This is a genomic window from Burkholderia sp. MSMB1078WGS (assembly GCF_001528895.1).
Classification (GTDB): Bacteria; Pseudomonadota; Gammaproteobacteria; order Burkholderiales; family Burkholderiaceae; genus Burkholderia.
In genome coordinates, this window is the sequence record NZ_LPDI01000079.1 from 55,336 (window position 1) to 101,961 (window position 46,626).

Here is a 46,626-nt window from a genome sequence, read left to right on the forward strand (position 1 = left end):
AAGAATTGTCGGTCGTCGCGCTGTTCGTCGCCGGCTCCTATCCGTTCATGAAGCGTTTCTTCGCGATTCCGCAGGCGTATCTCGGCATCGCGTTCGGCTTCGGCATCCCGATGGCGTTCGCGGCCGTGCAGGACACGGTGCCGGTGCTGGCGTGGGTGATGCTGGTCGCGAACATCTTCTGGTCGGTCGCGTACGACACCGAGTATGCGATGGTCGATCGCGACGACGACATCAAGATCGGCATCCGCACGTCCGCGCTGACGTTCGGCCGCTTCGACGTCGCGGCCGTGATGGCGTGCTACGCGGTGACGCTCGGCATCTACGTGTGGATCGGCGTGACGCTCGGCTTCGGCATCGCGTACTGGGCCGGCTGGGCGGCGGCGGTCGGCTGCGCGCTGTATCACTACACGCTGATCAAGGGTCGCGAACGGATGCCCTGCTTCGCGGCGTTCCGCCACAACAACTGGCTCGGCGGCGTGCTGTTCGCGGGCATCGCCGCGCATTACCTGCTGGCCGCTCGCTGAACGACACCCCGACATATCGCGCCTTTGCGGGCGGCGCCAACGAAAAAAGCGACCCGACGGTCGCTTTTTTTACGTCCGGCGCCGGCGCAAACCGGCGCCGCTGTCGCGCTTACGCGCGGCCGAGCTCGTCGCCCATTTCCTTCGCACGCGCTTCGGCCGCGAGCGCGCCGCGCACGATCGCGTCCTTCACGCCCTGTGCGTCGAATGCCGCGAGCGCGGCGGCCGTCGTGCCGCCCTTCGACGTCACGCGTTCGCGCAGCACGCTCGCCGGCTCGCCCGATTGCGCGGCCAGTTGCGCGGCGCCCGCGAACGTCGCGACCGCGAGCGCGCGACCCTGTTCGTCGTTCATGCCGAGACGGCGCGCGGCTTCCTGCAGCGCTTCGATGAAATAGAACACGTACGCGGGGCCGCTGCCCGAAATCGCCGTGACCGCGTCGAGCTGCGATTCGTCGTCGAACCACACGATCTCGCCGACCGCGCCGAGCACGCTCGATGCGAGTTCGCGGCCCGCCGCGTCGACGCCCGGCAGCGCGGCGAGGCCCGTCACGCCCATGCCGACCAGCGCCGGCGTGTTCGGCATCGTGCGCACGACGCGCGCGTAGCCGCCGAGCCAGCGGGCGAGATCCGTGCCGCGGATGCCGGCCGCGATGCTGATCACGAGCTGCGACTTCAGGTGCGGCGCGAGCGCCTGCGCGACGTCCTTCAGCACCTGCGGCTTCACCGCGAGCACGATCGCGCCGTAATCGGCGAGCGTTGCGTCGACGGCCGCGCCGGTGCGCACGCCGAATTGTTGCGCGGCGCGCGCGCGGACGTCTTCGTTGATGTCGATGGCATACAGGCCGTCCGCGGCGACGCCGCGCTTGATCAGGCCGCCGATCAGGGCCGCGGCCATGTTGCCGCCGCCGATGAATGCGATTTTCATGATGTCGGGAATGAGCGAGTGAGTGAACGGAAAGGCGGAAAAGAGCGCGGCGTTCAGCGCGCGTAATCGCGCGCGCCGAAGATCGCGGTGCCGACGCGCACGATCGTCGCGCCTTCGAGCACGGCCGCGTCGAGATCGGCGGACATGCCCATCGACAGCGTGTCGAGCGGCAGGCCGTCGGCGCGCAATGCGTCGAACAACGCGCGCAGCGCGCGATGCGGCGCGCGCTGCGCGTCGGTGTCGCCGGCCGGTTCGGGAATCGCCATCAGGCCGCGCAGCCGCAGCGACGGCAGCGCGGCGACCGCACGCGCGACCTCGGCCACGTCGGCCGGCGCGACGCCGCTCTTCGACGCCTCGCCGCTGATGTTCACCTGCACGCACACGTTGAGCGGCGGCAGGTGCGCGGGGCGCTGTTCCGACAGGCGCTGCGCGATCTTCAGCCGGTCGACCGAATGGACCCAGTCGAAGCGCTCGGCGACGGGGCGCGTCTTGTTCGATTGCAGCGGCCCGATGAAATGCCATTCGAGGCTCGCGCGCAAGTCGGCGAGCGCGTCGATCTTGTCGAGCGACTCCTGCACGTAGTTCTCGCCGAAGGCGTGCTGCCCGGCCGCATGCGCGGCGCGCACGTCGTCGGCCGGAAACGTCTTCGACACGGCGAGCAGCGATACGGTGGCGGGATCGCGGCCGGCCGCGCGGGCGGCGTCGGCGATGCGGCGGTGAACGGAGTCGAGACGGGCGGCGAGATCGGACATGACGGGCACGGAAGCAGGCACGCAGGCAGCGCGGAAACGGGCATGAAGCCGATGCGCCGCGATCCGCGGCGCATCGATCCGCTCATTATACGGACGCCGCGCGCCCGCCCGTTACGCGTGAACAGGCACTAGCCGTACAGCAAATGCTCGACGAGCTGGATCCAGTGGGCGACCGGCACCTGCGTGCCGCTTTGCAGGTGTGCGATGCAGCCGATGTTGCCGGATACGATCATCTGCGGTTCGAGCGCCTGCAGCTTCAGCAGCTTCTGCTTGCGCAACCGGTACGACAGCGACGGCTGCGTCAGCGAGTAGGTACCGGCCGAGCCGCAGCACAGATGGCTGTCGGCCGGCAGCCGCACGTCGATGCCGAGCGTCTCGAGCAGGCGCTCGACCTTGCCGCGCGACTGCTGCCCGTGCTGCAGCGTGCACGGCGGGTGGTATGCGACCGTATGGATCGCACGGCGCCGGGCGATCGTCGCGAGTTCGGCCTCGAACGCGAGCAGCACGTCGGAGATGTCGCGCGTCAGCGACACGATGCGCTGCGCTTTCTCCGCGTAGGCCGGATCGTCGCGCAGCAGGTGCGCGTATTCGAGCACCGTCGCGCCGCAGCCCGACGCATTCATCACGATCGCCTCGGCGCCCTGTTCGACGTGGGGCCACCACGCGTCGATGTTGCGGCGCGCGTCGTCGAGCGCTTCGTCGTGATAGTTCAGGTGCAGGCGGATCGCGCCGCAGCAGCCCGCGTCGGGCGAGACGACCGTCTCGATGCCGAGCGCGTCGAGCACGCGCGCGGTCGCGATGTTGATGTTCGGCAGCATCGACGGCTGCACGCAGCCGCCGAGCATCAGCATCTTGCGCGTATGCGTGCGGTGCGGCCATTCGAGCAGCCGCGTGCGCGGCGGCACCTTGTCGCGCAGCCGCTTCGGCAGCAGCGGCCGCACGTGCTGGCCGAGCCGCATTGCCGGCGAGAACAGCGCGGCGTTCGGCACGACGCTCGCGAGCACGCGGCGCATGAGCCGCTGCTGCGCGGGGCGTTCCACCTGCGCCTCCACGTGCTTGCGCCCGATCTCGACGAGCCGGCCGTACTGCACGCCGGACGGGCAGGTCGTCTCGCAGCTGCGGCAGGTGAGGCAGCGGTCGAGATGCTGTTGCGTGCTGCGCGTGACGGGCACGCCTTCGACCATCTGCTTGATCAGGTAGATGCGTCCGCGCGGGCCGTCGAGTTCGTCGCCGAGCAGTTGATAGGTCGGGCAGGTCGCGGTGCAGAACCCGCAGTGCACGCACTTGCGCAGGATCGCGTCGGCCTCGTCGCCGTCGGGCGTATTGCGGATGAAATCGGCGAGGTTCGTTTGCATCGATCCCTCAGAGGTCTGGGTAGAGCCGGCCGCGATTGAAGATGCGCGCGGGATCGAACGCGCTCTTCAGCCCGCGGTGGATCTTCATCATCGGCGCGGGCAGCGGCGTGAACACGCCCGCGCTGCGGTCGTAGGTGTCGCCCGCGCGGAACAGCGTCGCATGGCCGCCGGCCTGCTTCGCGCTCATGCGCACGGTTTGCGCGTCGGCGTCGGTGATCCACCAGCGCTGCGCGCCGCCCCATTCCATCAACTGGGTGCCGGGCAGGTGCATCGGTTCGGTGATCGACGGCAGCGACAGGCGCCACAGCGCGTAGCCGGGCGGGATGCCGTTGAAGAACGGATCGGTATGCTCGCGCAGGCCGGACCAGAAGCGCTCGGCCTCGACCGCGTCGACGACTTCGCCGCCGAGCAGCGTTTTCGCGGATTTCACGGCAGCTTCCGCGCCCGACAGGCGCAGCACGAGCGTGCCGTTGCGCCACGCGCTCGCGCTGACCGGCAGCGGATGGCCGCCCCATTCGTTGAGCTTGCGCACCGCGTCGGTCGCGGTCATCTCGAATTTGAGCGTGACTTCGGCGACAGGTATCGGCAGCACCTTGATCGACAGGTCGAGCATCAGCCCGAGCGTGCCGAGCGCGCCGGCCATCAGCCGCGACACGTCGTAGCCGGCGACGTTCTTCACGACCTGGCCGCCGAAGCGCAGCCTTTCGCCGCGACCGTTCATCAGCGTGGTGCCGAGCACGAAATCGCGCGGTGCGCCGCAGGTGGCGCGGCGCGGGCCCGCGAGGCCGGCGGCGACGCAGCCGCCGACGGTGGCCGAACGGCCGAAGTGCGGCGGCTCGAACGGCAGCATCTGGCCGCGCTCGGCGAGGACGGTTTCAAGTTGCGCGAGCGGCGTGCCCGCGCGGACCGTGACGACGAGTTCGGCCGGGTCGTACGACACGACGCCCTGAAACGCGCGCGTGTCGAGTATTTCGCCCTCGAGCGCCTGGCCGTACCAGTCCTTGGTGCCGCCGCCGCGAATCCGCAGCGGCCGGCCGTCGGCACTGGCGGCGCGGATGCGCTCGGCCCATCCGGCGACGATGTCGTCCTCTTCCATGTTCCGTTGCTTTCTCGTCTCGTTGTCCGGTCGATTGTACCGGGGTGGCGCGATTCCACATCGCGACTATCCCTAAGCCCCGTCCCGCATCCGGCATGCGGGGGCCGGCACGCGAACGCGCCGCGCGGGCACGGCAGACCCGCGCACCGCGGCCGCTGGTGCAAGCCGCGACCCGCGCGCGCCGCTCAGAAGCGCGGCAGGTCGGGGTGCGGCAGCAGCCCGCCGCGCACGTGCTGGCGCCCGTATTCGGCGCAGCGCGCGCGGGTCGGGATGCCCTTGTCCGGGTTCAGCAGCCCGGCCGGATCGAATGCGCGCTTGACCGCGAAGAACGCGTCGCGCTCCTGCGGCGAGAACTGCACGCACATCGAATTGAGCTTTTCGATACCGACGCCGTGCTCGCCCGTCACGCTGCCGCCGAATTCCACGCAGCATTCGAGGATCTCCGCGCCGAACTGCTCGGCGCGGTGCAACTCGTCCGGATCGTTCGCGTTGTACAGGATCAACGGATGCATGTTGCCGTCGCCCGCATGGAACACGTTGATGCAGCGTAGCCCGTAGCGCGTTTCGAGCTGCTCGATGCGCGCGAGCAGCGGGCCGATCGCGCGGCGCGGCACGGTGCCGTCCATGCAGTAGTAATCGGCGGAAATGCGGCCGGCGGCCGGGAACGCGTTCTTGCGGCCGGACCAGAAGCGCAGTCGCTCGCTTTCGTTGCGCGACACCTGGATGCGCGTCGCGCCGTGTTCGCGCAGCACGGCCGTCATCCGAACGATCTCCTCGGCGACTTCTTCGGGCGTGCCGTCCGATTCGCACAAGAGGATCGCCTTCGCGTCGAGGTCGTAGCCCGCGTGCGTGAACGCCTCGACGGCTTGCGTCGCCGGCTTGTCCATCATCTCGAGCCCGGCCGGGATGATGCCCGACGCGATGATCGCCGCGACGGCCTCGCCGCCCTTGACGACGTCGTCGAAACTCGCCATCACGAGCTGCGCGGTCTGCGGCTTCGGGATCAGTCGCACCGTGACCTCGGTGACGATCGCGAACATCCCTTCGCTGCCGATCATCACGGCGAGCAGGTCGAGGCCCGGCATGTCGAGCGCGAGCGAGCCGAATTCGACGATCTCGCCGTCGATCGTCACCGCGCGCACGCGCATCACGTTGTGCACGGTCAGCCCGTATTTCAGGCAGTGGACGCCGCCGGAATTTTCCGCGACGTTGCCGCCGATCGTGCAGGCGATCTGCGACGACGGATCGGGCGCGTAATACAGGCCGTACGGCGCGGCCGCTTCCGAGATCGCGAGGTTGCGCACGCCGGGCTGCACGGTCGCCGTGCGCGCGTACGGGTCGACTTCGACGATGCGCGTGAAGCGCGCGAGCGACAGCACGACGCCGAGCGCGATCGGCAGCGCGCCGCCCGACAGGCTGGTGCCGGCGCCGCGCGGCACGATCGGCACTTCCATGCGGCGGCAGATCTGCACGATCCGCTGCACCTGCGACTCCGTCTCGGGCAACGCGACCGCGAGCGGCAGCCGGCGGTACGCGGACAGGCCGTCGCATTCGTACGGCGCCGTGTCCTCGTCGCGGTACAGCAGGCAGTGCGTCGGCAGCACGGCCATCAGCGCCTGCACGACTTCGCGCTGGCGCTGCGCGCGTGTGGCGCTCGACAGTTCGACGGGAGCGTTCATGAGGTCTCCTGCGTGGGGCGCGGTGCCGCGCCGCCGTGTCAGCACGTGAAAATCTTGCCCGGATTCATCAGGTTGCGCGGATCGAGCGCGAGCTTGATCGCGCGCATCGTGTCGATTGCGTTGTCGCCGTGCTCCTTCGGCAGGAAGCGCATCTTGTGCAGCCCGACGCCGTGCTCGCCCGTGCAGGTGCCGCCCAGGCGCAGCGCGCGCTCGACGATCCGGTCGTTGATGCGTTCGGCTTCGGCGAGTTCCTCGGGCTTGTCGGGATCGATCAGGATCGCGACGTGGAAATTGCCGTCGCCGACGTGGCCGACGATCGGGCAGGGCAGCGACGACGCGCGCAGGTCGACCTCGGTTTCCTCGACGCACGCGGCGAGCTGCGAGATCGGCACGCACACGTCGGTCGTCACCGCGCGGCAACCGGGCTTCAACTGCAGCATCGCGAAGTACGCGTTGTGGCGCGCGGACCAGAGCCGCGTGCGATCCTCGGGGCGCGTCGCCCATTCGAAGCCCTGGCCGGAATTCTGGCCGGCGAGCGCCTGCACGAGTTCGGCCTGTTCCTTCACGCCGGCGTCGGTGCCGTGGAATTCGAAGAACAGCGTCGGCGCCTCGGTCAGCGTCAGGTTCGAGTGACGGTTGATCGAGCGTACCGCGAGCGCGTCGACGAATTCGACGCGCGCGATCGGCACGCCGATCTGGATCGTCTCGATCACCGTGCGGACCGCGTCGCCCATCGTCGGGAACGTGCAGATCGCGGCCGACACGGCCTCGGGCAGCGGATGCAGGCGCAGCGTGATCTCGGTGATCACGCCGAGCGTGCCTTCGGACCCGACGAACAGCCGCGTGAGGTCGTAGCCGGCCGACGACTTGCGCGCGCGCGAGCCGGTTTTGACCACGCGGCCGTCCGCGAGCACCGCGCTCAGGCCGAGCACGTTCTCGCGCATCGTGCCGTAGCGCACGGCGTTGGTGCCCGACGCGCGGGTCGCGGTCATCCCGCCGATGCTGGCGTCGGCGCCCGGATCGATCGGGAAGAACAGGCCGGTGTCGCGCAGCGCTTCGTTGAGCGCCTTGCGCGTGATGCCCGGCTCGACCGTCACGGTCAGGTCTTCGGCGTTGATCGACAGCACGCGGTTCATTTCCGACAGGTCGAGCGACACGCCGCCGCGCACCGCGAGCAGGTGGCCTTCGAGCGACGAGCCGGCGCCGTACGGGATCAGCGGCACGCCGTAGAGCGAGCACAGCGACACGACTTCGCGCACGTCGTCGGTGCTGCGCGCGAACACGACGGCGTCGGGCAGTTGCGGATCGAACGGGGATTCGTCGCGGCCGTGATGGGCGCGAACCGCGTCGGCGGTCGACACGCGCTCGCCGAAAGCGGCGCGCAGCGCATCGAGCATGGCGGGGGGCAGCGGGCGGCACGTGGCGGCCGGCGGGGCAGGGTGATTCACGAATGTCTCCTGACTGCTTGTCATACTGTCGCCTCATTCTACGCTGTAACGTCCGCTGCGCCTCCCGCCGCGGGCTGCGATAATCGCGTTCCAGCCAACCGGGCCGCGTGGCGGCCGCGCACGAGAGGACATTCGCATGGGCAACCGCTTGAGCAAGATCGCGACGCGCACGGGCGACGACGGCACCACCGGGCTGGGCGACGGGCGGCGCATCGGCAAGGACGACGCGCGGATCGCCGCGATCGGCGACGTCGACGAATTGAACTCGAATCTCGGCGTGCTGCTGGCCGAGGCATTGCCGGACGACGTGCGCACGGCGCTCGTCACGATCCAGCACGACCTGTTCGATCTCGGCGGCGAGCTGTGCATTCCCGGCCACACGGTGCTCGACGATACGCATCTCGCGCGCCTCGACCAGTGGCTCGCCGACTACAACGCGACGCTGCCGCCGCTGAAGGAATTCATCCTGCCGGCCGGCTCGCGCGCCGCATCGCTCGCGCACGTCTGCCGAACCGTGTGCCGCCGCGCGGAGCGCTCGATCGTCGCGCTCGGGCGCGGCGACGCGCTCAACGATGCCCCGCGGCGGTACGTGAACCGGCTGTCCGACCTGCTGTTCGTGCTGGCGCGCGTGCTGAACCGCGCCGGCGGCGGCGCCGACGTGCTGTGGGAGCGCGGACGCGTCCGCTAGCACGCCGCCACGTTTTTGCGCACTGCGACAATTTGTCCGGCAGGCGTCCGTTTTTAAACATGTATTGTATGAGCATGTTTAACGGAGAACGAACATGACCCACATCACCGCTGACCAGATGGCCCGTGTGAAGGCCACCGCCCCCGTCCTCGCCGAGCACGGCGCGACGATCACGAAGCATTTCTATCAGCGCATGTTCGCGCGTCATCCGGAACTGAAGAACCTGTTCAACCAGACGCACCAGAAGACCGGCAGCCAGCCCGAAACGCTCGCGAAGGCCGTCTACGCGTACGCGGCCAACATCGACAACCTCGGCGCGCTCGGCGGCGCGGTGTCGCGCATCTCGCACAAGCACGCGAGCCTGAACATCCGCCCCGAGCACTACCCGATCGTCGGCGAGAACCTGCTCGCGTCGATCGTCGAAGTGCTCGGCGACGCGGTCGATGCCGACACGCTCGAAGCGTGGCGGGTCGCGTACGGCCAGCTCGCGCAGATCATGATCGGCGCCGAGGCCGATCTGTACGCGAACGCCGCGTGGAGCGGCTTCCGCCCGTTCAAGGTCGTGCGCAAGGTGCGTGAAAGCGACGAGATCACGTCGTTCTACCTGACGCCCGCCGACGGCGGCGCGGCGCCGACGTTCGAGCCGGGCCAGTACGTCACCGTGAAGCGCTTCGTCGGCGATCTCGGCGTCGACCAGCCGCGCCAGTACAGCCTGTCCGATGCGCCGCACGGCAAGTGGCTGCGCATCTCGGTGAAGCGCGAGGCCGGCAAGGCCGAAGCGATCCCTGCCGGCAAGGTGTCGACGCTGATGCACGACGGCGTGGAAGAGGGTGCGATCGTCGAAGTGACCGCACCGATGGGCGACTTCTCGCTGAAGCGCGACGCGGATACGCCGGTCGTGCTGATTTCGGGCGGGGTCGGCATCACGCCGATGATGTCGATGGCGTCGACGCTGGTCGCCGAAGGCAGCAAGCGCGACGTGCGGTTCATTCACGCATGCCGTTCGGGCGCGGTGCACGCGTTCCGCGACTGGCTGAACGATACCGTCGGCGAGCACGCGAACGTCGAGCGCACCGTGCTGTACGAGCTGGTCGGCCCGAACGATCGCGTCGGCATCGACCACGACCTCGAAGGGCGCCTCACGCCGGAACGCGTGCAGCAGTACGCGCTGGTGCCGGACGCCGACTACTACATCTGCGGCCCGGTCGCGTTCATGAAGGCGCAGCGCGATGCGCTCGTCGCGCTCGGCGTCGCGCCGGAACGCGTAAATACCGAGATCTTCGGGTCGGGTGCGCTCGAGTGAAGATTCGACGGCCGGTTTCGGCCAACGCAACGACGCAATGACAAAGCCCGGCGCGAGCCGGGCTTTTCTTTTTGGCGCTAGACCGGGGCCGCGTGCGTCAAGCGCCGGCCGGAGATCCGCCGGCTATCAGTTGCCGCTGCCGCGCGCGACCCGGCGCGCTTTCACGGCTTCCGCCAGGCCTTCGAGCACCTTCACGCTGTCGTCCCACGCGATGCACGCGTCGGTGATGCTCTGGCCGTAGGTCAGCGCGCAGCCTTCCTTCAGGTCCTGGCGACCCTCGACGAGGTGCGACTCGATCATCACGCCGACGATCCGCTCGTCGCCGGCCGCGATCTGGCGGCCGATGTCGGCACACACGGGGATCTGGTTCTCGTGCTTCTTCGAGCTGTTCGCGTGGCTCGCGTCGATCATCAGGCGCGCGGCGAGGCCGGCCTTGCCGATGTCCGCGCAGGCGGCGTTCACGCTGTCCGCATCGTAGTTCGGCGTCTTGCCGCCGCGCAGGATCACGTGGCAATCCTCGTTGCCGGCCGTCGACACGATCGCCGAATGGCCGCCCTTCGTCACCGACAGGAAATGGTGCGGCTGCGACGCGGCCTTGATCGCGTCGACCGCGATCTTCACGTTGCCGTCGGTGCCGTTCTTGAAGCCGACCGGGCACGACAGCCCCGATGCGAGCTCGCGGTGCACCTGCGACTCGGTCGTGCGCGCGCCGATCGCGCCCCACGAGATCAGGTCGGCGATGTACTGCGGGCTGATCATGTCGAGGTATTCGGTTGCGGCCGGCAGCCCCATTTCGTTGATCTGCAGCAGCAGCTCGCGCGCGGTGCGCAGCCCTTCGTTGATCTTGAAGCTGTTGTCGAGGTGCGGATCGTTGATGAGCCCCTTCCAGCCGACCGTCGTGCGCGGTTTTTCGAAGTACACGCGCATCACGATTTCCAGTTCGCCCTTGAAGCGCTCGCGCTCCTTTACGAGCCGGCCCGCGTATTCGATGGCCGCCTTCGTGTCGTGGATCGAGCACGGCCCGATCACGACGATCAGCCGGTCGTCCATCCCGTGCAGGATGCGGTGCATCGACTGGCGCGAGTGGTAGATCAGCTCGGACGCGGCTTCGGAGCACGCGAATTCGCGGATCAGGTGGGCGGGCGGCGTCAGTTCCTTGAGTTCGCGAATGCGGACGTCGTCGGTGTTGTGCGGGGGCATGCTGTTTCTCCTGGTTTTCCGGGGCGCCGTTCGGTCAGTGCGCGTGCGGCGGATTCATCGATGCGGGCAATTCGGTGCTGCCGGTCGGGGCCGCGGGACCGCTGCGGCGGCGACCGGCTGGCGAAGGGCGAAAAAAAACCGCCGGGTTCGCCGGCGGTTTTTTTCGGGAATTTCGGTTGCGCTTTACGCGCCATCAACCCTCTCGATCCGCCAGCGGTCTGAGATACCAAAAAAAGTAAAAGTAAAACTTGGCGGACATGACGGAAATTCGGCTCGTCAAAAAAGTTGATTCGGAATTTATACCCCGTCCCCGAGCGGCTGGCAACCGGGGACCGTCGAAAATGCGGATAATCCGCGCGTTTTCGTCAAAATACGCGGATCATGTGCGCCGCGATGCGGTTATGCCGTACCGCCGACCGTCATCTTGTCGATCCGCAGGGTCGGCTGGCCAACGCCGACCGGCACGCTCTGGCCTTCCTTGCCGCATACGCCGACGCCCGTGTCGAGCGACATGTCGTTGCCGATCATGCTCACGTACTTCAGCGATTCCGGGCCGCTGCCGATCAGCGTCGCGCCCTTCACCGGGTAGGTGATCTTGCCGTTCTCGATCATGTACGCCTCGGACGCCGAGAACACGAACTTGCCGTTCGTGATGTCGACTTGGCCGCCGCCGAAATTCACCGCGTACAGGCCGTTCTTCACCGACGCGATGATTTCCTGCGGATCCTTGTCGCCGTTCAGCATGTAGGTGTTCGTCATGCGCGGCATCGGCAGCGCCGCGTACGACTCGCGCCGTGCGTTGCCCGTGACGGGCATTTTCATCAGCCGCGCGTTCAGCGTGTCCTGGATGTAGCCCTTCAGGATGCCATCCTCGATCAGCGTCGTGCACTGCGTCGGGTTGCCTTCGTCGTCGATGTTCAGCGAGCCGCGGCGGTTCGGCAGCGTGCCGTCGTCGACGACGGTCACGCCCTTCGCGGCGACCTGCTCGCCGATCCGGCCCGCGAATGCGGACGAGCCCTTGCGGTTGAAGTCGCCTTCGAGACCGTGGCCGATCGCCTCGTGCAGCAGCACGCCCGGCCAGCCCGGCCCGAGCACGACCGTCATCGCGCCGGCCGGCGCAGGGCGCGCATCGAGGTTGACGAGCGCCGCGTGCACGGCGTCGTCGACATAGCGCGACAGGACCTCGTCGGTGAAGTAGCCGTAGTCGAAGCGGCCGCCGCCGCCGCCCGAGCCGATCTCGCGGCGGCCGTTCTGTTCGGCGATCACGGTGACCGACACGCGCACGAGCGGCCGGATGTCGGCCGCGAGCGCGCCGTCGCTGCGCGCGACCAGCACGACGTCGTATTCGCCGGCGAGGCCGGCCATCACCTGCGTGACCCGCGGGTCGCGCCCGCGCGCCATCTGCTCGATGCGTTCGAGCAGCTTGACCTTGGCCGTCGCGTCGAGCGACGCGAGCGGGTCGGACGGCAGGTACAGGTCGCGGCCCGAGATGCCCGTCAGCGACGTGGCGGCCTTGATCTTCTGGCGGCCGCCGCCGGCCGCCGCGATCGCCTTGGTCGCGGCGGCGGCTTGCGCGATCGCTTCGGGCGACAGATCGTCCGAATACGCGAACGCGGTGCGGTCGCCCGCGACCGCGCGCACGCCGACGCCCTGGTCGATGCTGAAGCTGCCCGACTTGACGATGCCTTCCTCGAGGCTCCACGCTTCGCTGCGGGTCGCCTGGAAGTACAGGTCCGCGTAGTCGACGCGATGCGTGAAGATGTCGGCGATCGTGCGCGTGAGCAGGCTTTCGTCGAGGCCGTACGGCGTGAGCAGGATGTCCTTCGCCAGCGCGAGGTTGCGGATGCCGGGTTCGATGATGTTCATGCGGATATCGGGGGTTCTCAAAAAGTTGTCGGGTGCTGCCGGGCAGACGGGTGGGCCGCACGGCGTGTCAAGCGGTGCGGCGGATTCAGGTCAGCACGCGGTGTCGCCATGCGGGCAGGCTCTGGCGTACGTCGGCGATGCGCTGCGGATCGATCGTGCCGAGCACGACGCTGGCGCCCTCGTCGCGTACCGCGACGATCTCGCCCCACGGGTCGATCAGCATGCTGTGGCCCCACGTGCGCCGGCCGTTCTCGTGCTTGCCGCCCTGCGCGGCCGCGAGCACGTAGCACTGGTTCTCGACGGCCCGCGCGCGCAGCAGCGTTTCCCAGTGCGCGCGGCCCGTCGTATACGTAAACGCCGACGGCACGACCATCAGCGCGCAGTCGCCCATGCGGCGGTACAGCTCCGGAAAGCGGAGATCGTAACAGACCGACAGCCCGACCTGCCCGACCGGCGCGTCGAACGCGACGACCGTGTCGCCCGCGCGGATCGTGCGCGCCTCGTCGAACGATTCGTCGCCTTTCTCGAAGTTGAACAGGTGGATCTTGTCGTAGCGCGCGGCTTCGTTGCCGGACGGATCGAACACGAGCGTCGTGTTCAGCACGCGATCGGGCTCCGGCGCCTTCAGCGGCAGCGTGCCGCCGATCACCCAGATGCCGTGGCGGCGCGCGGCGTCGGCGAGGAACTGCTGGATCGGGCCGTCCCGGTACGGTTCGGCGAGCGCGAGCTTGTCGGTGTCGCGGTGGCCCATGAAGCAGAAATACTCGGGCAGCAGCACGAGCTGCGCGCCTTCGCCGGCGGCTTCCGCGATCAGGCGGCGCGCTTCGGCCAGATTGCGTGTGACGTCCGGCGTGCTCACCATCTGCAGCGCGGCGACCCGGAAGGGTGTGGCGGAACGGGCGTGGTCGGTCATCGCGGAATCGGTTGCGTCATAAATGGGGTGCGGCCCGGCGCCCTGCGCGGTTCGATGCGCGCTCAATGGCTCGCTGCATCGGCCGGACCGTGATTCATCTTACCCTGATCGCTGCGCACCCGCTCGATGTGCGGGTGCGCCCACGAGCCGGTGATCGCGTAGTCGAGCGCGAACGCGCGCGACAGCGTCTCGGACAGCGCATAGTTCGCGGCCAGCACGCCGACGCCGAGCAGCGGGTTGATGATGGCAGCGCCGATCGCGGCTGCGCCCGCGCTGATTTTCGGCGCGACGTGCGCATGCAGATCCTGCGTCTCGGCGCCGAGATCGACCGCGCCGCGCACGGTGACGTTCGCGGGGCCCGTCATCATCGAGAAGTCGTCGGTGCGCGCGATCCCGTTCGAAATCCGGCCGGTACCGGTGATCTTGTCGAACGGCAGCCCCTTGCCGACCACGTCGCGGAAGTTCAGCGTCAGGAAGCGCGCGAGGCTTTGCAGGCTCAGCACGCCGAGCAGTTTCGCCGCGCCCGGATCGACCTTCAGGATCTGTCCGTGTTCGAGGTCGACCGCGACCTGGCCGCCGAGCGACGGGAAGTCGAGCGCGGTCGGGCCGCCGCGCCAGCCGACCTTGCCCGTGACCGAGCCGTGACCGTCCGCGAGCGTGCGCGGCAGGCCGACGCGATCGAGCAGTGCACCCGCGTTGTCGATGTCGAGCTTGAAGTCGAACACGGTGCGGCGCGGCGCGTCGTGTTCGTCGGCGCCGCGGGCGAGCGCGCGGCGCGACGTGCGCCAGTTGCCGGTCGCCGTGAGCTTCGCGGCCGGGTTCGACAGTTCCAGCTTGTCGAGCTGCCACACGGGTGTGCCGTCTTCGTCGATGTTGCGCGCGTTGACGACGAGCCGGCCGATGTCGTGATCGCGCGCGACGACCTGGTCGACGATCAGGTCGATCGACGGCATCGGGCGGTCGGCCGGCGTCGGCAGGTTCATCGCGCGGCCGACGAGGTCGTGCTGCGAACTCTGCGGCACGACGAGCTTCGCGAGCCGCGCGTTGAGCACGCCCGCGCCGTTGTGACCGCCGCCCGGCGCCCACGACAGGTAGCCCGAGACCTGGTTCGACGCGATGTTCGCCTGCCAGAGGTCGTCGACGTGCGACGCGCCGACGATCACGTTCTCCCAGTTGCGCTTGAGCAGTTTCAGCGTGCCGAAATGGAACGCGAAGCGCTTCGGCGCGAAGCTCGCGAAATCGACGCGCGGCGCGGCCTGTGGCGCCGGCGCGCGCGGCGTGTCGGGCTGCAGCGTGTGGGCGAGGGCGAGCCACGCGTCGGCGTCCAGTTCGCCGACGTCGACGGCCGCGCTCACGCCGTCCTGCGGCATGTCGGGCATCCGGTGGATGCCCATCGCGCCGCGCACCGCGCGCAGCGGCTGGCCGCGCGTCGCGTCGAGCAGGTAGGTCGCGCTCACCGGCCCGAGCGTCAGGTCGGCGTGTTCGAGGCGTTTGCCGTCCGCCTGCGGCGCCGGCTGCAGCGTGAAGCGGAACGGCATCGGCGTGCCGGCCGGCTTCGCGAACGGCGCCGGGAAGTTCAGCGCCACGCCGGTCAGGTCGGATTGCGCGCTGACGTCGGGCAGGCGGCCCGGCGCGCCGCGCACGGCGACCTTGTACGGCGCGTCGCCGACCACGTGCTCGAGCAGCGCGGCGGCCGCGCCGTGCAGGTTCAGGCCGCGCGCGGCGTCGAGCGCGAGCCGGCCATCGACGTTCACCGCGTACGGGCCGTGCGACTGGAAGTTGCCGTTCGCGCGCACCGGGCCGCCGAGGAAGCGCCCCGACAGCGCGTGCAGCGACGCGCCGGCCTCGGTGAAGCCGACGGTGCCGCGCAGGGCCGACAGCGGCGGCACGCCGCTCGTCGACAGCGTGTTGCCGCCGAACGCGAGCGCGCCTTCGACGTGCGTGTGCGGATGGGGGACGTGCTGCGGAATCGTGATCTTGAGCGCGAGCGACGCAGGGCCCTGCGCATCGATCCGCTGGCCGATGTGGTTGCTCATCGTGCCGAGCGAGCTGTTGTCCGCGTAGTCGATCAGGTCGGCGAGCGGGCCCTGGGCGTGGCCGTCGATGATCAGCGGCGAGTGCGACGGATTGCCGAGATCGTCGATGCGGCCGGCGACCTTCGTCAGCGCGACGCGCTTGTAGTGCGCGCGCGCGATGTCGAAGCGCAGCTTGTTCTGCGCGAGCTCGAACACGCCGTCGATGCCGTCGAGCGCGGGCCAGACGCTCGGCGTGCCGTTCGCGAGCTTGCGCGGCGGGTACGGCGTCGGCTCGAAGCGGCCGCCGGTGAACGGCGCGACGATGTGGAACACGCCGGCGTCCGGCTCGTGTTCGAACGGGAATTTCTCGAGCGGGCCGCGTGCGACGATCGATGCGCCCTTGGTCACCTTGCCGTCCTGCAGTGCGTGGCCGAGATAGTCGCGCAGGTGTTCGGACATCCCGGTCGGCAGGTAGCGCGGAATGCGCGCGACCGACGCGCGCGCGAAATCGGCGCGCAGGTCGAGCGAGCCGCGGCCGTGGCCGGGGTTCGTGTACGAGCCCGACACCGCGATTTCGGCATCGGGGTTCGACACGAGCAGGTCGGGCAGCGACACGTCGACGCGCGCGTGCTTGTCGCCGGGCGCGGGCGTGATCGTCCATTTGGCGTTGCCGCGCAGCCGGTCGAACGTCAGGCGCGGCTCGTCGAATTCGCCGGGCACGGTGACGGCCGCGTTGACCGTGTCGATATGCGCGGCGCCGCCCGTCTCGTTCGCGTCGACGCGGCCCCACAGGTTCTCGACGCCCGGCCAGCCGGCGCGCGGGTGGCCGCGCGGCGAAAGCCCGGGCGGCGGCTCCTGCGCGGCGAAACTGATGCCTTGCAGATCACCGAGGAAGCGATAGCGGACGATCGGCGCGGCGCCCATGCGCCGCTCCTCGTCGGCGAGATCGGCGTGCGCGGGTTTCGCGCGCTCGACTTCGATGTGATAGTTCGACACCATCCCGCGCGGGTCGATCTTGATCAGCTCGTTGCGCAGGCGCGCCGGCAGCGGCAGCCCGCGGATGAATTCGCTGAGGATGCCGAGATCGACGCGGTCGCCGACCACGCTGAGCAGTTGCCCCTGGTTCGCGGTCGGCACGCGGTAGCGCGCGGTCAGCGTCGACAGCGCGAGCGAGCGGGCGAGCGGCGTGCCGTCCGGCAGCGGTGGCTGGCCGAGCTCCGCATTGAAGCGCGTCAGGTGCAGCGTGTAGTCGTGGCCCGCGTCGAGCACCATGTCCCAGCCGAAGCCGACCGTCGGCACGTCGAGCCGCGGCTGCGTCGGGCGCACGCGCAGCGCGACGTCGGCGCCTTGCAGGTCGCCGCCCGCCGAGCGCAGGTGGCCGTCGCCGAAGGTCGCCCAGATCGCATTGTCGATCCGGCCCGCGTGGATCGTGAGCGGCACGTCGAGATAGCGCGTGAGCGTCTGCAGGTCGACGGGGCCGGTCGACAGGTAGGCGTCGCCGGTCCAGTTCGCCGGCTTGCCGATCGGCGCGAGCGGCTTGTGCCTGAAGCGCGCGCGGAAATCGAGCGGGCCGAGCAGCAGCGTGCCGTTCGCGGGCGCCTGCAGCGCGGCCTTGTGCACGCGGCCGTCGTTGAGCACCGCGAGCCGGATGCCCGACAGCACGAGCTCCGGTGCGTCGTGCAGCGCGTCGCGCCAGCGCAGCGTGCCGCCGCGCAGCACGATCGCCTCCTGCTTCAGCAACCAGGTGCCGAACGTGTCGTTGCCGCCGTGGGTGGTGGCCACGCCGACGCCCGCGACGCTCAGCGAGCCGTCGGCCGCGCGCGCGACGACGAGGTCGGGCTGATCGACGATCAGGCTCGACAGCGCGGGCGACAGCCGCAGCAGCGACATCCACGACAGCGCGGCCGTCGCGTGCGGCACCGACAGCGCGATCTGGCCGTCACGGCCGCGAATCGTCAGGTTCGTGAGTTCGACGCCCGGCTGCATGCCGGACCAGTTCGGGGAAAGCTTGCCGATCGAAAGCTGCGCGTGGAGCTTGTCGGACACGGCGCGCTCGATGCGCGGGCGGAATTCGTCGATGCGCGGCAGCAGCACGTAGCGCAGCCCGAGGAGGGCGCCGGACGCGACGAAGTAGGTGCCGATCCCGACTGCCAGCGTCACCCTGAACACGCGACGCAGGACCGGATGATCGTGCTTCGGAGGTCCCGCTTCGGGCGCAGCTACGGCGGATTCCTGACGGTCGGACATGCGGCGGACGGGCGGCGATATGGTAGTTTTGCAGACTGACGTTGAAATGTATCACACGGGTTCGTGCCGGCGGCCGTTGGGGCAGCGCGGCACGGGCTTTCCGGCGCGCGGTGTCGCGACGGGCGCACGAGCGTCCGGCGAGGCCGCGCCGAGTCCATGAGGCCGGGGGCAGCGGGGGTGCGCACGCGCCGGCCCGCTGCCCCCGGCCTTTCCGCCAGGCCCGCTTCTCGATGACCGACGCTTCCGCCCTGATCAGCACGTCCTACTCCCGATACCTGGCCCGCGCGGCTGCCGCTCGACCCGCGCTGGCCGAGCAGGTCGCCGCGTGGGCGGCCGCGCCGCTCGGCCGCGCGCAGCTCGACGCGCGCTTGACCGAGCTGCTCGCGACGCCGGCCGGCGCGGCCGCGCCGGGCGACGAGCAACTGAAGCGCGCGCTGCGGCAACTGCGCGCCGAGGCGTTCGGTGCGGTCGCGGAGCGCGACCTGCGCGGGCTGGCGGACGTCGCCGAGGTGACGGGCGCGATGACCGATCTTGCCGAAGTGGCCGTGCAGCGCTCCCTGGCGCTGCTGTCGGCCGAACTCGAGGCGCTGTACGGCGAGCCGCGCGGCGCCGACGGCCAGCGCGTCGTGCTCGGCGTGGTCGGGATGGGCAAGCTCGGCGGCCGCGAACTGAACGTGTCGTCGGACATCGACCTGATCTTCGTCTACGAGGACGACGGCGAGACCACCGGCGGCGCACGTTCGCCGCTGTCCACGCAGGAATACTTCACGCGGCTCGGCCGGCGCCTGATCGGCGTGCTGTCCGAGGTCACGGCCGACGGCTACGTGTTTCGCGTCGACATGCGGCTGCGCCCGAACGGCGATTCGGGGCCGCTCGTGTGCAGCCTCGGCATGCTCGAGGAATATTTCTACGTGCAGGGGCGCGAGTGGGAGCGCTATGCGTGGATCAAGGGACGACTCGTGTCGGAGGGCGACAGCGATGCGGCGCGGCGGCTGGCGTCGCAGCTCGAGTCGATCGTCAAGCCGTTCGTCTACCGCCGCTATCTCGATTTCGGCGTGATCGGCGCGATCCGTTCGCTGCACCAGCAGATCCGGCACGAAGCCGCGCGGCGCGCGTCGATGCGGCCCGACAAGGCCGACGACATCAAGCTCGGGCGCGGCGGGATCCGCGAGATCGAGTTCAGCGCGCAGGTGTTCCAGTTGATCCGCGGCGGCCAGGATGCGGGATTCCGCGTGCGGCCGACGCTCGCGGTGCTGCGGCATGCGCAGGCGCGCGGGCTGATCGGCGACGACGTGTGTGCCCGCCTGACCGACGCCTACAACTTCCTGCGCACGCTCGAGCACCGGCTGCAGTACCGCAACGACGCGCAGACGCACGCGATGCCGGTCGAGCCCGACGAGCGCGCGGCGCTGGCCGCGTCGCTCGGTTTTGCCGACTACGCGGCGTTGATGACGGTGCTGGACGGCCATCGCACGTTCGTCGAAGCGCAGTTCGACCAGATCTTCGCCGACAAGGCGAGCGGCGCGCCGTGCGCGGCCGGCGACGACACGGCCGCCGCGTGGATCTGGAGCGGCGCGCTGGCCGACGACGGCGAGGACGACGCGCTGGTCGCGCGCCTCGACGGCCTGGGCTTCGCCGATCCGGCCGCCGTGCTCGCGCGGCTGCGCGCGATCTGGCAATCGTCGCGCTACACCGGGCTGCCGGAAAAGAGCCGGCAGCGCTTCGACAGCGTCGCGCAGCGCGCGCTCGACGCCGCGCCGAAGATCGACGCCGCGCGCCGCGACGACACGATCGTGCGCCTGTTCGACCTGCTGGAGACGGTCAGCCGGCGCGGCGTCTATCTCGCGCTGCTGACCGAATATCCGGCCGCGCTCGACCGCGTGCTGTCGGTGCTCGGCGCGACGCGCTGGGGCGGCGGCTACCTGATCCGCCACCCGCAGCTGCTCGACGAGCTGCTCGACGACGAGGCGATCGCGAGCCCGTTCGACTGGCCCGCGTTCAAGGATGCGCTGCGTGCGCGGCTCGCGGCGGCCGACGGCCCCGAGCAGCAGATGGACCTGCTGCGCCACGCGCAGCACGCGGAAGTGTTCCGGATCCTGCTGATCGATCTGGCCGGGCAACTGTCGGTCGAGCACGTGAGCGACCGGCTGTCCGAGCTGGCCGACGCGGTGCTCGACGTGACGATCGAAGTCGTCTGGTCGCAGCTCGCGAAGCGCCACCGCGACGTGCCGAAGTTCGCGGTGATCGCGTACGGCAAGCTGGGCGGCAAGGAGCTCGGCTATGCGTCGGATCTCGACCTGATCTTCCTGTACGACGATCCGGACGAGCGTTCGGCGGACGTCTACACGACCTTCACGCGGCGCCTGATCACATGGCTCACGACCGCGACCGGCGCGGGCGCGCTGTTCGACATCGACCTGCGGCTGCGGCCGAACGGCGAGGCAGGCCTGCTCGTCACCGATCTCGATGCGTTCCGCCGCTATCAGTTGCGCGAGGGCGATGCGGCGAACACTGCGTGGGTGTGGGAGCACCAGGCGCTGACGCGTGCCCGCTACAGCGCGGGCGACGCGCAAATCGGCGCGGATTTCGAGGCGATCCGCCAGCAGGTGCTGACGACGCCGCGCGACGGCGGCGTGCTCGCGAAGGAGATCGTCGACATGCGCGGCAAGGTGTTCGCCGGCCACCCGAACCAGACCGAGCTGTTCGACCTGAAGCACGATCGCGGCGGGATGGTCGACATCGAATTCATCGTCCAGTACTGGGTGCTGCTGCATGCGTCGAGCGACGCCGAGCTGATCCGCAATACCGGCAACATCGCGCTGCTGCGCGAAGTCGCGCGCTTCGGGTTGATGAGCGAGGACGAGGCCGAGCGCGTCGGCGCGGCGTATCGCAAATACCGGAAGCTGCAGCACAAGCTGCGGCTCGACGGGATGGAGAAGGCGCGCGTCGATCCAGCGGTGGTGGCGGACGAGCGCGCGGCCGTGACGGCGCTGTGGACGCGTGTGTTCGGTGCGGTTGAAACGGGCGTTTGAACGAAGGCAGGGCGGGCGCGGCATCGATCCGCATACCGCCCTGAATCGGATGGGCGAGCCCGTTCGGCTCGAGCGGGACAGGCGGCAGTATCAGGCCGCCAGCATTTCCTTCGCGTGCTTGCGCGTGGTGGCCGTGATTTCGAGCCCGCCGAGCATCCGCGCGACTTCCTCGATCCGGCTCGCGCGGTCGAGCGCAACCACGGTCGATACCGTGCCGCCGCGTTCGTCGGCGCCCTTCGCCACCTGGAAATGATGGTCGCCGCGCGCGGCGACCTGCGGCAGGTGCGTCACGCACAACACCTGGCGGTCGCGCCCGAGCTGGTGCAGCAGGCGGCCGACCACTTCGGCGACGCCGCCGCCGATTCCCGTATCGACTTCGTCGAAGATCAGCGTCGGCGTCGGGCTCGCCGCGCTGGCGATCACCGCGAGCGCGAGGCTGATCCGCGCGAGTTCGCCGCCCGACGCGACCTTCGCGAGCGGCCGCAGCGGCACGCCCGGGTGACCGGCCACGCGGAATTCGACCTGCTCGAGCCCGTGCGGGCCGCCGTCCGCGAGCGGCACGAGCGCGACTTCGAAGCTTCCGCCCGCCATCGACAATTCCTGCATGCCGGCCGTGACGGCCGTGCCGAGCGCCTTGGCAGCCTGCGCGCGCGCCTTCGACAGGCGTTTGGCGTCGGCAAGATAGGCTTCCCTCGCCTTGGCCTGCGCCGCCTCTAGCGCGCCGAGATCGGCGGCCGCGTCGAGCGCGGCGAGTTGCGCGCGGCGCGCCGCATGCTCTTCGTGCAGCGTGTCGGGCGGCAGCCGGAACTTGCGGGCGGTCGAGTGCAGCGCGTCGAGACGCGTTTCGACCTGCGCGAGCCGCTCGGGGTCGAGATCGACGCGCTGTGCATAGTGCGACAGCGAATAGACGGCTTCCTGCAACTGGATCTCGGCCGGCTCCAGCGACGCGAGCGCATCGCCGAGCGCGGTGTCGTAGTCGGCCAGGCCGCGCAGCTTCGACACGATCGCGCCGAGCTGCGCGAGCATCGCGTCGTCGGACTCGGACAGTGCGTTGAGCGCGCCGCGTACGCCTTCGATCAGGTTCGCCGAATGCGACAGGCGCTTGTGTTCGTTGCTGACTTCGTCCCACTCGCCGGCTTGCGGCGCGAGCTTGTCGAGTTCGGCGAGCTGCCACGCGAGCTTTTCGCGTTCGAGCTGCAATTCGCGCTCGTGCGCCTTCGCGGCATCGATCGCCTGCGTTGCGTCGCGCCACACGCGCCACGCGCGCGCGACGTTCGCGGCATCGGCGACGAGCCCTGCGTGCGTGTCGAACAGCTCGCGCTGCGCGTCGGGCCGCATCAGCAGCTGGTGCGCGTGCTGGCCGTGGATGTCGACGAGCATCTCGCCGAGTTCGCGCAGTTGCGCGAGCGTCGCGCTGGTGCCGTTGATGAATGCGCGCGAGCGGCCGTTCGCGTCGATCACGCGGCGCAGCATCACGGTGTCCTCGGCGTCGAACGCGTGCTCGTCGAGCCAGCGCGCGACGCGGTCGTGCGGCGTGAATTCGGCGGTGATGTCGGCGCGGCCGCAGCCGGTGCGCACGACGCTCGCGTCGGCGCGTTCGCCGAGCGCGAGGGCGAGGGCGTCGATCAGGATCGATTTGCCGGCGCCGGTTTCGCCGGAAAAGACGGAAAAGCCGCTGTCGAATTCGAGATCGAGCGCGGCGACGATGACGAAGTCGCGGATCGAGAGGTGGCGGAGCATGGTGTCGGGCGGAGCGGCGTCAGGACGCCTTGTCGTCTTCGTTCGATGCGTGTTCGTTCCAGTGCAGCTTCTTGCGCAGCGTCGTGTAGTAGCTGTAGCCGATCGGGTGCAGGAACGGCACCGTGTGCTTCGAGCGGCGCACCTCGATCGTATCGTTCAGTTCGAGCGACGTGAACGACTGCATGTCGAAGTTCACGTTGACGTCGCGGCCGCCGACGATCTGGATCGCGATCTTCGAATCGTCGGGCAGCACGATCGGCCGGTTCGACAGCGCGTGCGGCGCGATCGGCACGAGCACGATGCCCGCCAGCTGCGGATGGAGGATCGGGCCTGCCGACGACAGCGCATAGGCGGTCGAGCCGGTGGGCGTCGCGACGATCAGGCCGTCCGAGCGCTGGTTGTACATGTAGCGGCCGTCGACCGACGCGCGCAGCTCGACCATCCCGGAGAAGCCGCTGCGGTTCACGACGACGTCGTTGAACGCGAGCGCGTGGTAGATCGGTTCGCCGTCGCGCACGATCCGCGCCTCGAGCAGCGAGCGCTCCTCGCGCTCGAACTTGCCGGCCAGCATCACGGGCACGAGTGCCTGCATGTCGGATGCCGCGATGTCGGTGATGAAGCCGAGCCGCCCGTGGTTGATCCCGATCAGCGGTGTCCGGTAGGGCGCAAGCTGGCGGCCGATGCCGAGCATCGTGCCGTCGCCGCCGAGCACGATCGCCACGTCCGCTCGCGCCCCGATTTCGGCCGGGGTGAGCGCCGGGTAGCCGGCGATGCCGATTTCGCGCGCGGTCTCGCCTTCGAACACGACCTCGAAGCCGAGCGTGGCGATGCTGTCGGCCAGCGTGGCGAGCGGCTCGGCGATGCCGGGCGTGTTGCTCCGGCCGACGAGCGCGACAGTATTGAACTGATTACCGGTTTTCATGCCGGCATTACACCATAGCTCGTTGACGAAAAGAACCGGCTGTGCGCCGACGGGGCCGGATCGGGCCGGCCCGCGCAACGGTGGACGACGCCACTCGCCGCGCTCGCGCGGTTGCGCTAAAATTTTCCACCATGCTAGATCCTCGCGCACGAACCCTCCTGAAAACCCTGATCGAACGGTATATCGCCGACGGTCAGCCAGTCGGATCGCGCACGTTGTCCCGTTACTCCGGGCTCGAGCTGAGCCCGGCGACGATCCGCAACGTGATGTCCGACCTGGAGGAGCTCGGCCTCGTGTCGAGCCCGCACACGTCGGCCGGCCGGGTGCCGACGCCGCGCGGCTACCGGCTGTTCGTCGATACGATGCTGACGGTCGAGGCGCCGATCGACGCCGAGGCCGTCGCGCGCCAGGTGCAGAACACGCTGCAGGCCGGCGAGCCGCAGCAGCGGGTGGTCGCCGCCGCCGCGAGCGTGCTGTCGAACCTGTCGCAGTTCGCGGGCGTCGTGCTGACGCCGCGCCGCAGCCACGTGTTCAAGCAGATCGAGTTCATGCGCCTGTCCGACAAGCGCATCCTGCTGATCATCGTCACGCCCGAGGGCGACGTGCAGAACCGCATGCTCGCGACGCCGCGCGACTATTCGCCGTCGCAGCTGACCGAGGCGTCCAACTACATCAATGCGCATTTCGCCGGCCTGTCGTTCGACGAGGTGCGCCGCCGCCTGCGCGACGAGATCGACCAGTTGCGCGGCGACATGACGACGCTGATGCACGCGGCCGTGACGGCCAGCACCGAGGTGCCCGACACCGAGGACACCGTGCTGATTTCCGGCGAGCGCAACCTGCTCGAAGTGGCGGACCTGTCGTCCGACATGGCGCGGCTGCGCAAGCTGTTCGACGTATTCGACCAAAAGACGGGCCTCCTGCAACTGCTCGACGTGTCGAGCCACGCCCAGGGCGTGCAGATCTTCATCGGCGGCGAATCGACGCTCGTGCCGATCGAGGAAATGAGCGTCGTCACCGCGCCGTACGAGGTGAACGGGCAGATCGTCGGCACGCTCGGCGTGATCGGCCCGACCCGGATGGCGTACAACCGCGTGATACCGATCGTCGACATCACCGCGCGCCTGCTGTCTCTCACGCTGAGCCAGCAATAACCGGCGACCGCCAGCCCGATCCCGCCCCGCTATCGTGCCGCGGCGCCGCTTGCGGCGACAGTCGGCCGAACGGCACGGGGCGGCCCGTTATAATTGAAGGCCATCCGGTCCCGTGCCTCGAGCACGTCCTTGCCCATGCGTTTCGATCTTGAGCCGCCTTCGAATATCGCGGCCGCCCATCGCATCGGTGTGCTGCTGATCAATCTCGGCACGCCCGACGCGCCCACGCCGCGCGCAGTGCGGCGCTACCTGGCCGAATTCCTGTCGGATCCACGGGTCGTCGAAATCCCGCAGGCCGTCTGGCAGGTGCTGCTGCGCACGCTGATCCTGCCGCTGCGCGGCCGTGCATCCGCGAAGAAATACGCGGCCGTCTGGATGCCCGAGGGCTCGCCGCTGCGCGTGTACACCGAGCGTCAGACCGACAGCGTGCGGCACCTGCTCGTGTCGAACGGCTATCACGTGACGGTCGACTACGCGATGCGCTACGGCAGCCCGAACATTGCGCACGCGCTCGCGCAGTTCAAGCGCGCGGGCGTCGAGCGCGTGCTGTTGATGCCGATGTATCCGCAATACTCGGCGTCGACCACGGCCACCGCGTTCGATGCCGCGTTCGACGCACTCGCGCGCATGCGCAATCAGCCGGAAGTGCGCACGGTGCGGCACTACGCCGACCATCCGGCCTATATTCATGCGCTGGCCGAACAGGTGCGCCAGTACTGGGCGCAGCACGGCCGGCCCGATTTCGCGGCCGGCGACAAGCTGGTGCTGAGTTTCCACGGCGTGCCGAAGCGCACGCTCGACCTCGGCGACCCGTATCACGATCAGTGTCAGCAGACCGGCGCATTGCTGATGGCCGCGCTCGGGCTGTCGGGTACCGAATGCCGCGTCACGTTCCAGTCGCGCTTCGGCAAGGCCGAATGGCTGCAGCCGTACACCGCGCCGACGTTGCGCGAATTCGGCGAGGCGGGCGTGCGGCGGGCGGACGTGTTCTGTCCCGGCTTCACGGCCGATTGCCTGGAGACGATCGAGGAAATCGGCATGGAAGTGCGCGACGAGTTCCTCGCCGGCGGCGGCAAGACCTTCCACCGCATTCCGTGTCTGAACGGCGCGTCCGCGTGGATCGGCGCGCTCGGCGAGATCGTCGCGGAGAATCTGCAGGGCTGGCCCGTCAAGGCCGCGCAGCCCGAAACGGTCGGTTGAGACGAGATGAAACGATTTCCACGCGCTTTTCGTTCGCCGTTGTTGTCCGAGGGGGCAGTCAGCCTCCTTGGGGCGGCCCGGCGGAGGCTGAGATGAAACGACCCCCACGCTCACTTCGTTCGCTGCCCCGAGGGGGCGGTCAGCCTCCTTGGGACTGCCCGGCGGAGGCTGAGATGAAACGACCCCCACGCTCACTTCGTTCGCTGCCCCCCGAGGGGGTGGTCAGCCTCCTTGGGACTGCCCGGCGGAGGCTGACATGAACTACAAGATTTCCACGGAACCGGGCGCGAAGCTGCGCATCGACAAATGGCTGTGGGCGGCCCGGTTCTTCAAGACGCGCTCGCTCGCGACCGATGCGGTCGACAAGGGACACGTGAAGATCGGCGGTGCAGCGGTCAAGCCGGCGAAGGACGTGCGGGTGGGCGACGAGGTCGAGATTGCGATCGACGGCATCGTCTGGCACATTGCCGTGCTGGGCGTGTGCGACGTGCGCGGCCCCGCGAGCGTCGCGCAGACGCTCTATGAGGAAACGGAAGCGGGGCGGGCCGCGCGGCTCGCCGAACTGGAGCGGCGCCGCACGTATCGCGAGCCGGCGGCCGGGCTGCACGGCCGGCCGACGAAGCGCGACCGGCGCATCATCGACAGATTTTCTGGTGGGAGCTGAACATCTGGTCGAACGTCGCCCGCGCGCTTCCGTATTCGGTCGTGCGGTCGGTGACGGCTCCCGACAGACAGATGGTGGTGGTGCCGGCAATGAGTACCAGCGCGACCACCGATATCGCAAAGGTCAGTTTCACGGTACTCCCCTCGAGAACAAGGGTGAAAACGGCGCCAGGTGGATGTCGGGCGGCGGTCAGCTAGGGTAAACACGCTTTTCCGACGCTTGAGTGGAGTGTAGTGCAGCGGGCCTGTGCGGAGCTAGTACTTGCCGGGTAAGCGTTGTTACAGGCCGTTTCGCCCGATCCGGCGAACTATGCGACGCCTGCACCAGGAAACGCGCGGTTGTTTCACGGCATTGGCGAATGCCGGCGAATGACCCTCTTGAAATCGCAGTTTTCGCCCTTATTTGCACCATCAATGTGCGGTGCCGCCGGGTATACGTCCGACGGTTGCCGATTTGGCTTCAACCTCTAATCGACTTTCAGCGACATGGAAAACACGCAAGAGAACCCGGCTACCCAATCGGCCGAAGACATCGGTAGCGAAAAGCAGGCGGCGCAAGGCGCCGCGCCCGCCGCCGAAGCCGCCGACGCGGCGCTCGCGGAGGCTCAAGCCAAGGTCGCCGAGCTCCAGGAAAGCTTCCTGCGGGCGAAGGCCGAGACCGAGAACGTGCGCCGCCGCGCGCAGGACGACGTGTCGAAGGCGCACAAGTTCGCGATCGAGAGCTTCGCGGAACACCTGCTGCCCGTGCTGGACAGCCTGGAAGCGGCCGTCAGCGATACCTCCGGCGATATCGCGAAGGTGCGCGAAGGCGTCGAGCTGACGCTGCGCCAGTTGACGAGCGCACTCGAGAAAGGCCGTGTCGTCGCGATCAACCCGGTCGGCGAGAAGTTCGATCCGCACCAGCACCAGGCCATTTCGATGGTGCCGGCCGAGCAGGAGCCGAACACCGTCGTCACGGTGCTGCAAAAGGGCTACATGATCGCCGATCGCGTGCTGCGTCCGGCGCTCGTCACCGTCGCCCAGCCGAAGTAAGGCGGCCGACATGGTGCCCGCCGGCGTCGATCCGGCCGCGTTCGACGCGTTCGACATGCAGGCGCTCGACGCCGACACGTTCGACGCGGCCATCGACGGCGCGGGCGATGCGCTGGCCGTGGTGTTCTTCTGGGGCGTCGACTGCTTCAACTGTGAGATCGCGAAGAAGGCGATGCTCGCGCAGCCCGGCGCCATCCGCGCGCTGGGCCTGAAGTGGTTCCATTGCAACGTGTACGAGCACCATCAGCTGGGGCGCCGCTTCGGGCTGCACGGCGTGCCGACGTGGTTCTTCTTCCATCGAGGCAAGCGGCTGGGCCGCGCGACCGGCTGGCATGGCCTCGCGCAGTTCCAGGCAGCCGTCGCGGCGGCACGCGCGAAGATGGCCGCGGCGGGTGCGCCGTCCGGCGAAAGCACCGGTGGCCGGCACGATCCGCTAGCCGGCGGCGATTGAAAAAATTTAATATCCGCATCGCTCGTCGGGTCTTGAAAACGGATCGGACGGACGCATTTCGGGAACAGAGTTGAATTCTGGCGTGCGAAACCGCCCAAAAACGCGGTGTTTCGTGCAGCAAACAAGCATTTCTGGAGATTAGGAAAAAATGGGAAAGATCATCGGTATTGACCTCGGCACCACGAACTCGTGCGTCGCCATCATGGAAGGCAACCAGGTCAAGGTCATCGAGAACTCGGAAGGCGCGCGCACCACGCCGTCGATCATCGCCTACATGGACGACAACGAAGTCCTCGTCGGCGCGCCGGCCAAGCGCCAGTCGGTGACCAACCCGAAGAACACGCTGTTCGCGGTGAAGCGCCTGATCGGCCGCCGCTTCGAAGAGAAGGAAGTCCAGAAGGACATCGGCCTGATGCCGTACTCGATCATCAAGGCCGACAACGGCGATGCATGGGTCGAAGCGCACGGCGAAAAGCTCGCGCCGCCGCAGGTGTCGGCCGAAGTGCTGCGCAAGATGAAGAAGACGGCGGAAGACTACCTCGGCGAGCCGGTCACGGAAGCCGTGATCACGGTGCCGGCGTACTTCAACGACAGCCAGCGCCAGGCGACCAAGGACGCCGGCCGTATCGCGGGCCTCGAAGTCAAGCGGATCATCAACGAGCCGACGGCAGCCGCGCTCGCGTTCGGCCTCGACAAGGCCGAGAAGGGCGACCGCAAGATCGCCGTGTACGACCTCGGCGGCGGCACGTTCGACGTGTCGATCATCGAGATCGCGGACGTCGACGGTGAAATGCAGTTCGAAGTGCTGTCGACCAACGGCGACACGTTCCTCGGCGGCGAAGACTTCGACCAGCGCATCATCGATTACATCATCGGCGAATTCAAGAAGGAGCAGGGCGTCGACCTGTCGAAGGACGTGCTCGCGCTGCAGCGCCTGAAGGAAGCCGCCGAAAAGGCGAAGATCGAGCTGTCGTCGAGCCAGCAGACCGAAATCAACCTGCCGTACATCACGGCGGACGCGTCGGGCCCGAAGCACTTGAACCTGAAGATCACCCGCGCGAAGCTGGAAGCGCTGGTGGAAGACCTCGTCGAGCGCACGATCGAACCGTGCCGCATCGCGATCAAGGACGCAGGCGTCAAGGTGTCGGACATCGACGACGTGATCCTGGTCGGCGGGCAGACGCGCATGCCGAAGGTCATGGAGAAGGTGAAGGAATTCTTCGGCAAGGATCCGCGCCGCGACGTGAACCCGGACGAAGCCGTCGCGGTTGGCGCGGCGATCCAGGGCCAGGTCCTGTCGGGCGACCGCAAGGACGTGCTGCTGCTCGACGTGACCCCGCTGTCGCTCGGTATCGAGACGCTCGGCGGCGTGATGACGAAGATGATCAGCAAGAACACGACGATCCCGACGAAGCACGCTCAGGTGTACTCGACGGCCGACGACAACCAGAGCGCCGTGACGATCAAGGTGTTCCAGGGCGAACGCGAAATGGCGGCGGGCAACAAGCTGCTCGGCGAGTTCAACCTCGAAGGCATCCCGCCGGCACCGCGCGGCGTGCCGCAGATCGAAGTGACCTTCGACATCGACGCGAACGGCATCCTGCACGTCGGCGCGAAGGACAAGGCGACCGGCAAGGAAAACAAGATCACGATCAAGGCGAACTCGGGCCTGTCCGAGGCTGAAATCGACCAGATGATCAAGGACGCGGAAGCGAACGCAGCGGAAGATCACAAGCTGCGCGAGCTGGCCGATTCGCGCAACCAGGGCGACGCGCTGGTCCACAGCACGAAGAAGGCGCTGACCGAGTACGGCGACAAGCTGGACGCGGGCGAGAAGGAAGCGATCGAAGCGGCGCTGAAGTCGCTCGAGGACGTGCTGAAGGACACGTCGGCCGACAAGGCTGCGATCGATGCGAAGGTCGAGGAGCTCGGCAAGGTGTCGCAGAAGCTCGGCGAGAAGATGTACGCCGACATGCAGGCCCAGCAGGCGGGTGCGGCCGGCGCGGCCGGTGCGGCGGAAGGCGCGGCCCATGCGGGTGGTGCGCAACAGGCTGCCGACGACGTCGTCGACGCCGAGTTCAAGGAAGTGAAGAAGGACTGAGCCGGGTTGCCATGGCACCGTACGCCGCGCGCGAAACGCGCGCGGCGCGGCTGACAAGCGGTCTGTCTTTCCTTCCGGATGGCCGGATCGACTCCACGCCTGGCGGGCCTTGCGGCCCTCCGGGCACATTTGTTTTTTGGCGGGTGCTGCGTGAGCCGTCCGCGGACGGTGCAGCGCCAGACGAGTCGAGAGACTTTACTGCGGGCGAAAGGAGCCGCCGCGTGCGCGAAGCGTGGCGGCACAGTGAATCGATATGGCGAAACGGGATTACTACGAGGTTCTGGGCGTCGCGAAGAACGCGAGCGACGACGAAATCAAGAAGGCATATCGCAAGCTTGCGATGAAGTATCACCCTGACCGCAATCCGGACAGCAAGGATGCGGAAGAGCATTTCAAGGAGGCGAAGGAAGCCTATGAAATGCTGTCGGATGGCCAGAAGCGGGCCGCGTACGACCAGTACGGCCACGCGGGCGTCGATCCGAACATGGGCGGTGCGGGCGCGCAGGGCTTCGGCGGCTTCGCCGATGCATTCGGCGACATCTTCGGCGACATCTTCGGCCAGGCCGCGGGCGGTGCCGCGCGCGGCGGCCGCGGCGGCCCGCAGGTGTATCGCGGCGCCGACCTGCGCTACAGCATGGAAATCACGCTCGAGCAGGCCGCGCACGGCTACGACACGCAGATCCGCGTGCCGAGCTGGGTGTCGTGCGAAGTCTGCCACGGGTCGGGGGCGAAGCCCGGCACGAAGCCGGAAACCTGCCCGACCTGTCACGGCCAGGGCACGGTGCGCATGTCGCAGGGCTTCTTCAGCATCCAGCAGACCTGCCCGAAGTGCCATGGCACGGGCACCTATATCCCGGAACCGTGCGCGCATTGCCACGGGTCGGGCAAGGTGAAGGAAACCAAGACGCTCGAAGTGAAGATCCCGGCCGGGATCGACGACGGGATGCGGATTCGCTCGGCCGGCAACGGCGAGCCGGGCATCAACGGCGGGCCGCCGGGCGACCTGTACGTCGAGATCCACATCAAGCCGCACGCGGTGTTCGAGCGCGACGGCGACGATCTCCACTGCCAGATGCCGATTCCGTTCACGACCGCCGCACTCGGCGGCGAGATCGAGGTGCCGACGCTGGCCGGCCGCGCGTCGTTCCCGGTGCCGGAAGGCACGCAGTCGGGCAAGACGTTCCGCCTGCGCGGCAAGGGCATCAAGGGGCTGCGTTCGAGCATTGCGGGCGATCTGTACGTGCACGTGCAGGTCGAGACACCGGTGAAGCTGACCGATCACCAGCGCGACCTGCTCAAGCAGTTCGAGAAATCGCTGGCCGAGGGCGGCGCGCGTCACAGCCCGCAGAGCAAGAGCTGGTTCGACCGGGTGAAGAGCTTCTTCGAGTAACGGCATGACTGAAGGCAACGAGAGCGCGTCGTTCGCGCTCTTGGACGATTGCGACTCGACCGCGTCCGCGCGGTCGAGTCGTTTGTATTCGGGCTTCGTGCGCGAACGCGTGTGCACGGACCCGGCGCAGCTCGACGCCATCGACGCGGCGCTCGCGCAGGATCTGCGCGACGGGCTGCATGCGGTCGTCGTCGGCGATTACGAATTCGGACGCAACCTGCAACGGGCGCAGCCGGGCCATGCCCCGCTGCGCTTTTTGCTGTATGCGCGCTGCGAGCGGCTGTCGCGCGACGACGTCGACGCGTGGCTCGCGCAGCAGGACGGCGGCGCCGCGCCGTCGATCGCGGGCGTCGCGCATGTCGCGAAGAGCGTGTCGCGCGATGCGTTCGACGCGGCGATCGCCACGGTGCACGACGCGCTGCGCGCGGGCGATTCGTATCAGGTCAACTACACGTACCGGCTGAATTTCGACGTGTTCGGCACGCCGCTCGCGCTGTACCGGCGGCTGCGCGCGCGGCAGCCGGTGCGGTACGGCGCGCTGATCGCGCGGCCCGACGGTGCGTGGGTCGTGTCGTGCTCGCCGGAGCTGTTCGTCGAGAAGCATGGCGACGTGCTGCGCGCGCGGCCGATGAAGGGCACCGCGCCGCGCTCGGCCGACCCACGTGAAGACGCGGCGGCGGCCGCGTTCCTCGCGAGTGACCCGAAGAACCGCGCGGAAAACGTGATGATCGTCGACCTGCTGCGCAACGACGTGTCGCGGATTGCGCGCACGGGCAGCGTCAAGGTGCCGGCGTTGTTCTCCGTCGAGCCGTATGCATCGGTGTGGCAGATGACGTCGACGGTCGAGGCCGGCTGGCGCGACGGCACGACGTTCGCGCAGATGCTGCGCGCGCTGTTTCCTTGCGGGTCGATCACGGGCGCGCCGAAGTACAAGACGATGCAATTGATCGATGCGATCGAGTCGACGCCGCGCGGGCTGTATACCGGTGCGATCGGCTGGCTCGACGCGCCGAAGGACGAGGCCGCGTCGGCAGGCGCTGCGGCCGGGTGCGGCGATTTCTGCCTGTCGGTCGCGATCCGGACGCTGACGCTCGATGCGGTCGCAGCCGATCCCGCCGCGACGAGCGCCACGCGCGACGCGGCAACGGCCGCCGCCGGCCGGCGGCGCGGCACGATGGGCGTCGGCGCGGGCATCGTGCTCGACAGCGTCGCGGCCGATGAATACGCGGAGTGCGAATTGAAAGCGCGATTCCTGACGGACGCCGACCCCGGCTTCCAGCTGTTCGAAACGACGGCCGCGACGCGGGCGGACGGAATCCGCCATCTCGATCGCCATCTCGCGCGGCTGCAACGCAGCGCGGATGCGTTCGGCTTCCGCTTCGATGCCGACGCGTTGCGTCGCGAGATCGATGCGCGCTGCGCGGCGCTCGACGGCGACGGCGCGTACCGGATGAAGCTCGCGCTGGCGAAGGACGGCACGATCGAGATCGTCGCGGCGCCGCTCAAGCCGCTGCCGGCGGGGCCGGTCGGCGTGCTGCTGGCCTGCGCGCACGGCTTCGCGCCGACCCTCGCGAGCGATGCGCTGCTGCTGCACAAGACCACGCGCCGTGCCGAATACGACCGCGCGTGGCAGGCGGCGGAGGCGCTCGGCGGGTTCGACATGCTGTTCGTCAACGAGCGCGGCGAGGTGACGGAAGGCGGGCGCTCGAACCTGTTCGTGAAGCTCGACGGCCAGTGGGTGACGCCGCCGTTGACGAGCGGCGTGCTGCCGGGCGTGATGCGCGGCGTGCTGCTCGACGATCGCGCGTTCGGCGCCGTGGAGCGGGTCGTCATGCGCGACGATCTGGCGCGCGCGCAGGCGTTGCTGTTGACCAACGCACTGCGCGGGGCGCTCGACGCGGTGCTGAAGTGACGGGGTGACGGCTCGGGAGCCTGCCCGGGCTGCGGCCGCCGAGCATCGGCCACGCGGCTTCCGGAAAAAAAGCGCGGCGCCCTTTACGGGCGCCGCGCTTTTTTATCGGCAGGGCACCGGCGAACGAGCCGCCGGGTACGCGTCAGAACGAGTGTTCCGGGCCCGGGAACGACTGGTCCTTCACCGCGCTCACGTAGGCTTCGACGGCCGCCTGAATGCTCGGCTGTCCCTGCATGAAGTCCTTCACGAAACGCGGCCGCTTGCCGGGGAACACGCCGAGCATGTCGTGCAGCACGAGTACCTGCCCCGAGCAGTCGACGCCCGCGCCGATGCCGATCGTCGGAATCTTCAGCATGTGCGTGACTTCGGATGCGACGAGCGTCGGCACGGCTTCGAGCACGACGAGTTGCGCACCGGCTTCCTCGACCGCGCGCGCATCGCGCAGCAGTTGCGCGGCGCCCGCTTCGGTCTTGCCCTGGACCTTGAAGCCGCCGAACGCATGCACCGACTGCGGCGTGAGGCCGAGGTGCGCGCACACGGGTACCGACCGTTCGACGAGGAAGCGGATCGTATCGGCGAGCCATTCGCCGCCCTCGAGCTTGACCATCTGCGCGCCCGCGCGCATCAGCTTGACGGAATTCGCGAACGCGTCGGCCGGCGTCCCGTACGTGCCGAACGGCAGATCGGCGACGACGAGCGCACGCGGCTGCGCACGTGCGACACAGGCAGTGTGATAAGCGATGTCGTCGAGCGACACGGGCAGCGTGGTCGTATGGCCCTGCAGTACGTTGCCGAGCGAATCGCCGATCAGCAGCACGTCGGTGCCGGCGCGATCGAGCAGCGCCGAAAAGCTCGCGTCGTAGCACGTGAGCATCGCGATCTTCTCGCCGGCGTCGCGCATTGCCTGCAGCTTGGGTACCGTCACGGCAGGCCGGCTCGATTCCTGGAGATAGGTCATGGGGAAATCCGGGTCGATGGGGGAGGAACGACGGGCGGGACGCGTCAACGCGCCGTCTCGCCCTTGACGAAGAATTCCTTGCGGCCGCGCATCGTCTCGATGCGCTCGACCAGCAGGGCGAGATCCTCGGGGGAATCCAGCGGGTTCAGGTGTTCGGCTGCGACCGTCAGCACCGGCGTGCGGTCGTAGTGGTAGAAGAATTCGTTGTACGCGTCGACGAGCGAGCGCAGGTACGCGTCGCTGATCTGCAGCTCCATCGGCGTCCCACGCTTCTGGATGCGCGAGAACAGCACTTCGGGGCTGGCCTGCAGGTAGACGACGAGATCGGGCGACGGCGCCTGCGGCACGTCGACGTGCGCGGCGACCGAGCGATACAGCTGCCACTCGTCTTCCGGCAGGTTCAGCCGCGCGAAGATGTCGTTCTTCTGCGGCATGAAATCGGCGATCACGGGCCGGCCCGTGTCGAGCGCGCCGATCAGCTCGCGCGCCTGCTGCGCGCGCTGCAGCGCGAACGATAGCTGGACGGGCAGCGCGTAGCGTGCGGTGTCGCGATAGAAGCGTTCGAGGAACGGGTTGTCCTGCGGGCGTTCGAGCAGCGTCTGCATCGACCAACGCTCGGCGAGCAGGCGCGCGAGCGTCGTCTTGCCGACGCCGATCGGGCCTTCGATCACGAGATAGCGGTGCGGGGCGCGCAGGTCGGGCGCGGTGACGGTCAGCGGAGTCGAGTTCATCGGCAGCGGGTCTTGTCGGCGTCTTCGCCGGCAGCGAGCGCCTTTTGCATCAGGCACTGGCAGGTTTGCACCTTTTCGACGCGCTGATCCGCGACCGCGGCGAGAAAGGCGTCGGCACGGCCGCGCGCGGGGATGTCGAGCGCCGGCTCGATTTCGACGAGCGGCACGAGCGCGAATGCGCGGTCGGTGAGGCGCGGGTGCGGGACGATCAGGTCGGGTTCGTCGATCGAATCGGCGCCGAACAGCAGGATGTCGAGGTCGAGCGTGCGCGGCGCATTGCGATACGGGCGCTCGCGGCCGAAGTGATGTTCGATCTTCTGGCAGAGCGCGAGCAGCTCGCGGGCCGACAGCGTCGTGTCGAGCTTGACGACGCAGTTGTAGTAGTCGTCGCCGCCGGCTTCGAACGGCGCCGTGCGATACAGGCTCGACTTGCCGAGGATCGAGATGGTGCGCTGCTGCGCGAGGCACACCACCGCGTCCTTCAGGGTCTGGCGCGCATCGCCGAGATTCGCCCCCAATCCGATATATGCAACCGTCATGGCATCACTTCCTACGTCGTTCGCCGGCGCATGCGTCAGTCGTCGGAACCGCTCGCGGTATCCGGCGCCTGCGCGGCGGCGCCTTCACCCGGATTGCGGTTTCGCGCACCGCCGCGGCGGCGCCGCTTGCGGGGCGATTTTTCCTTCGAGCCGCCCTGCGTGAGCAATGCCTCGCGAGCGGCCGCGTCGCCTTCGATGAAATCCGTCCACCACTGTCCGACTTCCGCATCGAGCTCGCCGGATTCGCAGCGTAACAGGAGGAAATCATACCCCGCTCTAAACCTTTGGTGTTCCAGCAGCCGCATCGCGCTGCGGCCCGAGCGCTTCTCGAGGCGCAACTGCAGGCCCCAGATCTCGCGCATGTCGGCCGAGTAACGCTTGTGGATCGCGAGTTTCTCGGTCTGCATGTCGAGCACGTCGTCCATCGCGCGATGGAGCGCCGGCACCGGGATTTCGCCCGCGGCCGTGTACTGCTCGAAGCGCTGGCGCATGTCGTGCCACAGCAGCGTCGCGAACAGGAAGCCCGGCGACACCGGCTTGCCGGCGCGCACCCGCGCGTCGGTGTTGTTCAGCGCGAGCGTGATGAACTTCTCGCCCTGCGGCTGTTCGAGCACGACGTCGAGCAGCGGCAGCAGCCCGTGATGCAGGCCTTCCTTGCGCAGCCGCTGCAGGCACGCGAGCGCGTGCCCCGACAGCAGCAGCTTCAGCATTTCGTCGAACAGGCGCGCGGCCGGCACGTTGTTGATCAGGTCGGCGAGCGCGTGGATCGGCTCGCGCGTATGCGGCTCGATCTCGAAACCGAGCTTCGCCGCGAAGCGCACGACGCGCAGCATCCGCACCGGATCCTCGCGGAAGCGGGTGGCGGGGTCGCCGATCATCCGCAACAGGCGGGCGCGTACGTCGGCCATCCCGTCGTGATAGTCGAGCACCGTCTGCGTCGACGGGTCGTAGTACATCGCGTTGATCGTGAAGTCGCGGCGCGCGGCGTCCTCGTGCTGCTCGCCCCACACGTTGTCGCGCAGCACGCGGCCGCTCGCATCGACCGCGTGCGTGCGGCGATCGAGTTCGTCGCGCTTCAGGCGCTTCGGCGGCTCGGCCGCGGCCGCCTCGGGCGGCGCGTCGACCAGCGCACGGAACGTCGATACCTCGATCAGTTCCTGGCCGAACTGCACGTGGACGATCTGGAAGCGGCGGCCGATCAGGCGCGCGCGGCGGAACAGGCGCTGCACCTCGGTCGGCGTCGCGTCGGTCGCGACGTCGAAGTCCTTCGGCGCGATGCCGAGCAGCAGGTCGCGCACCGCGCCGCCGACGATGAACGCGCGAAAGCCCGCCTGCTGCAGCGTGTCGGTCACGCGCACCGCGTTCCTCGAGATCAGCGCCGGGTTGATGCCGTGCACGCTGGCCGGCACGACGGTCGGCTCATGGTTGCTGCGCGATTGCTTCGCGCCGCCGCGGGCGCCCTTCGGCGCGCGCGGGGCAGCAGGGGCCGCTACGTCGGCCGGGGCCGCGGCGGGGGGCGTTTGCTCGGTTTCGTCCTGCCCGAGCAGCTTGCGAATGAATTTTTTGATCACGACGTTCAGAAGAGATCCAGGATGCGCCAGCCGCGGTTGCTTGCGTGCGCACGCAGCGTGTCGTCGGGGTTGGTCGCGATCGGGTCGGTGACTTTCTCGAGCAACGGAATGTCGTTGTGCGAGTCGCTGTAGAAATAGCTGTGTTCGAAGTCGTCCCAGTGTTTGCCGAGCGACGCGAGCCACGCTTCGGTGCGCACGATCTTGCCTTCGCGATAGCTCGGCGTACCGGTCGGCCGGCCCGTGTACGGCGAATCGGGATGCCCGTCGGTCGTTTCGACCTCGCACGCGATCAGCGTGTCGACGCCGAACGCGGTCGCGATCGGGCGCGTGATGAATTCGTTGGTGGCCGTCACGACGCAGCACAGGTCGCCGGCGTCGACGTGCTTGCGCACGAGTTCGAGCGCGGCGGGCGTCATCGCGGGGCGGATCACTTCGTGCATGTACTGCTCGTGCCATTCGGCCAGCTGCGCGCGCGAATACTTCGCGAGCGGCGTGAGCATCGCGCACAGGTACGCGTGGATGTCGAGCTTGCCGGCCTTGTAGTCGGCGAAGAACTGATCGTTCTGACGCGAGAAGCTTTCCGCGTCGACGATGCCGAGCTTCACCATGAAGCGACCCCATTCGTGGTCGCTATCGGTCGGGATCAGCGTGTGATCGAGGTCAAAGAGTGCCAGATTAGTCATGGAAGCGCATTTTACTCGAAGCGGTTCGGGCCCGTGCCCGGTGGAGCGATGTCGTCGCCGGGACGCGCGAGCATCCGGCGCAGCAGCGGCAGCGTGACCGCGCGTTTCTGCTCGAGCGAGAAGCGGTCGAGCGCGTCGAGCAATGCCATCAGGCTCGGCATGTCGCGGCGAAAATGGGTCAGCAGGTACGCGGCGATGTCGTCGGTGAGCGCGATTCCGCGCTCCTTCGCCGCGAGCTTGAGCACGGCGATCTTGCCGGCGTCGGACGGCGGCGACAGGTGGAACACGAGCCCCCAGCCGAGCCGCGTGCGCAGATCCTCGCGCACGTCGAGCGCGAGCGGCGCCGCCGGGCCCGCCGCGACGAACGCGCTCGACGGGTGCGCGCGCACTTCGTTGAACAGGTTGAACAGCGCGACCTGCTGCGTGTCGCTCATCCGGTCGCAGTCGTCGATCGCGTAGATGCCGATGCGCGGATCGAACGTGAACGCACCGAGCGGGCTCTGCGGCGTCAGGTAGCGCGCGTAGCCGTACGACGCGTCGCTCACGAGCGCCTGCAGCAGGTGGGTGCGGCCGCTGCCCGGTTCACCCCAGATATAGAACGACCGATCCGGCACGGGGCCGGCCGCGAGCGCGAGATCGAGCTTCTGCAGGCGCGTGACGAGCTCGTCGTTCTCGTCGCTCATGATGAAGTTGTCGAACGTGGCGGGCGGCGGCGTGCCGAGATCGAGCGTCAGTTGACGGGACACAGCAGTCACAATGCGGGTCGGTTGAAAAAACGCGTGCCGTACGCCGGGCACGCGCGAGGGAAGGCGCCCCGGCTGGCTTCACGCGCGACCGTACGCACGGCGCGGCGCGGCTTTCGGCGCGCTTCGCCCGGCGATGAAAACGGGGACGTGTTGACCAAGATGCGATCCCTGACGATTCGGTGCTGGGAATTCCGGCCAACGGGCCGGCTTCGGGTAAAATCGCATTTTACCGACCTTCTCGCATTCCCCCATGAATCCTCCGAAATCCGCTCCCGACGCTCAGGGTCTGTCCTACCGCGACGCAGGCGTCGACATCGACGCAGGCGACGCGCTCATCGACAAGATCAAGCCTTTTGCGAAGAAAACCTTGCGCGACGGCGTGCTCGGCGGCATCGGCGGGTTCGGCGCGCTGTTCGAAGTGCCGAAGAAGTACAAGGAGCCCGTGCTCGTCTCGGGCACCGACGGCGTGGGCACCAAGCTCAAGCTGGCCTTTCATCTGAACAAACACGACACCGTCGGCCAGGATCTCGTCGCGATGAGCGTGAACGACATCCTCGTGCAGGGCGCCGAGCCGCTGTTCTTCCTCGACTACTTCGCGTGCGGCAAGCTCGACGTCGACACGGCCGCGACCGTCGTCAAGGGCATCGCGCAGGGCTGCGAACTGTCGGGCTGCGCGCTGATCGGCGGCGAAACCGCCGAAATGCCGGGCATGTACCCGGACGGCGAATACGACCTGGCCGGCTTCGCGGTCGGCGCGGTCGAGAAGAGCAAGATCATCGACGGCAGCACGATCGCCGAAGGCGACGTGGTGCTCGGCCTCGCATCGAGCGGCATCCACTCGAACGGCTTCTCGCTCGTGCGCAAGATCATCGAGCGCGCGAACCCCGATCTGTCGGCGGATTTCCACGGCCGCTCGCTGGCCGACGCGCTGATGGCCCCGACGCGCATCTACGTGAAGCCGCTGCTCGCGCTGATGCAGAAGCTGACGGTGAAGGGCATGGCGCACATCACGGGCGGCGGCCTCGTCGAGAACATCCCGCGCGTGCTTCGCGAAGGCCTCACCGCCGAGCTCGACCAGCAGGCATGGCCGCTGCCGCCGCTGTTCAAGTGGCTGCAGGAGCACGGCGGCGTCGCCGACGCGGAAATGCACCGCGTGTTCAACTGCGGGATCGGCATGGCCGTGATCGTCTCGGCGGCCGATGCCGACGCAGCGATCGCCGACCTGACCGCCGCCGGCGAACAGGTGTGGAAGATCGGCACCGTGCGTGCGACCCGCGAAGGCGAGGCGCAGACGGTCGTGGTCTGACGCACGGCAGCAGCAGAATGCAGTACGGAAAACCGCCCGGAATCGCTCCGGGCGGTTTTTTTTCGGGCGCCGCGTGCGTACGGACGCGCGCCGACGAAGGAGGGGCGACGATGACCGAAGACGAACGCGCGATCCGCGAGCTCGTGGAAACCTGGTTCGTGTCGAGCCGGCGCGGCGATCTGGCGACCGTGCTCGACCTGATCGCCGACGACGCGATCTTCATGGTGGCCGGCAAGCCGCCGTTCGACAAGGCGGCGTTCGCGGCCGCGTCGCGCGACGCGAACGCCGGCGCGGAAAACGCGCCGAAGATCGACGGCCGCTACCGGATCGACGAGCTGCGTGTGATCGGCGACTGGGCATACATGCGCAATTTCATCGAGATCGACGCGACGCCGCCGGGCGGCGAGACGATCCGCCGGTCGGGCCACACACTGACGATCTTCCGCAAGGCCGACGGCCGCTGGCAGCTCGTGCGCGACGCGAATCTCGTCACGCTCGCGAGCTGAGCGCGACGGCGCACGCTCGCGCTTACGCTTACGCGGATGCCCGCGGCGCATTCGCCGGGCGCGCGCCGGCCAGCAACGGCGGCACGAGCAGGTACAGCAGCGCGGCCGCAGCCCACACGAGCCCCGGCCAGGTCGCGCGCGTCGCCGCGTAGGTCGCGGTGACGACCAGCGGCCCCGCGACACCGATCAGGCTCGCCACGCTCGCCAGCGTGCCCTGCAGTTCTCCCTGGCGCGCATCGTCGACCTGCCGGGCGAGCATCGCCTGCAACGCGGGCAGCGTCATGCCGCCGGCCGCGAACAGTGGCAGCAGCGCAAACGGCACCCAGGCGGCGGTGGCGCACGCGATGATCGCCAGCCCGAGCGCGTCGCCTGCCAGGCCCAGTGCGAGCGCGCGCCGCTCGCCGAGCCGCGCGATCAACGGCCCGATCGCGAACGCTTGCGCGAGCGCGTGGCATGCGCCGTAGCCGGCGAGCGACAGCCCGGCGACCGGCGTCGACCAGCCGAAATGTTCCTGGCCGTACAGAATCCACAGCGTCGCGGGCGCCTGCGACACGAGCGCCACGATCACGTAGATGCCGACCAGCGGCGCGAGCGCGGGCGCGCCGCTCAGCCGGCGCAGGCTCGCGAACGGGTTCAGCGCGCCGACCGTCCGGCCTTCCCGGGCCGACCGCGGCCGCGATTCCGGCAGCACGCGCCACACGAGCACGAGGTTCAGCGCATTGAGCAACGCGGCCGCGACGAACGGCGCACGCAGGTGCAGCACGCCGAGCAGCCCGCCGATCAGCGGGCCGGCGATGAAGCCGATGCCCATCATCGCGCCGAGCTGGCCGAAGCGCCGGGCGCGATCCGGTTCGGCCGTCACGTCGGTCACGTACGCGGTCGCGACCGCGACGTTCGCGCCGGTGATGCCCGCGATCAGCCGCCCGACGTAAAGCCACGCGAGCGTCGGCGCGAGCGCCATCAGCAGATAGTCGAGCGCGGCGCCCGCGAGCGACGCGAGCAGCACCGGGCGGCGGCCGAAACGGTCGCTCAGCGCGCCGAGCAGCGGCGCACACAGGAACTGCGCGAACGCGTACAGCGCGAGCAGGATTCCGTAGTGGGTGTCGGTGCTGCCCGCGCCGGCGAGCGAGCGCAGCAGCCCGGGGAGAATCGGCATCACGATCCCGACGCCGATCGCGTCGAGCAGGACCGTGGCCAGGATGGCAATCAGGGAGGGGTTCAAGAGGATCACTCTATCGATGATAGAGTGAGGAGTATTCCACAGTTTCCCTATCGGTGATAGAGATGAAGGACACGGGAGCGCGGCTGACGCGCGATACGGTATTGCGCGCGGCGCTCGAATTGCTGGATGAGGTGGGAATCGACGGACTGTCGACGCGGCGGCTCGCCGAGCGGCTCGGCGTGCAATCGCCGACGCTGTACTGGCATTTCAGGAACAAGGCCGAGCTGCTCGACGCAATGGCCGAGGCGATCATGCTGGAGCGCCACGGCGCGTCGCTGCCGCAGCCGGGCGACGTATGGGATGCATGGCTCGCGGAGAATGCGCGCAGTTTTCGCCGAGCGCTGCTGGCCTATCGCGACGGCGCACGCCTGCATGCCGGCACGCGGCCGCGCGCCCTGCATTTCAGCTCGATCGAACGCAAGGTCGCGCTGCTCGGCGACGCGGGGTTCACGCCGGACGAAGCGGTCGACGTGATGGTCGCGATCGGTCGCTTCGTGGTCGGATGGGTGCTGGAAGAGCAGGCGGCGCCGGACGGCGAAGCCGATGCGCCGCTGCCGGACGCGGCCGAGTACCCGCGGCTCGCGCAAGGCTGGGCCGCGCTGCGCGAGCGCAGCGGCGACGAAGCGTTCGAGCGCGGCATCGCGTGGATCGTCGATGGCGCCCGCGCGCGCCTCGCGGCGCGGCGGGCGGGCTGACCGAGTCAGTCCGGCGAGCGGCCGTCGAGGACGCGTTCGAGTGCGTCGAGCGCGCGGGCCGTCGAATCCGGCGCGATGCAGTCGACCACGATCCGCTCCGGCATCGCGCGCAGCCACGTGATCTGGCGCTTGCACAGCTGGCGTGTCGCGAAGATGCCCTTGTCGCGCATCGTCCGGTAGTCGGTGACGCCGTCGAGGAATTCCCACGCCTGCCGGTAGCCGACGCAGCGCATCGACGGCAGGTCGGGATGGAGATCGGCGCGGCGCCGCAGCCGTTCGACTTCGTCGATGAAGCCTGCGTCGAGCATCGCGTCGAAGCGCTGCGCGATCCGTGCGTGCAGCACCGCGCGATCCGACGGCTCGAGCGCGACCGGCACGAAGCGGTACGCGGCGGCCGCATCGTCCGTGCGGCGCGGCGCGGCGAGCAGCGCTGACATCGGCTGCCCGCTCAGCATGAAGATTTCCAGCGCACGCTGGATCCGCTGCGAATCGTTCGGCGCGAGCCGCGCGGCCGTGTCGGGATCGACCTGCGCGAGCCGCGCGTGCAGCGCGGGCCAGCCGTCGCGTGCGGCGTCGGCGTCGAGTGCCGCGCGGACCTCCGCGTCGGCGCCCGGCAGGTCGTTGAGCCCTTGCGTCAGCGCCTTGTAGTACAGCATCGTGCCGCCCGCGAGCAACGGCGTACGGCCGCGCGCGACGATCTCGCCGATCAGGTGCAGCGTGTCCGCGCGGAATTCCGCGGCCGAATACGCGTCGGCCGGGTCGATGATGTCGATCAGGTGATGCGGCACGCTCGCGCGCTCGTCGCGCGACGGTTTCGCGGTGCCGATATCCATGTCGCGGTAGACGAGCGCCGAATCGACGCTGACGATCTCGATCGGGCGGCGCGCGGCGAGCGCCAGCGCCGCGGCCGTCTTGCCGGAAGCGGTGGGGCCGAGCAGGCAGGCGATCGTCGTCGGGCTGGACTGCGAAGAAGCGCTCATTGCCCGCGCATGAAGAGACGGTCGAGATCGTTCAGCGTGAGCTGATACCAGGTCGGCCGGCCGTGATTGCATTGGTCCGCGCGCTCTGTCGCCTCCATCTGGCGCAGCAGCGCGTTCATCTCGTCGAGCGTCAGGCGCCGGTTCGCGCGCACCGCGTGATGGCACGCGAGCGTGCCGAGCAGTTCGTGCTGGCGCTCGGTGAGCACGCGCGAGCCGCCGAACGCGTGCAGGTCGGCGAGCACCGCGCGCGCGAGCGACTGCAGGTCCGCATCCTTCAGCAGCGCCGGCACCGCGCGGATCGCGAGCGTCGTCGGCGACAGCACCGCGAGATCGAAGCCGAGCGATTCGAGCGTGTCGCGCTCTTCCTCGACCGTGCCGATCTCGACCGGCGTGGCCGTCATCGAGATCGGCAGCAGCAGCGACTGCACGGCGACCGAGCGATCCGCGAGCGCGTTCTTGAACTGCTCGTACAGGATCCGCTCGTGCGCCGCATGCATGTCGACGATCACGAGACCGTACGCGTTCTGCGCGAGCACGTAGATCCCGTGGATCTGGCCGAGCGCGAAGCCGAGCGGCTGCTCGTCGTGCGCGAGCGGCGACGCGGCGAAGCCGGGCAGCGGCGCGGCCGGGGCGTCGGCGGCATCGGCCGCATCGCGGGCGACGAGCGTCGTGCCGTCCGGCGTGCCGGCGCCGCTGTCCTTGCGGCCGAACAACGCGTCGTAGAGCGCGAGCGGCTGCGCGACGGGCAGCGTGCCCTGCGTCATCCGCGCCTGGCGCATCCACGTGTTGCCGGCCGACGACGAAGACGACGGCGCCGAGAATCCGCTGCCGCCGCTGCCGCCGATCGCGGCGCTCGGGCCTTGGCCGAGCGGCGTATCGACGAACGATGCCGGCCCGCGCGGCGCGGGTTCGATATGCGCGGCATGGCCGCCCGCGGTGGTTTCCGGCGATGCGCCCGCATGGCGGGCAAGTGCACGCTGCACTGCGTGGAACACGTATTGGTGGATCGAGCGAGAATCGCGGAACCGCACTTCGATCTTCGACGGATGCACGTTCACGTCGACGGCTTCGGGCGGCAGGTCGAGGAACAGCACGTACGACGGGTAGCGGTCGCCGTGCAGCACGTCCTCGTAGGCCGCCCGCACCGCGTGCGTCAGCAGCTTGTCGCGCACGAAGCGGCCGTTCACGAAGAAATACTGCTGGTCGGCGCGCCCGCGGCTCGCGGTCGGCAGGCCGGCGCAGCCGTAGACGGCGAGCGGGCCGGCCTGCTCGTCGAGCGGCAGGTGCGCCGTCGCGAAGCTTTCGCCGAGAATTTTCGCGACGCGCTGCGCGGGCTCGGTCGCATTCCAGTGCTCGACGGCCTTGCCGTTGTGCAGCACCGAGATCGCGACGTCCGGCCGTGCGAGCGCCGCACGGCGGATCATTTCCAGGCAGTGGCCGAATTCCGTCTGCTCGCTCTTCAGGAACTTGCGCCGCGCGGGTGTGTTGAAGTACAGCTCGCGCACCTCGATCGTCGTGCCGACCGAGCCGGCTGCGGGCGACAGCACGCCCGTCTGCGCATCGATCTTCGTCGCATGCGCGGCATCGGCCGTCCGGCTCGTGATCGACATCTCGGCCACCGACGCGATCGACGCGAGCGCTTCGCCGCGAAAGCCCAGCGTCGCGACCGCCTCGAGCTCCTCGAGCGAGCGGATCTTGCTGGTCGCGTGGCGCATCAGCGCGAGCGCCAGTTCGTCGGGCGGAATCCCGCAGCCGTCGTCGGTGATCGAGATGCGCTTGACGCCGCCTTCTTCCAGCACGATGCGCAGTGTCGTCGCGCCGGCGTCCATCGCATTCTCGAGCAACTCCTTGACGACCGACGCCGGGCGTTCGACGACCTCGCCGGCGGCGATCTGGCTGATCAGCTGGTCGGGCAGGGGCTGGATCGCGCGCAGCGGGCGCGCGGCGGGGGCGGGTGCGGCGCCCGCGGCCGTTTCGGTGATATCGGACATGGCCGAATTATAGCGAGGCGGCGAACGCGTGCCGGGGCGGCCGGCCGTTACGTTTTTTCACGGAGCCTTAAGGTAGTTTCGGTATCATCACCCAGTTGCACGCGCCGCCTTGGCTGGCGGGCGCCTCCGCCATCCCTGGCCTGTTCCGGCCGTTCCGGCCCTATCGCCTTCGAGGAATCGCATTTGGATACGCTGCTGCATTTCGTCAACCTTGTCCTGCATATCGACGCTTTCCTCGGCGATTTCATCCGGCAGTACGGCGCGTGGGTCTATCTCGTCCTGTTTCTGATCGTGTTCTGCGAGACGGGGCTCGTCGTGTTCCCGTTCCTGCCTGGCGATTCGCTGCTGTTCATCGGCGGCGCGTTCGCGGCGACGGGCGAAATGAACGTCGGCCTGCTGATCGTGCTGCTGCTCGTCGCGGCGATTTCCGGCAACACCCTGAACTACCTGATCGGCCGCTGGATCGGCCCGAAGGTGTTCAATACGCATATTCCGGTGCTCGAGCGATTCCTCGATCGCGCCGCGCTGCAAAAGACCCACTCGTTCTACGACAAGCACGGCGGCAAGACGATCGTGCTGGCCCGCTTCATTCCGGTCGTGCGCACGTTCGCGCCATTCGTCGCGGGCGCGTCGTCGATGAGCGCCGCGCGCTTCCAGTTGTTCAACGTGATCGGCGCGCTGGTGTGGGTGCTGCTGCTCGTGCTGCTCGGCTATTTCTTCGGCAACATCCCGTTCATTCGCCAGTACCTGAACGTGATCGTGCTGGTCGGGATTGGCGCGGCGATCGTGCCGGTCGCGCTCGGCGCGGTGTGGAAGCTCGTGCGCGGGAAGCAGTCGGATAACGTGCCGAAGGCGGGTGGGCGCTGAACGCGGGTTCGTTCCTCTTCGGGGAAATGAAAAAGCGTGGCGAGTGTGAACTGCACCCCAAAAGTTGGATACCGATCCAACCTTTGGGGTGTTTTTCTTGAACCGCTTGGATTTCTTGGACAGTGCCGAGCGTTAGTGTTCGGTCTTTCTGAACCGCTTGGATTTCTTGGACAGTGCCGAGCGTTAGTGTTCGGTCTTTCATGAGCCTTCGGCCGTAGGCCGAAGG

The 46,626-nt window shown here is 68.7% G+C and carries 38 protein-coding genes (1 of these 38 only partly in view); 16 read left to right on the plus strand and 22 right to left on the minus strand.

Translation table 11 applies throughout. The annotated features are described in order from the left end of the window. Nucleotides 1-524: the 3' portion of a 4-hydroxybenzoate octaprenyltransferase gene (ubiA, locus tag WT24_RS18585; protein WP_059501025.1), read on the plus strand. 340 nt of this gene lie to the left of the window's left edge; 524 of the gene's 864 nt are visible here — the last part of the coding sequence; its start codon lies beyond the left edge, outside the window; the stop codon is at nt 522-524. Nucleotides 525-633: 109 nt separating this feature from the next. Here ubiA and proC read toward each other — a convergent pair whose 3' ends face one another. The 6 genes from proC to WT24_RS18615 all read right to left on the minus strand — a co-directional run bounded on the left by proC (nt 634) and on the right by WT24_RS18615 (nt 7,776). Beyond that, the gene (gene proC / locus WT24_RS18590; RefSeq protein ID WP_060035423.1) at nt 634-1,446 is read right to left on the minus strand and encodes a pyrroline-5-carboxylate reductase; all 813 of its coding nucleotides are present in this window, start codon (nt 1,444-1,446) and stop codon (nt 634-636) included. Between the two features lie 53 nt (nt 1,447-1,499). Then, nucleotides 1,500-2,198, minus strand: a complete 699-nt coding sequence (locus WT24_RS18595) for a YggS family pyridoxal phosphate-dependent enzyme (protein ID WP_059501027.1) — start codon at nt 2,196-2,198, stop codon at nt 1,500-1,502. A 128-nt stretch (nt 2,199-2,326) separates the two neighbouring features. Then, entirely contained in the window at nt 2,327-3,553 is a 1,227-nt protein-coding gene (gene glcF, locus WT24_RS18600; RefSeq protein ID WP_060035426.1) for a glycolate oxidase subunit GlcF, read from the minus strand. Between the two features lie 7 nt (nt 3,554-3,560). Then, on the minus strand, nt 3,561-4,649 hold the full coding sequence (gene glcE, locus WT24_RS18605) for a glycolate oxidase subunit GlcE (protein WP_059501028.1): 1,089 nt from the start codon (nt 4,647-4,649) through the stop codon (nt 3,561-3,563). 185 nt (nt 4,650-4,834) lie between these two features. After that, the gene (locus tag WT24_RS18610) at nt 4,835-6,328 is read right to left on the minus strand and encodes an FAD-linked oxidase C-terminal domain-containing protein (RefSeq protein ID WP_060035428.1); all 1,494 of its coding nucleotides are present in this window, start codon (nt 6,326-6,328) and stop codon (nt 4,835-4,837) included. Between the two features lie 38 nt (nt 6,329-6,366). Beyond that, complete coding sequence (locus WT24_RS18615; RefSeq protein ID WP_059501030.1) at nt 6,367-7,776, minus strand: FAD-binding oxidoreductase; 1,410 nt, start codon at nt 7,774-7,776, stop codon at nt 6,367-6,369. Between the two features lie 136 nt (nt 7,777-7,912). Here WT24_RS18615 and WT24_RS18620 point away from each other — a divergent pair, with 136 nt between their 5' ends. Beyond that, nucleotides 7,913-8,464, plus strand: coding sequence for a cob(I)yrinic acid a,c-diamide adenosyltransferase (locus WT24_RS18620; RefSeq protein ID WP_060035431.1), 552 nt, complete (start codon nt 7,913-7,915; stop codon nt 8,462-8,464). 94 nt (nt 8,465-8,558) lie between these two features. Beyond that, on the plus strand, nt 8,559-9,767 hold the full coding sequence (gene hmpA / locus WT24_RS18625) for an NO-inducible flavohemoprotein (RefSeq protein ID WP_060035433.1): 1,209 nt from the start codon (nt 8,559-8,561) through the stop codon (nt 9,765-9,767). Between the two features lie 126 nt (nt 9,768-9,893). Here hmpA and aroG read toward each other — a convergent pair whose 3' ends face one another. From aroG to WT24_RS18645, 4 genes are all read right to left on the minus strand, one after another. After that, nucleotides 9,894-10,967, minus strand: a complete 1,074-nt coding sequence (aroG, locus tag WT24_RS18630; protein ID WP_034206466.1) for a 3-deoxy-7-phosphoheptulonate synthase AroG — start codon at nt 10,965-10,967, stop codon at nt 9,894-9,896. Nucleotides 10,968-11,366: 399 nt separating this feature from the next. Beyond that, complete coding sequence (tldD, locus tag WT24_RS18635) at nt 11,367-12,833, minus strand: metalloprotease TldD (protein ID WP_059501033.1); 1,467 nt, start codon at nt 12,831-12,833, stop codon at nt 11,367-11,369. 85 nt (nt 12,834-12,918) lie between these two features. Beyond that, nucleotides 12,919-13,746 carry a carbon-nitrogen hydrolase family protein gene (locus WT24_RS18640; protein ID WP_060035435.1) on the minus strand — a complete coding sequence of 276 codons (828 nt, stop codon included), beginning with the start codon at nt 13,744-13,746 and terminating at the stop codon, nt 12,919-12,921. A 62-nt stretch (nt 13,747-13,808) separates the two neighbouring features. Then, nucleotides 13,809-18,008 (minus strand): YhdP family protein, encoded by a 4,200-nt coding sequence (locus WT24_RS18645; RefSeq protein WP_060035436.1) that lies wholly within the window; start codon nt 18,006-18,008, stop codon nt 13,809-13,811. A gap of 230 nt (nt 18,009-18,238) precedes the next feature. Here WT24_RS18645 and glnE point away from each other — a divergent pair, with 230 nt between their 5' ends. Continuing rightward, a complete protein-coding gene (gene glnE / locus WT24_RS18650; protein ID WP_060035438.1) occupies nt 18,239-21,040 on the plus strand; it encodes a bifunctional [glutamate--ammonia ligase]-adenylyl-L-tyrosine phosphorylase/[glutamate--ammonia-ligase] adenylyltransferase in 2,802 nt (933 codons plus the stop codon). Between the two features lie 90 nt (nt 21,041-21,130). Here glnE and recN read toward each other — a convergent pair whose 3' ends face one another. Together recN and WT24_RS18660 are read right to left on the minus strand one after the other, a co-directional pair. Beyond that, nucleotides 21,131-22,780: a DNA repair protein RecN gene (gene recN / locus WT24_RS18655; protein ID WP_059501037.1), complete on the minus strand. Its 1,650-nt coding sequence runs from the start codon at nt 22,778-22,780 to the stop codon at nt 21,131-21,133. Nucleotides 22,781-22,799: 19 nt separating this feature from the next. Further along, a complete protein-coding gene (locus WT24_RS18660) occupies nt 22,800-23,702 on the minus strand; it encodes an NAD kinase (RefSeq protein ID WP_034206472.1) in 903 nt (300 codons plus the stop codon). Between the two features lie 131 nt (nt 23,703-23,833). Between WT24_RS18660 and hrcA the strand changes: the two genes are divergently transcribed. The 3 genes from hrcA to WT24_RS18675 all read left to right on the plus strand — a co-directional run bounded on the left by hrcA (nt 23,834) and on the right by WT24_RS18675 (nt 26,720). Then, nucleotides 23,834-24,856, plus strand: a complete 1,023-nt coding sequence (hrcA, locus tag WT24_RS18665) for a heat-inducible transcriptional repressor HrcA (protein WP_011544637.1) — start codon at nt 23,834-23,836, stop codon at nt 24,854-24,856. 135 nt (nt 24,857-24,991) lie between these two features. Continuing rightward, nucleotides 24,992-26,056: a ferrochelatase gene (gene hemH / locus WT24_RS18670; RefSeq protein ID WP_059791790.1), complete on the plus strand. Its 1,065-nt coding sequence runs from the start codon at nt 24,992-24,994 to the stop codon at nt 26,054-26,056. Nucleotides 26,057-26,312: 256 nt separating this feature from the next. After that, entirely contained in the window at nt 26,313-26,720 is a 408-nt protein-coding gene (locus WT24_RS18675) for an RNA-binding S4 domain-containing protein (RefSeq protein ID WP_034206474.1), read from the plus strand. Here the strand turns inward: WT24_RS18675 and WT24_RS34945 are convergent. Beyond that, nucleotides 26,692-26,853, minus strand: a complete 162-nt coding sequence (locus WT24_RS34945) for a hypothetical protein (protein ID WP_006476841.1) — start codon at nt 26,851-26,853, stop codon at nt 26,692-26,694. The two genes, WT24_RS18675 and WT24_RS34945, sit on opposite strands and share 29 nt — an antisense overlap. A gap of 352 nt (nt 26,854-27,205) precedes the next feature. Between WT24_RS34945 and grpE the strand changes: the two genes are divergently transcribed. From grpE to WT24_RS18700, 5 genes are all read left to right on the plus strand, one after another. Next, the gene (gene grpE / locus WT24_RS18680; protein ID WP_034206475.1) at nt 27,206-27,751 is read left to right on the plus strand and encodes a nucleotide exchange factor GrpE; all 546 of its coding nucleotides are present in this window, start codon (nt 27,206-27,208) and stop codon (nt 27,749-27,751) included. 10 nt (nt 27,752-27,761) lie between these two features. Next, entirely contained in the window at nt 27,762-28,202 is a 441-nt protein-coding gene (locus WT24_RS18685) for a thioredoxin family protein (protein ID WP_060035440.1), read from the plus strand. A 148-nt stretch (nt 28,203-28,350) separates the two neighbouring features. Beyond that, nucleotides 28,351-30,303: a molecular chaperone DnaK gene (gene dnaK / locus WT24_RS18690; RefSeq protein WP_059501040.1), complete on the plus strand. Its 1,953-nt coding sequence runs from the start codon at nt 28,351-28,353 to the stop codon at nt 30,301-30,303. A gap of 253 nt (nt 30,304-30,556) precedes the next feature. Then, nucleotides 30,557-31,693, plus strand: a complete 1,137-nt coding sequence (dnaJ, locus tag WT24_RS18695) for a molecular chaperone DnaJ (RefSeq protein WP_034206478.1) — start codon at nt 30,557-30,559, stop codon at nt 31,691-31,693. A gap of 4 nt (nt 31,694-31,697) precedes the next feature. Next, on the plus strand, nt 31,698-33,605 hold the full coding sequence (locus WT24_RS18700) for a chorismate-binding protein (protein ID WP_060035442.1): 1,908 nt from the start codon (nt 31,698-31,700) through the stop codon (nt 33,603-33,605). A 142-nt stretch (nt 33,606-33,747) separates the two neighbouring features. Here the strand turns inward: WT24_RS18700 and panB are convergent, their stop codons facing one another. The 6 genes from panB to hda are packed head-to-tail and all read right to left on the minus strand — an operon-like array spanning nt 33,748 to nt 38,833. After that, nucleotides 33,748-34,563, minus strand: a complete 816-nt coding sequence (gene panB / locus WT24_RS18705) for a 3-methyl-2-oxobutanoate hydroxymethyltransferase (RefSeq protein WP_059501042.1) — start codon at nt 34,561-34,563, stop codon at nt 33,748-33,750. A 44-nt stretch (nt 34,564-34,607) separates the two neighbouring features. Continuing rightward, nucleotides 34,608-35,294 carry a deoxynucleoside kinase gene (locus tag WT24_RS18710; RefSeq protein WP_059501043.1) on the minus strand — a complete coding sequence of 229 codons (687 nt, stop codon included), beginning with the start codon at nt 35,292-35,294 and terminating at the stop codon, nt 34,608-34,610. After that, on the minus strand, nt 35,291-35,833 hold the full coding sequence (gene folK, locus WT24_RS18715) for a 2-amino-4-hydroxy-6-hydroxymethyldihydropteridine diphosphokinase (RefSeq protein ID WP_006476832.1): 543 nt from the start codon (nt 35,831-35,833) through the stop codon (nt 35,291-35,293). Before folK ends, WT24_RS18710 begins: the two co-directional genes overlap by 4 nt. 35 nt (nt 35,834-35,868) lie before the next feature. After that, nucleotides 35,869-37,404: a polynucleotide adenylyltransferase PcnB gene (pcnB, locus tag WT24_RS18720; RefSeq protein WP_059791783.1), complete on the minus strand. Its 1,536-nt coding sequence runs from the start codon at nt 37,402-37,404 to the stop codon at nt 35,869-35,871. A 5-nt stretch (nt 37,405-37,409) separates the two neighbouring features. After that, on the minus strand, nt 37,410-38,087 hold the full coding sequence (locus WT24_RS18725) for an HAD family phosphatase (protein WP_011656045.1): 678 nt from the start codon (nt 38,085-38,087) through the stop codon (nt 37,410-37,412). Between the two features lie 11 nt (nt 38,088-38,098). Continuing rightward, a complete protein-coding gene (hda, locus tag WT24_RS18730; protein ID WP_034206485.1) occupies nt 38,099-38,833 on the minus strand; it encodes a DnaA regulatory inactivator Hda in 735 nt (244 codons plus the stop codon). A 250-nt stretch (nt 38,834-39,083) separates the two neighbouring features. On the opposite strand from hda, the gene purM reads away from it, so the two are divergent. Next, nucleotides 39,084-40,139: a phosphoribosylformylglycinamidine cyclo-ligase gene (gene purM, locus WT24_RS18735; protein WP_059501045.1), complete on the plus strand. Its 1,056-nt coding sequence runs from the start codon at nt 39,084-39,086 to the stop codon at nt 40,137-40,139. Between the two features lie 110 nt (nt 40,140-40,249). Then, a complete protein-coding gene (locus WT24_RS18740) occupies nt 40,250-40,645 on the plus strand; it encodes an SgcJ/EcaC family oxidoreductase (RefSeq protein ID WP_059501046.1) in 396 nt (131 codons plus the stop codon). Nucleotides 40,646-40,673: 28 nt separating this feature from the next. Here WT24_RS18740 and tet read toward each other — a convergent pair whose 3' ends face one another. Next, a complete protein-coding gene (gene tet / locus WT24_RS18745; protein ID WP_082742223.1) occupies nt 40,674-41,867 on the minus strand; it encodes a Tet(A)/Tet(B)/Tet(C) family tetracycline efflux MFS transporter in 1,194 nt (397 codons plus the stop codon). A gap of 62 nt (nt 41,868-41,929) precedes the next feature. Here tet and tetR point away from each other — a divergent pair, with 62 nt between their 5' ends. Further along, nucleotides 41,930-42,562 carry a tetracycline resistance transcriptional repressor TetR gene (gene tetR, locus WT24_RS18750; RefSeq protein WP_059501047.1) on the plus strand — a complete coding sequence of 211 codons (633 nt, stop codon included), beginning with the start codon at nt 41,930-41,932 and terminating at the stop codon, nt 42,560-42,562. Between the two features lie 5 nt (nt 42,563-42,567). On the opposite strand, the gene miaA is transcribed toward tetR, so the two are convergent. Then, nucleotides 42,568-43,542: a tRNA (adenosine(37)-N6)-dimethylallyltransferase MiaA gene (gene miaA / locus WT24_RS18755; protein ID WP_059501048.1), complete on the minus strand. Its 975-nt coding sequence runs from the start codon at nt 43,540-43,542 to the stop codon at nt 42,568-42,570. Then, on the minus strand, nt 43,539-45,533 hold the full coding sequence (mutL, locus tag WT24_RS18760) for a DNA mismatch repair endonuclease MutL (protein WP_060035443.1): 1,995 nt from the start codon (nt 45,531-45,533) through the stop codon (nt 43,539-43,541). Before mutL ends, miaA begins: the two co-directional genes overlap by 4 nt. Nucleotides 45,534-45,716: 183 nt before the next feature. Between mutL and WT24_RS18765 the strand changes: the two genes are divergently transcribed. Beyond that, complete coding sequence (locus WT24_RS18765) at nt 45,717-46,400, plus strand: DedA family protein (RefSeq protein ID WP_060035445.1); 684 nt, start codon at nt 45,717-45,719, stop codon at nt 46,398-46,400. Nucleotides 46,401-46,626: the final 226 nt, after the last annotated feature.

Excerpts from the sequence above, each read along its gene's own strand:
- proC (WP_060035423.1), bottom strand. The coding sequence starts at position 1,446 with ATGAAAATCGCATTCATCGGCGGCGGCAACATGGCCGCGGCCCTGATC.
- WT24_RS18595 (WP_059501027.1), bottom strand. The coding sequence starts at position 2,198 with ATGTCCGATCTCGCCGCCCGTCTCGACTCCGTTCACCGCCGCATCGCC.
- glcF (WP_060035426.1), bottom strand. The coding sequence starts at position 3,553 with ATGCAAACGAACCTCGCCGATTTCATCCGCAATACGCCCGACGGCGAC.
- glcE (WP_059501028.1), bottom strand. The coding sequence starts at position 4,649 with ATGGAAGAGGACGACATCGTCGCCGGATGGGCCGAGCGCATCCGCGCC.
- WT24_RS18610 (WP_060035428.1), bottom strand. The coding sequence starts at position 6,328 with ATGAACGCTCCCGTCGAACTGTCGAGCGCCACACGCGCGCAGCGCCAG.
- WT24_RS18620 (WP_060035431.1), top strand. The coding sequence starts at position 7,913 with ATGGGCAACCGCTTGAGCAAGATCGCGACGCGCACGGGCGACGACGGC.
- hmpA (WP_060035433.1), top strand. The coding sequence starts at position 8,559 with ATGACCCACATCACCGCTGACCAGATGGCCCGTGTGAAGGCCACCGCC.
- aroG (WP_034206466.1), bottom strand. The coding sequence starts at position 10,967 with ATGCCCCCGCACAACACCGACGACGTCCGCATTCGCGAACTCAAGGAA.
- tldD (WP_059501033.1), bottom strand. The coding sequence starts at position 12,833 with ATGAACATCATCGAACCCGGCATCCGCAACCTCGCGCTGGCGAAGGAC.
- WT24_RS18640 (WP_060035435.1), bottom strand. The coding sequence starts at position 13,746 with ATGACCGACCACGCCCGTTCCGCCACACCCTTCCGGGTCGCCGCGCTG.
- WT24_RS18645 (WP_060035436.1), bottom strand. The coding sequence starts at position 18,008 with ATGTCCGACCGTCAGGAATCCGCCGTAGCTGCGCCCGAAGCGGGACCT.
- glnE (WP_060035438.1), top strand. The coding sequence starts at position 18,239 with ATGACCGACGCTTCCGCCCTGATCAGCACGTCCTACTCCCGATACCTG.
- recN (WP_059501037.1), bottom strand. The coding sequence starts at position 22,780 with ATGCTCCGCCACCTCTCGATCCGCGACTTCGTCATCGTCGCCGCGCTC.
- WT24_RS18660 (WP_034206472.1), bottom strand. The coding sequence starts at position 23,702 with ATGAAAACCGGTAATCAGTTCAATACTGTCGCGCTCGTCGGCCGGAGC.
- hrcA (WP_011544637.1), top strand. The coding sequence starts at position 23,834 with ATGCTAGATCCTCGCGCACGAACCCTCCTGAAAACCCTGATCGAACGG.
- hemH (WP_059791790.1), top strand. The coding sequence starts at position 24,992 with ATGCGTTTCGATCTTGAGCCGCCTTCGAATATCGCGGCCGCCCATCGC.
- WT24_RS18675 (WP_034206474.1), top strand. The coding sequence starts at position 26,313 with ATGAACTACAAGATTTCCACGGAACCGGGCGCGAAGCTGCGCATCGAC.
- grpE (WP_034206475.1), top strand. The coding sequence starts at position 27,206 with ATGGAAAACACGCAAGAGAACCCGGCTACCCAATCGGCCGAAGACATC.
- WT24_RS18685 (WP_060035440.1), top strand. The coding sequence starts at position 27,762 with ATGGTGCCCGCCGGCGTCGATCCGGCCGCGTTCGACGCGTTCGACATG.
- dnaK (WP_059501040.1), top strand. The coding sequence starts at position 28,351 with ATGGGAAAGATCATCGGTATTGACCTCGGCACCACGAACTCGTGCGTC.
- dnaJ (WP_034206478.1), top strand. The coding sequence starts at position 30,557 with ATGGCGAAACGGGATTACTACGAGGTTCTGGGCGTCGCGAAGAACGCG.
- WT24_RS18700 (WP_060035442.1), top strand. The coding sequence starts at position 31,698 with ATGACTGAAGGCAACGAGAGCGCGTCGTTCGCGCTCTTGGACGATTGC.
- panB (WP_059501042.1), bottom strand. The coding sequence starts at position 34,563 with ATGACCTATCTCCAGGAATCGAGCCGGCCTGCCGTGACGGTACCCAAG.
- WT24_RS18710 (WP_059501043.1), bottom strand. The coding sequence starts at position 35,294 with ATGAACTCGACTCCGCTGACCGTCACCGCGCCCGACCTGCGCGCCCCG.
- folK (WP_006476832.1), bottom strand. The coding sequence starts at position 35,833 with ATGACGGTTGCATATATCGGATTGGGGGCGAATCTCGGCGATGCGCGC.
- WT24_RS18725 (WP_011656045.1), bottom strand. The coding sequence starts at position 38,087 with ATGACTAATCTGGCACTCTTTGACCTCGATCACACGCTGATCCCGACC.
- purM (WP_059501045.1), top strand. The coding sequence starts at position 39,084 with ATGAATCCTCCGAAATCCGCTCCCGACGCTCAGGGTCTGTCCTACCGC.
- WT24_RS18740 (WP_059501046.1), top strand. The coding sequence starts at position 40,250 with ATGACCGAAGACGAACGCGCGATCCGCGAGCTCGTGGAAACCTGGTTC.
- tetR (WP_059501047.1), top strand. The coding sequence starts at position 41,930 with ATGAAGGACACGGGAGCGCGGCTGACGCGCGATACGGTATTGCGCGCG.
- miaA (WP_059501048.1), bottom strand. The coding sequence starts at position 43,542 with ATGAGCGCTTCTTCGCAGTCCAGCCCGACGACGATCGCCTGCCTGCTC.
- mutL (WP_060035443.1), bottom strand. The coding sequence starts at position 45,533 with ATGTCCGATATCACCGAAACGGCCGCGGGCGCCGCACCCGCCCCCGCC.